General features: G+C 69.3%; 56 protein-coding genes and 2 riboswitches (2 of these 58 only partly in view). Of the genes, 21 read left to right on the forward strand and 35 right to left on the reverse strand.

The window, feature by feature from the left end; translation table 11 throughout:
- The 5 genes from I6N91_RS04620 to I6N91_RS04640 form a co-directional block, all read left to right on the forward strand.
- On the forward strand, window positions 1-331 hold the 3' end of the coding sequence (locus I6N91_RS04620; RefSeq protein WP_198811073.1) for an extracellular solute-binding protein. It extends 983 nt beyond the left edge of the window; only the last 331 of its 1314 coding nucleotides appear in the window; the start codon falls outside the window, past its left edge; it ends in the stop codon at window positions 329-331.
- Complete coding sequence (locus tag I6N91_RS04625) at window positions 328-1332, forward strand: sugar ABC transporter permease (protein WP_307843236.1); 1005 nt, start codon at window positions 328-330, stop codon at window positions 1330-1332. Before I6N91_RS04620 ends, I6N91_RS04625 begins: the two co-directional genes overlap by 4 nt.
- The gene (locus I6N91_RS04630; protein ID WP_198811075.1) at window positions 1332-2174 is read left to right on the forward strand and encodes a carbohydrate ABC transporter permease; all 843 of its coding nucleotides are present in this window, start codon (window positions 1332-1334) and stop codon (window positions 2172-2174) included. Before I6N91_RS04625 ends, I6N91_RS04630 begins: the two co-directional genes overlap by 1 nt.
- Before the next feature lie 29 nt (window positions 2175-2203).
- Window positions 2204-3568, forward strand: coding sequence for a sn-glycerol-3-phosphate ABC transporter ATP-binding protein UgpC (locus tag I6N91_RS04635; protein ID WP_233091466.1), 1365 nt, complete (start codon window positions 2204-2206; stop codon window positions 3566-3568).
- A gap of 119 nt (window positions 3569-3687) precedes the next feature.
- A complete protein-coding gene (locus I6N91_RS04640) occupies window positions 3688-4668 on the forward strand; it encodes a hypothetical protein (RefSeq protein ID WP_198811077.1) in 981 nt (326 codons plus the stop codon).
- Window positions 4669-4707: 39 nt separating this feature from the next.
- On the opposite strand, the gene I6N91_RS04645 is transcribed toward I6N91_RS04640, so the two are convergent.
- From I6N91_RS04645 to I6N91_RS04680, 8 genes are all read right to left on the reverse strand, one after another.
- On the reverse strand, window positions 4708-6681 hold the full coding sequence (locus I6N91_RS04645) for an NHL domain-containing thioredoxin family protein (protein ID WP_198811079.1): 1974 nt from the start codon (window positions 6679-6681) through the stop codon (window positions 4708-4710).
- Entirely contained in the window at window positions 6678-8831 is a 2154-nt protein-coding gene (locus tag I6N91_RS04650; protein ID WP_198811081.1) for a cytochrome c oxidase assembly protein, read from the reverse strand. The genes I6N91_RS04645 and I6N91_RS04650 overlap by 4 nt, the downstream gene beginning before the upstream one ends.
- Before the next feature lie 96 nt (window positions 8832-8927).
- Complete coding sequence (locus tag I6N91_RS04655) at window positions 8928-9206, reverse strand: HU family DNA-binding protein (RefSeq protein WP_120167571.1); 279 nt, start codon at window positions 9204-9206, stop codon at window positions 8928-8930.
- Between the two features lie 292 nt (window positions 9207-9498).
- Window positions 9499-9804, reverse strand: a complete 306-nt coding sequence (gene rpsN, locus I6N91_RS04660) for a 30S ribosomal protein S14 (protein ID WP_120167570.1) — start codon at window positions 9802-9804, stop codon at window positions 9499-9501.
- Window positions 9805-9807: 3 nt separating this feature from the next.
- Window positions 9808-9975, reverse strand: a complete 168-nt coding sequence (gene rpmG / locus I6N91_RS04665) for a 50S ribosomal protein L33 (protein ID WP_019481734.1) — start codon at window positions 9973-9975, stop codon at window positions 9808-9810.
- Window positions 9975-10211, reverse strand: a complete 237-nt coding sequence (gene rpmB / locus I6N91_RS04670) for a 50S ribosomal protein L28 (protein ID WP_026545364.1) — start codon at window positions 10209-10211, stop codon at window positions 9975-9977. Before rpmB ends, rpmG begins: the two co-directional genes overlap by 1 nt.
- A gap of 360 nt (window positions 10212-10571) precedes the next feature.
- Window positions 10572-11060 carry a MarR family winged helix-turn-helix transcriptional regulator gene (locus I6N91_RS04675; RefSeq protein WP_198811083.1) on the reverse strand — a complete coding sequence of 163 codons (489 nt, stop codon included), beginning with the start codon at window positions 11058-11060 and terminating at the stop codon, window positions 10572-10574.
- Window positions 11061-11122: 62 nt separating this feature from the next.
- Window positions 11123-11908: an SGNH/GDSL hydrolase family protein gene (locus I6N91_RS04680; RefSeq protein WP_198811085.1), complete on the reverse strand. Its 786-nt coding sequence runs from the start codon at window positions 11906-11908 to the stop codon at window positions 11123-11125.
- Between the two features lie 98 nt (window positions 11909-12006).
- Here I6N91_RS04680 and I6N91_RS04685 point away from each other — a divergent pair, with 98 nt between their 5' ends.
- Entirely contained in the window at window positions 12007-12966 is a 960-nt protein-coding gene (locus tag I6N91_RS04685; protein WP_120167564.1) for a diacylglycerol kinase family protein, read from the forward strand.
- An 89-nt stretch (window positions 12967-13055) separates the two neighbouring features.
- Here the strand turns inward: I6N91_RS04685 and I6N91_RS04690 are convergent, their stop codons facing one another.
- The 6 genes from I6N91_RS04690 to I6N91_RS04715 all read right to left on the reverse strand — a co-directional run bounded on the left by I6N91_RS04690 (window position 13056) and on the right by I6N91_RS04715 (window position 19494).
- A complete protein-coding gene (locus I6N91_RS04690) occupies window positions 13056-13910 on the reverse strand; it encodes a M23 family metallopeptidase (RefSeq protein ID WP_233091467.1) in 855 nt (284 codons plus the stop codon).
- A gap of 4 nt (window positions 13911-13914) precedes the next feature.
- Window positions 13915-14139, reverse strand: a riboswitch (cyclic di-AMP (ydaO/yuaA leader).
- Window positions 14140-14269: 130 nt separating this feature from the next.
- A complete protein-coding gene (locus I6N91_RS04695) occupies window positions 14270-15310 on the reverse strand; it encodes a siderophore-interacting protein (protein WP_198811087.1) in 1041 nt (346 codons plus the stop codon).
- Complete coding sequence (locus tag I6N91_RS04700) at window positions 15307-16149, reverse strand: ABC transporter ATP-binding protein (protein WP_198811089.1); 843 nt, start codon at window positions 16147-16149, stop codon at window positions 15307-15309. Before I6N91_RS04700 ends, I6N91_RS04695 begins: the two co-directional genes overlap by 4 nt.
- A gap of 1 nt (window position 16150) precedes the next feature.
- The gene (locus I6N91_RS04705; RefSeq protein ID WP_374058915.1) at window positions 16151-17161 is read right to left on the reverse strand and encodes a FecCD family ABC transporter permease; all 1011 of its coding nucleotides are present in this window, start codon (window positions 17159-17161) and stop codon (window positions 16151-16153) included.
- A gap of 59 nt (window positions 17162-17220) precedes the next feature.
- A complete protein-coding gene (locus tag I6N91_RS04710) occupies window positions 17221-18288 on the reverse strand; it encodes an iron ABC transporter permease (RefSeq protein ID WP_198811091.1) in 1068 nt (355 codons plus the stop codon).
- Between the two features lie 111 nt (window positions 18289-18399).
- Window positions 18400-19494 (reverse strand): YihY/virulence factor BrkB family protein, encoded by a 1095-nt coding sequence (locus tag I6N91_RS04715; RefSeq protein WP_198811093.1) that lies wholly within the window; start codon window positions 19492-19494, stop codon window positions 18400-18402.
- 146 nt (window positions 19495-19640) lie between these two features.
- Between I6N91_RS04715 and I6N91_RS04720 the strand changes: the two genes are divergently transcribed.
- The gene (locus I6N91_RS04720) at window positions 19641-20714 is read left to right on the forward strand and encodes an NAD-dependent epimerase/dehydratase family protein (protein ID WP_198811095.1); all 1074 of its coding nucleotides are present in this window, start codon (window positions 19641-19643) and stop codon (window positions 20712-20714) included.
- Here I6N91_RS04720 and I6N91_RS04725 read toward each other — a convergent pair.
- Entirely contained in the window at window positions 20711-22741 is a 2031-nt protein-coding gene (locus I6N91_RS04725; RefSeq protein ID WP_233091509.1) for an ATP-binding protein, read from the reverse strand. The two genes, I6N91_RS04720 and I6N91_RS04725, sit on opposite strands and share 4 nt — an antisense overlap.
- A 133-nt stretch (window positions 22742-22874) precedes the next feature.
- On the reverse strand, window positions 22875-23696 hold the full coding sequence (locus I6N91_RS04730; protein WP_307843237.1) for a CPBP family intramembrane glutamic endopeptidase: 822 nt from the start codon (window positions 23694-23696) through the stop codon (window positions 22875-22877).
- 104 nt (window positions 23697-23800) lie between these two features.
- Between I6N91_RS04730 and I6N91_RS04735 the strand changes: the two genes are divergently transcribed.
- The 5 genes from I6N91_RS04735 to I6N91_RS04755 all read left to right on the forward strand — a co-directional run bounded on the left by I6N91_RS04735 (window position 23801) and on the right by I6N91_RS04755 (window position 27433).
- Window positions 23801-25171 carry an NAD(P)/FAD-dependent oxidoreductase gene (locus I6N91_RS04735; protein ID WP_198811098.1) on the forward strand — a complete coding sequence of 457 codons (1371 nt, stop codon included), beginning with the start codon at window positions 23801-23803 and terminating at the stop codon, window positions 25169-25171.
- 117 nt (window positions 25172-25288) lie between these two features.
- Entirely contained in the window at window positions 25289-25561 is a 273-nt protein-coding gene (locus I6N91_RS04740) for a hypothetical protein (RefSeq protein ID WP_198811100.1), read from the forward strand.
- A gap of 75 nt (window positions 25562-25636) precedes the next feature.
- Window positions 25637-25867, forward strand: coding sequence for a DUF6480 family protein (locus I6N91_RS04745; RefSeq protein ID WP_198811102.1), 231 nt, complete (start codon window positions 25637-25639; stop codon window positions 25865-25867).
- A 133-nt stretch (window positions 25868-26000) separates the two neighbouring features.
- Window positions 26001-27050, forward strand: coding sequence for an iron-siderophore ABC transporter substrate-binding protein (locus tag I6N91_RS04750; RefSeq protein ID WP_198811104.1), 1050 nt, complete (start codon window positions 26001-26003; stop codon window positions 27048-27050).
- 77 nt (window positions 27051-27127) lie between these two features.
- Complete coding sequence (locus tag I6N91_RS04755) at window positions 27128-27433, forward strand: PRC-barrel domain containing protein (protein ID WP_198811106.1); 306 nt, start codon at window positions 27128-27130, stop codon at window positions 27431-27433.
- Window positions 27434-27463: 30 nt separating this feature from the next.
- Here the strand turns inward: I6N91_RS04755 and I6N91_RS04760 are convergent, their stop codons facing one another.
- Complete coding sequence (locus I6N91_RS04760; protein ID WP_198811108.1) at window positions 27464-27895, reverse strand: ChaB family protein; 432 nt, start codon at window positions 27893-27895, stop codon at window positions 27464-27466.
- A 32-nt stretch (window positions 27896-27927) separates the two neighbouring features.
- A complete protein-coding gene (locus tag I6N91_RS04765) occupies window positions 27928-28902 on the reverse strand; it encodes an alpha-L-glutamate ligase (RefSeq protein WP_198811110.1) in 975 nt (324 codons plus the stop codon).
- Window positions 28903-29006: 104 nt separating this feature from the next.
- Between I6N91_RS04765 and I6N91_RS04770 the strand changes: the two genes are divergently transcribed.
- A complete protein-coding gene (locus I6N91_RS04770) occupies window positions 29007-30650 on the forward strand; it encodes an ABC-F family ATP-binding cassette domain-containing protein (protein ID WP_198811112.1) in 1644 nt (547 codons plus the stop codon).
- Window positions 30651-30685: 35 nt separating this feature from the next.
- Here I6N91_RS04770 and I6N91_RS04775 read toward each other — a convergent pair whose 3' ends face one another.
- The 3 genes from I6N91_RS04775 to I6N91_RS04785 all read right to left on the reverse strand — a co-directional run bounded on the left by I6N91_RS04775 (window position 30686) and on the right by I6N91_RS04785 (window position 33080).
- On the reverse strand, window positions 30686-31024 hold the full coding sequence (locus tag I6N91_RS04775) for a transcription initiation protein (RefSeq protein WP_198811114.1): 339 nt from the start codon (window positions 31022-31024) through the stop codon (window positions 30686-30688).
- Between the two features lie 91 nt (window positions 31025-31115).
- Window positions 31116-32312 carry a TerC family protein gene (locus tag I6N91_RS04780; RefSeq protein ID WP_198811115.1) on the reverse strand — a complete coding sequence of 399 codons (1197 nt, stop codon included), beginning with the start codon at window positions 32310-32312 and terminating at the stop codon, window positions 31116-31118.
- Between the two features lie 213 nt (window positions 32313-32525).
- Window positions 32526-33080 carry a hypothetical protein gene (locus I6N91_RS04785; RefSeq protein ID WP_198811117.1) on the reverse strand — a complete coding sequence of 185 codons (555 nt, stop codon included), beginning with the start codon at window positions 33078-33080 and terminating at the stop codon, window positions 32526-32528.
- Window positions 33081-33185: 105 nt separating this feature from the next.
- Between I6N91_RS04785 and I6N91_RS04790 the strand changes: the two genes are divergently transcribed.
- Complete coding sequence (locus I6N91_RS04790) at window positions 33186-33878, forward strand: SDR family oxidoreductase (protein WP_198811119.1); 693 nt, start codon at window positions 33186-33188, stop codon at window positions 33876-33878.
- A gap of 64 nt (window positions 33879-33942) precedes the next feature.
- Here the strand turns inward: I6N91_RS04790 and I6N91_RS04795 are convergent, their stop codons facing one another.
- The 5 genes from I6N91_RS04795 to I6N91_RS04815 all read right to left on the reverse strand — a co-directional run bounded on the left by I6N91_RS04795 (window position 33943) and on the right by I6N91_RS04815 (window position 37849).
- Window positions 33943-34440: an SRPBCC domain-containing protein gene (locus tag I6N91_RS04795; protein ID WP_198811121.1), complete on the reverse strand. Its 498-nt coding sequence runs from the start codon at window positions 34438-34440 to the stop codon at window positions 33943-33945.
- A gap of 4 nt (window positions 34441-34444) precedes the next feature.
- A complete protein-coding gene (locus I6N91_RS04800; protein ID WP_198811123.1) occupies window positions 34445-34783 on the reverse strand; it encodes a helix-turn-helix transcriptional regulator in 339 nt (112 codons plus the stop codon).
- 11 nt (window positions 34784-34794) lie between these two features.
- Window positions 34795-35544 (reverse strand): DUF2071 domain-containing protein, encoded by a 750-nt coding sequence (locus I6N91_RS04805; RefSeq protein ID WP_198811302.1) that lies wholly within the window; start codon window positions 35542-35544, stop codon window positions 34795-34797.
- Window positions 35545-36022: 478 nt separating this feature from the next.
- Entirely contained in the window at window positions 36023-37087 is a 1065-nt protein-coding gene (locus I6N91_RS04810) for a spore photoproduct lyase family protein (RefSeq protein WP_198811304.1), read from the reverse strand.
- A gap of 117 nt (window positions 37088-37204) precedes the next feature.
- Complete coding sequence (locus tag I6N91_RS04815; RefSeq protein ID WP_233091469.1) at window positions 37205-37849, reverse strand: uracil-DNA glycosylase; 645 nt, start codon at window positions 37847-37849, stop codon at window positions 37205-37207.
- A 279-nt stretch (window positions 37850-38128) separates the two neighbouring features.
- Between I6N91_RS04815 and I6N91_RS04820 the strand changes: the two genes are divergently transcribed.
- Window positions 38129-38746 carry an ABATE domain-containing protein gene (locus I6N91_RS04820; RefSeq protein ID WP_198811125.1) on the forward strand — a complete coding sequence of 206 codons (618 nt, stop codon included), beginning with the start codon at window positions 38129-38131 and terminating at the stop codon, window positions 38744-38746.
- 70 nt (window positions 38747-38816) lie between these two features.
- On the opposite strand, the gene I6N91_RS04825 is transcribed toward I6N91_RS04820, so the two are convergent.
- Complete coding sequence (locus I6N91_RS04825) at window positions 38817-40238, reverse strand: NAD(P)/FAD-dependent oxidoreductase (protein ID WP_198811127.1); 1422 nt, start codon at window positions 40236-40238, stop codon at window positions 38817-38819.
- Window positions 40239-40536: 298 nt separating this feature from the next.
- Here I6N91_RS04825 and I6N91_RS04830 point away from each other — a divergent pair, with 298 nt between their 5' ends.
- Window positions 40537-40992 (forward strand): MarR family winged helix-turn-helix transcriptional regulator, encoded by a 456-nt coding sequence (locus tag I6N91_RS04830; protein ID WP_198811129.1) that lies wholly within the window; start codon window positions 40537-40539, stop codon window positions 40990-40992.
- Window positions 40993-41027: 35 nt separating this feature from the next.
- On the opposite strand, the gene I6N91_RS04835 is transcribed toward I6N91_RS04830, so the two are convergent.
- From I6N91_RS04835 to I6N91_RS04860, 6 genes are read right to left on the reverse strand one after another with little or no spacing between them, the layout of a single operon-like run.
- On the reverse strand, window positions 41028-41996 hold the full coding sequence (locus I6N91_RS04835; protein ID WP_198811131.1) for a sugar kinase: 969 nt from the start codon (window positions 41994-41996) through the stop codon (window positions 41028-41030).
- Window positions 41993-42679 (reverse strand): bifunctional 4-hydroxy-2-oxoglutarate aldolase/2-dehydro-3-deoxy-phosphogluconate aldolase, encoded by a 687-nt coding sequence (locus I6N91_RS04840; protein ID WP_198811133.1) that lies wholly within the window; start codon window positions 42677-42679, stop codon window positions 41993-41995. The genes I6N91_RS04835 and I6N91_RS04840 overlap by 4 nt, the downstream gene beginning before the upstream one ends.
- Entirely contained in the window at window positions 42676-43431 is a 756-nt protein-coding gene (locus I6N91_RS04845; protein WP_198811135.1) for an SDR family oxidoreductase, read from the reverse strand. The genes I6N91_RS04840 and I6N91_RS04845 overlap by 4 nt, the downstream gene beginning before the upstream one ends.
- Window positions 43424-44479 carry a zinc-binding dehydrogenase gene (locus I6N91_RS04850; RefSeq protein ID WP_198811137.1) on the reverse strand — a complete coding sequence of 352 codons (1056 nt, stop codon included), beginning with the start codon at window positions 44477-44479 and terminating at the stop codon, window positions 43424-43426. Before I6N91_RS04850 ends, I6N91_RS04845 begins: the two co-directional genes overlap by 8 nt.
- Window positions 44476-45450, reverse strand: coding sequence for a C-terminal binding protein (locus tag I6N91_RS04855; RefSeq protein WP_198811139.1), 975 nt, complete (start codon window positions 45448-45450; stop codon window positions 44476-44478). The genes I6N91_RS04850 and I6N91_RS04855 overlap by 4 nt, the downstream gene beginning before the upstream one ends.
- A 60-nt stretch (window positions 45451-45510) precedes the next feature.
- Complete coding sequence (locus tag I6N91_RS04860; protein WP_233091470.1) at window positions 45511-46599, reverse strand: mandelate racemase/muconate lactonizing enzyme family protein; 1089 nt, start codon at window positions 46597-46599, stop codon at window positions 45511-45513.
- Window positions 46600-46776: 177 nt separating this feature from the next.
- Between I6N91_RS04860 and I6N91_RS04865 the strand changes: the two genes are divergently transcribed.
- From I6N91_RS04865 to I6N91_RS04875, 3 genes are all read left to right on the forward strand, one after another.
- Window positions 46777-47847 (forward strand): LacI family DNA-binding transcriptional regulator, encoded by a 1071-nt coding sequence (locus I6N91_RS04865; RefSeq protein ID WP_198811141.1) that lies wholly within the window; start codon window positions 46777-46779, stop codon window positions 47845-47847.
- Window positions 47848-47928: 81 nt separating this feature from the next.
- Window positions 47929-48501: a dihydrofolate reductase family protein gene (locus I6N91_RS04870; protein WP_198811142.1), complete on the forward strand. Its 573-nt coding sequence runs from the start codon at window positions 47929-47931 to the stop codon at window positions 48499-48501.
- A 138-nt stretch (window positions 48502-48639) separates the two neighbouring features.
- Window positions 48640-48714: riboswitch (cyclic di-GMP riboswitch) on the forward strand.
- 15 nt (window positions 48715-48729) lie between these two features.
- Entirely contained in the window at window positions 48730-50016 is a 1287-nt protein-coding gene (locus I6N91_RS04875; RefSeq protein WP_198811144.1) for a glycosyl hydrolase, read from the forward strand.
- An 82-nt stretch (window positions 50017-50098) separates the two neighbouring features.
- On the opposite strand, the gene I6N91_RS04880 is transcribed toward I6N91_RS04875, so the two are convergent.
- Window positions 50099-50857, reverse strand: coding sequence for a response regulator transcription factor (locus tag I6N91_RS04880; RefSeq protein WP_198811146.1), 759 nt, complete (start codon window positions 50855-50857; stop codon window positions 50099-50101).
- 181 nt (window positions 50858-51038) lie between these two features.
- Here I6N91_RS04880 and I6N91_RS04885 point away from each other — a divergent pair, with 181 nt between their 5' ends.
- The gene (locus I6N91_RS04885) at window positions 51039-52769 is read left to right on the forward strand and encodes a sensor histidine kinase (protein ID WP_198811148.1); all 1731 of its coding nucleotides are present in this window, start codon (window positions 51039-51041) and stop codon (window positions 52767-52769) included.
- A gap of 75 nt (window positions 52770-52844) precedes the next feature.
- A complete protein-coding gene (locus I6N91_RS04890; protein WP_198811150.1) occupies window positions 52845-54992 on the forward strand; it encodes an alpha-galactosidase in 2148 nt (715 codons plus the stop codon).
- A 160-nt stretch (window positions 54993-55152) separates the two neighbouring features.
- Here the strand turns inward: I6N91_RS04890 and I6N91_RS04895 are convergent, their stop codons facing one another.
- Window positions 55153-55490 carry the 3' portion of a LacI family DNA-binding transcriptional regulator gene (locus tag I6N91_RS04895; RefSeq protein WP_198811152.1) on the reverse strand. 679 nt of this gene lie beyond the right edge of the window, so the window shows 338 of its 1017 coding nt (coding positions 680-1017); its start codon lies off the right edge, out of view; it ends in the stop codon at window positions 55153-55155.

The following is a 55490-nucleotide window of genomic DNA, read 5'->3' on the forward strand; positions in this document are numbered from 1 at the left end:
CGCCAGCGACAACCCGGAGCTTGCCTACGAGGCGATCGAATGCATCGTTTCTCCGGAGAATCAGGCCGAGTACTTCGTCACCAACGGCAACCCGCCCGCCAACACGGAGGCCTACGAGGACCCCAAGATCGAAGAGGCCTTCCCCATGGCGGACACCATCAGGCAATCGCTTGAGCAGTCGGCCCCACGTCCGCAGACCCCGTTCTACAACGAGGTCTCGACGGGCATCCAGCAGACCTGGGCGCCCCCAGCACAGGTCGACCCCGAGGGCACGCCCGAGGAGTCGACCGAATTCATCATCTCCGTCCTTCGAGGGGAGCAACTGCTGTGACTTCTGCAATACCGGCAAGACCCGTCAGCCCCGACCTTGAGCCGGATACATCACCGGGCGTCGGGCCAGGCGGACCCTCCGACAAGAAGGCCACTGCTCAGTACAGCGACCGCGTCCGCGCCGAGCGCCGGCTCGGCTGGATGCTCGCCGGACCGGCGTTCATTGTCATGCTGGCGGTGACCCTGTATCCCATCCTCCAGGCCATCTACGAGTCTTTATTCCAGTTCCGCCTCACCGCTCCCGGCGAGCGGGAGTTCATCGGACTGGGCAACTACGCGGTCATCCTGACCGACAATGTGTGGTGGAAGGACCTCGGCGTCACCCTGCTGATCACCGTGATCACCGTCGCGATCGAACTCGTTCTCGGGTTCGCCCTCGCTCTGGTGATGCACAAGGCCCTGAAGGCAGTGCGCGGTCCGCTGCGCACAGCGATCCTGGTGCCCTACGGCATCATCACCGTGGTCTCCGCTTTCGCCTGGTTCTACGCCTTCGACATCAACTCCGGCTACGTGAACAGCTGGTTCGCCTGGCTTCCGGGCATTGACTCCGACCTCAACTGGTTCGCCCAGGGGCCCACGGCACTGTTCGTGATCATGGCCTCGGAGATCTGGAAGACGACCCCGTTCATCTCGCTGCTCCTGCTGGCCGGGCTGGCCCAGGTTCCCGATGAGCTGACCGAGGCGGCCAAGGTCGACGGCGCCACCTGGTGGGAGCAGATGCGCAAGGTCATCATCCCGAACATGAAGGCCGCGATCATGGTCGCGGTGCTGTTCCGGGCGTTGGACGCCTTCCGCATCTTCGACAACGTGTTCATCATGACCAACGGCGCCTACGGCACCGAGGTCCTCTCCCTGCTGGCCTACCGGCAGTCGATCAGCAGGCTGGAGATCGGCCTGGGGTCAGCGGTTTCGGTGCTCCTGTTCCTGTGCGTCCTGATTATCTGCTTCATCGCCATCAAGCTGTTCAAGGTGGACCTCGCCGGGGCCCAGGGAGGTAAGTGATGACAAGTACACGATCGAAGGTCCTGTGGGGGATCGTCAGCATTCTCGTCGCTGTCTACGCCCTGTTCCCGGTGGCCTCCATCCTCGCCACCTCGTTCAAGGCGCCCAGTGACCTGACGAACCGGAAGTTCCTGCCCTCGCCCGGGCAGGCAACCACAGGCAACTACGAGCAGATCCTGGTCGGCGACGCCCAGGGACTGTTCCTGACGGCGCTGCGCAACTCGATCGGCATCTGCCTGATCGCGACGTTCATCGCCGTCGTGCTGGCAACCCTGTGCGCCTACGCGATTGCGCGTCTGGACTTCCCCGGCAAGAAGCTCGTGCTGACCACCGCGCTGGCGGTCTCCATCTTCCCTGTCATCTCGATCGTGACGCCGCTGTTCAACCTGTGGCGCTCCATCGGGCTGTACGACACGTGGCCCGGGCTGATCATCCCCTACCTGTCGCTGACCCTTCCGATCTCCATCTGGACCCTCGCCGCGTTCTTCCGGCAGATCCCCTGGGAGCTCGAGCAGGCAGCGCAGGTCGACGGGGCCACCACGTGGCAGGCATTCCGGAAGGCGATTGTGCCCCTCGCCGCGCCTGGCGTCTTCACCACGGCGATCATCGCGTTCTTCATCGCCTGGAACGACTTCGTCTATGGCATCTCGCTGACCTCCACGGAGGCGGCGCGGCCGGTGCCGGCGGCGCTGGCGTTCTTCACCGGCGCCTCACAGTTCGAGGAGCCGACCGGGGCGATTTCCGCGGCGGCCATCATCGTCACCATCCCCGTCGTCGTGCTGGTACTGGCGTTCCAGCGTCAAATCGTTTCAGGCCTGACTCAGGGCGCCGTCAAGGGCTGACGCCCGGATCAAGAAAAGGATTTCCTCCCATGGCTTCAATTACCCTCAACCACCTCGTCAAGAAGTACGGCGACGGGTTCCCCGCCGTCAACGACATCAGCATCGACATCGCCGACGGCGAATTCATCATCCTGGTCGGCCCCTCCGGCTGCGGGAAGTCGACACTGCTGCGCATGATCGTCGGCCTCGAGGACATCACCGACGGCGACCTGCTGATCGACGGGAACCGGGTCAACGACAAGGCTCCCCGCGACCGCAACCTGGCGATGGTGTTCCAGAACTACGCCCTGTACCCGCACCTGACCGTCTACGAGAACATTGCCTTCCCGCTGCGGCTTGCCAAGGGCAAGCACAGCGAGGAGGAGGTCGACCGGCTGGTGACGGGGGCCGCGTCGACGCTGGAGCTGACGGACCACCTCCAACGGAAACCGGCAAACCTTTCCGGTGGCCAGCGCCAGCGCGTTGCGATGGGGCGGGCGATCGTCCGTCAGGCCGACGCATTCCTCTTCGATGAGCCGCTGTCGAACCTTGACGCGAAGCTCCGCGGGCAGATGCGAGCGGAGATCTCGCAGATGCAGCGCCGGCTCGGAGTAACCTCGGTGTACGTTACGCACGACCAGACCGAGGCGATGACCCTCGGGGACCGCGTGGCGGTGCTGAAGAAGGGCGAGCTGCAGCAGATCGCCTCGCCACGGGAGCTCTACGAGCAGCCCCGCAACTTGTTCGTTGCCGGATTCATCGGCTCCCCGTCGATGAACTTCCTGCCTGCCACCGTCGAGGGCAACGTGCTGCGCACGGCGCTGGGAGACCTCGCCATCCCGGCGGAAAAGGCGGCGAAGGCCGCCGGCAAGAAGGTGGTGCTCGTGGGGGTGCGGCCTGAGTTCTTCGAGGACGCAAAGCTCGTCGAGGACTCCAAGCGCGGCCACGGCTCGACCTTCCATGCCGTTCTCTCCCACACCGAGTGGCTGGGCAACGAGCAGTACGGGTACATCAACTTCGACCCCGCACCCGAGGTCCGGGAACTGCTGAACAACCTGGCCAAGGAGATGGACGCCGACGAACTGCGGCCCCAGATCGTCGTCACCCTCGACGCCGCCAGCCGCATCCGCGGCGGCCGGGAGGCGGAAATCTGGCTGGACACCCGCAAGCTGCACCTCTTTGACCCCGAAACCGGCGACAACCTCACCCGTGATGAGGCGGCCGGCGCGGCCCTGACCGAGGAGGCCAACCAGGAACGGGCCGAGGAGATCGCCAACGCCCAGGGCGACGGGGACAGCACGGCTTCCGGCTTCTCCAGCCGCAACACCGACGGTGGCTCCCCGGCGGGGGCGTCCGCCGGCAGCAGCTCCCGCGGGGGCGCCACTGCGGCAGGCGGCAAGCACGCCGGCGGCTGAATCAGCCCTGCCGCGAAGCATGCCAAGACGCCGCTCCACCACCGGTGGGGCGGCGTCCCGGCGTCCGCAACCGCTTAACCGCCGCGGGGTCCGGCACTGGCAGCGGGTAACGTTGTAGCGTGCAAACCCCCCGCGTCGTCCGAGTGCTGTCAGCCTGGCTGCTGGCGCTCCTGCTGACGGTTGCGGGTTTTTTCGTGGCCGTCGTGGTGCTCAACACCGGGGTGTACGGGCCGCAGCAGCAGGTGAGGGACTACTTCGCGGCGCTCAAGGACGGGGACGGCGGCCTGGCCCTGGGCATCCTCAACGGGTCGGTGCCCAAGGCCGATGCGGCACTGCTCGACGGCCCGGCCCTGGCCCGCGGCGCGGCGGCGGTCGAGGACGTGCGGGTGCAGGACCCGGTGGAGACCGCGAACGGCCGTGTTGATGTGCCGGTGACCTACAGCATCGACGGAACCGACCACACCACCCGGTTCCCCCTTGAGAAGACCGGGACGCAGTGGTTCTTCTTCTCGACCTGGGAGTTCGTTCCGTCGACCCTTCCCACCGTCGATTTTTCCGTTGCCAACCTCACCGAGGCCAAGCTGAACGGTGACCGGGTGGCGCTGCCCGAGGGCCGCGGCCGTTTCGCGTCCCTGTACCCGGTGCGGGTCGAAGGGGGCTTCCAGGGCGAGTTCTTCACCGCGCCGGCGAAGGCCGTCGCGGTGACCGACCGGGCCGCGGCGCCGAAGCTGGCGCTGCCGGCCGCGGCGACGGAGAAGCTCGTGAAGGCGGTGGACACCGAAATCCGGGCCTTCCTGGACGCCTGCGCGGCCCAGACCGTCTTCCAGCCCACCAACTGCCCGTTCAACTTCCAGACCAGCCAGCGGCTGGCCGGGGAGATTTCCTGGTCGATCACGGACTATCCGGCGGTCCGGATCGACCCGCACGACGGCGAGTGGGTCATCGCGCCCCTTGCCGGTTCGGCCACCCTGTCGACCCGGCTGCAGGACCTGTTCAGCGGCGCCATCTCCGAGGTCAGGGAGAAGCGCCCGTTCGAATTTCTGGCCCGGCTGCGGATCGACGGCTCGACGGTCACCGTCACCCCCGTGATCGAGTACTGAGGGCTCCGGCGGGCCGGGAAGGCCCGCCGGAGGCTGTGCTCAGTTGACCCCGCGCAGGTCCAGCACCAGTTCGGCCTCACCGGCGGCGTCGAGCACCACCGGGATGCCCCAGTCCTGCTGGTACAGGTGGCAGGCGGCGTGGTCCGGGATCGTTCCGCCGGGCTCGCCGTCGCACGCGGCCGCCCGGGCACTGATGTGGAGCACCCCTTCGCGGACCTCCTCCGAGAAGCGCAGTTCCCGGGTCAGTCCCGCCGAGGTTCCGGCCCCGGCCACCAGGAGGTTCTCGGGCGAGGCGGAGATCTTCAGCTGGGAGGGATCCCCCCACCGGTCGTCGAGCTTCTGGCCCTTGGGCGCTGCGAAACGGACGGTGAGCGCCAGCGGCCCGCTGGAGACGGCGGTCTTGGGGCGCTGGCTCTGCGAGGCGCCCTCGTTGACGGCCAGGGCCTCCTTGGGGATGGGCAGCCGCACCAGCTGGTGCTTGTTGGACTCGACCACGAGCAGCAGCGGCTCGCCCCCGTCGGGTGCGGCGTCGAGAACGACGTCGGAGGGTTCGGCCAGCCCGCGGGCGAGGGTGGAGACCGTCCCGGTCGCCGGGTCGTACCGGCGCACCGCACCGTTGTAGGTGTCGGCGATGGCCACCGAGCCGTCGGGAAGGGCCGTGACGCCGAGGGGGTGCTGGAGGCGTGCCTGGCCGGCGTCGCCGTCCCGGAACCCGAAGTCGAACAGGCCGGTGCCGATGGGCGTGTCGACCGTAACCGCGGGCCGGCCGCCCGTCAGGCTGACGCTCAGCCGGCGCAGGGAGGAGGTTTCCGAGTCGGCCACCCAGAGGTTGCCGTCGCGGTCCTCGGCCAGCCCGGAGGACTGGGCGAACCAGGCGGTGGACCCGTCGCCGTCGAGCAGGCCTTCGAGGCCGGTGCCGGCGAGGATGTCGACGCTGGAGGTGTCCGGGTCGAAGGTGAAGATCTGGTGGGTGCCGGCCATCGCGATGACCACCCGGCCCAGGACGCTGGAGTAGACGGCGTCCCAGGGGGAGGACAGGGAGATGTTCAGGGCGTCGGTGCCGAGGTGGGCGTCGAGCAGCCGCGGCGTGTCGTCATGGGCCGCTTCGGCCGCCGCGTGCTCCGGGCCCGGCTTGGTGTGGTTTCCGGAGTCGAGGAGCCGCTGCACGCCGTTTCCGGCCAGCGTGCGGACCGTCCCGTCGCTAAGGGAGACACCGCGGAGGCGGTGGTTGACGGTGTCGGCGACGACCACGTCGTAGCCGGCGCGCCCCGCGGCGTCCGCGGGCAAGAGGGCCAGGCCCTGCGGTTCGTTGAACTGGGCGGTGTCGGCGTCACCGTCGGCGGCGCCCCGGGTGCCGGCGCCGATGACGCGGCGCACCGTCGTGAGGTCCGCTTCAAGTTCGACGAGGCGGTGGTGCCCGGTGTCCGCAGCGAGGTAGGTCCCGCTGGCGGGCAGGGGCAGGAGCTTGCCCGGGAACTTCAGGGTGCCCGCGGTGCTTTCGGCGGGCACGTAGGGCCCGTCGCCGCGGTGCAGGGTTCCCTTGGCCGTGTGTTCTTCGACGAGTTCGCTGACGAGCGAGTCAAGCCCCGCCGCGTGCCCCTCGCCGGAGAGGTGGGCGACGATGTAGCCCTCGGGGTCGATTACGACGAGGGTGGGCCAGGCGCGGGCCGTGTAGGCCTGCCAGGTGAGCAGGTCCGGGTCATCGAGGATCGGGTGGTGGATGTCGTAGCGCTCAACGGCCGCGGCAAGTGCCACCGGGTCGGCCTCATGCTCGAATTTCGGGGAGTGCACGCCGACCGTGACGAGGACATCGGAGTAACGCTCCTCGAGGGGCCGCAGCTCGTCGATGACGTGGAGGCAGTTGATGCAGCAGAAGGTCCAGAAGTCGAGCAGGACGATCTTGCCGCGCAGGTCCTCAAGGCGCAGCTGCCTGCCTCCGGTGTTGAGCCAGTTGCGGCCGGCCAGTTCCGAGGCCCGCACGCGGTAGGAAGTACGGATCGGGGTTTCGGTCATTCAGAGGCTCCTGGCGTCGGTCGGGATGCGGGGCTGTGCGGGGTCGGAGCGGGGGTGCCGGCGGCACGGCCGCCATTATCGCGCGCCGCGAGGTCGGCGAACATACTGTTATAAGCGGCGAGGTCGGCGTCGTTATTCCGGTCGGCCGCCCGGTCCTTGCGCCGGGTGTCGCGCGCGTCGGTCCGTGACCACATAATCGCGACGCCGATGGCCAGCAGCAGCGTCGGCACCTCCCCGATGCCCCAGGTCACCGCGCCGCCGATCGCCTGGTCCTGGAGTGCGGAGGGGCCCCAGTCCCGGCCCATGCTGCCGAACCACGACGCCTGGAGCAGCGAGTCCGAACCCGTGAGCGCGACGCCGAAGAAGGCGTGGAAGGCCATCGTGGCGAACAGGAGCAGCAGGCGCAGCGGGAAGGGCGCCCGCCGGGGCAGGGGGTCGGTGCCCACCATCGTCAGGACGAAGATGTACCCGGTGATGAGGAAGTGGGTGATCATCAGCTCGTGGCCGACGTGCTCGCGCAGGGCGAATCCGAACAACGGCGAGTAGTAGAAGATCACGATCGATCCGGCGAAGTTCGCCGCGGCGAACAGCGGGTGGGTGACGAGCTGCGAGAAGCGCGAGTGGATCAGGACGAGGATCCACTCCCGGATGCCCCGGCTGCCGTCCGCGCGCGGGGTCAGGGCCTTCAGGGCCAGGGTGACCGGCGACCCGAGCACCAGGAACAGCGGAACCACCATGGTCAGGGCCATGTGGTCGACCATGTGGGCGCTGAAGAGCACCATGCCGTAGACCGCCGGCGCGCCGGAGGTGAAGTAGGTCAGGAGGAGAAGTCCCGTCAGCCAGCAGGCGAGCCGCAGCGCGGGCCACCGGTCCCCGCGGCGGCGCAGCTTGGCCATCCCGAGGACGTAGGCCGCGGCGAGGCTAAGGGCGACGGCGATCCACAGCCAGTCCGGCCTCCACTCGGTGAACCAGCGGGCCACCGTCGGGGCGGGCGGCAGGTCGTAGCCGGTGAGGATGCGCGCCGGTGAGGCATTGGGCTCAAGTTCCTCGCCGCGGGGCGGGGCGGTCCGGCCCAGGGCCGCAGCCACCCCGGACACCGCCGCCATGATGAGCAGTTCGACGGTGACCAGCTGCCACAGGACCCGGCGTGCGCTCAGCCGCGAGCCCGCCGAACCCGTCCGGTCCTCGAGCTGCGGGATGACCCACTGCCGGTGCATCCAGCCGACGCCCCCGAGCAGGAGCGTCGCGACGGCCTTGAAGGTGACGAGCAGCCCCCACTGCGAGCTCAGCTGGGACAGTTCGGTGATGCGCAGGCTGGCGTTGACGATCCCGGAGAGGAACACCAGGGCGAAGGCGAACCCGGCCAGCGCCGAGAACCGCTTGAGGACCGGCAGGGTGGAGCCGCCGAGGCGCCCGCCGACCACGGCAAGGACGATGATGCCGCCGAACCACAGGCACACCCCGACGAGGTGCAGGGCGATGGAGTTCACGGCCGCGTTGTGGTCGTCGCCGCTGGCCGCGTGTCCGACGAGCGCCGCCGGAAGCAGCCCGAGCAGCGCCAGGACGGTAGCCACCCCGAGCCCGGCGGAGGAACGCACGCCGAAGGTCAGCGTTGCCACCACCGCGGCGACAATGGTGGTGACGGTCCAGGCCCGGCCGGCCGCGAAGTCGGTGATGAAGGAGCCAAGGCCCTGGGTAAAGGTCTCCCCGGAGCTCAGCGGGAGCCCCGCAGCGTCGGAGTAGGTGAACACGAGCACCCCGAGGGCGCCGAGGGTCCACAGCACCGCCGCGGCCGAGGCGAGTGCCAGTGCCCGGGTAAACGCGGGATGCTCGGCCTGGGCGGCGCCGGTGCGGCCGGGCCGGCCCCCGCCGAGGGTCCGGGGCAGGATCACGACGGCGAAGACGAGGGCACCGATGGTTCCGGCGGCTCCAAGGTTGTTCGCCGCCTTGGCGAAGGGCAGCCCCCAGCGGGTCAACGCGCCGGGGTCTCCCAGCTGGCGGGCGGCGGCGGCGCCGGAGAACAGCAGCGCGGCCAGCAGGGCCAGGACGACGAGGACTCCGGCCGCCGCGAGGAAGCCCGGGCCGGTTCCGCTCTCCGTGGGCACCGCGCTCTTCCGGGGGCCCTTCGCAAGTGTTGACACGTGTTCCATTGTCTACCCCCGGTAGAACAAGGGCCAATCGCGTGCCCGTTTAAAGCGGAAAGGACCGCCGCCGGTGTCCGGCAGCGGTCCTGAATCCTGCGGAGGCTACTTGGCGGAGGCCTTCAGCTTCGAACCCGCGGTCAGCTTGACGCCATGGCCGGCAGCAATCTGGATGGTTTCGCCGGTCTGGGGGTTGCGGCCGGTGCGGGCGGCGCGGCTCGTGCGCTCGACGGCGAGCCAGCCCGGGATGCTGATCTTCTCGTCCTTGGCAACGGACTCTGCGAAGACGTCGAACAGGGCGTCAAGCACGCTGTTGACTGCAGCCTGGCTGGTGTCAGCCTTGGCAGCTACCTCGGCAACAAGTTCACTACGGTTTTTAGCCAATTTAGGTCCTCCTGGACATGGTTATTGAAACGAGCTTTCGGGGTATTCGGAAAGCCCCTGTCGGAAAACTTACCAGCTTGGGCGGGAAAAACCCGGAACTGCGCCGCTCCTGCGCCTTTATCTAGGCCAATTTACGGCCATTCCGGCCCCGAAAGGCCCCTGCAGGGACCCGCGGGCCGTCCCGGAGGGTGCCCGGCGCTGCTTGGAGGCCCGCCCGGAATCACGGCCTTAAACGCAAAAGAAGCCAGCGGCCCGAGGGCCACCGGCTTCTTCTGCTGATGCTGCGTCCTGGTTACCAGCTGGACTTGGTCACACCGGGCAGTTCGCCGCGGTGGGCCATGTCGCGGAAACGCACACGCGAAATGCCAAACTTCTGGAGCGTTCCGCGGGGGCGGCCGTCGATCTGGTCGCGGTTGCGGAGGCGCACGGGGGAAGCGTTGCGCGGAAGCTTCTGCAGGCCGAGGCGTGCGGCTTCGCGGGCGTCGTCCGAAGCGTTCTCGTCGACAAGGGTCTTCTTGAGCTCGAGGCGCTTTGCAGCGTAGCGCTCAACGATCAGCTTGCGCTGCTCGTTGCGGGCAATCTTTGACTTCTTTGCCATTCTTTAGCGCTCCTCTCGGAATTCGACGTGCTTGCGGATCTTGGGGTCGTACTTCATCAGGACCATGCGGTCGGGATCGTTACGACGGTTCTTCCGGGTCACGTAGGTGTAGCCGGTGCCGGCGGTGGACTTCAGCTTAATGATGGGACGTACGTCCTTATCCTTTGCCATTAGAGCTTCACTCCCCTCGCCTGGATCTCGGCGACGACGGCGTCAATGCCCCGCACGTCGATGGTCTTGATGCCGCGCGCAGAAACCTGCAGCGTGACATTGCGGCGCAGGGACGGAACCCAGTAGCGCTTCTTCTGAATGTTCGGGTCGAACCGGCGCTTCGTGCGGCGGTGCGAGTGCGAAATGCTGTGTCCAAAGCCGGGCTCGGCTCCGGTCACTTGGCAGTGGGCTGCCATAACTCTCCTCCAGTTAGATGATCGTGACGGAATCACTTGTGAAGCGTCCCGCCACCAGTAATGACACCGTTATTACTGCAGCTTTCCGGAGGTGGACCTGGCAGGGTGAGAACCTGCCGAGGCGCCTCGCCGCGGGGAAGACGGTGAAGATTCGGCGCCGCGGGTCGATGTCCCGGCGGCGGCCTAATATTCCAGGTGGTTACGGGTAGCTGTGTCACTTCCGCCGGGGCGGGAGCGACTCAACCAAACGCCATACCATACTACGTGCCGTCCGGCTCAGCGCCAAACCGGAAGGCGGACCATTTTTCCTGCCGTGCGCGCCCCGGCCGCCCGGGCCTGCCCTCCCTCCCGGAGGAGTCCTCAGGTGCGCCCGTCCTCGCCGAGGATCCAGTGGTCGGACTGGATGGCGGCAAGGATTTTCCGTCCCACCCGCTCAAGGTCGGCGGTGTCGCGCTTGTCCAGGGAATCGAAGACCAGCTCGCGCACCTTGTCGACGTGCTTCACCGCCAGGCGCTGGACGGCGTCCATCCCCTCCCCGGTCAGGACCGCGGTGGTGACCCTTCCGTCGTGGGTCGAGGGGCTGCGCGAGAGCCAGCCGCGCGCCTCGAGCTTCTTGGCCACATGGCTGAGGCGGGACAGCGAGGCGTTGGAGCGGGCGGCGAGCTCGCTCATGGGAAGGCTCCCGTCCTCGGACTCGGAGAGCATCGCCAGCACGTGGTAGTCAAACAGGGTGATGCGTACCTCGCGGAACAGGTGGGCGTCGAGGGTTCCGGGCAGCAGCGTCGAAACAGCGTACAGCGCGAGCCACGCCCGCCGCTCGTCGGGGGTGAGCCATCGGGGCGGTGCCATGGGCCTATCCTGACACATGCCAGGGAGCGGACCTGTTCCCGCAGCCGGGGGCGGAACCCGGCTCACCGGACACTGGCTCCGGACCAGTCGGGCCGGCTCAGCGCAGGGTACTTCGCGGTGAGGTCGTCGCCCGAGGAGACACCCCGCAGCCGCCGCCCCACCCACGGGGAGAGGTAGTCGCGTGCCCACTGGGCGTCCGCCCGGAGCTGGTTGAGCCGGGTCAGCGCGGGCCGGGCGTCGAGCTCGGGGAGGTCGATGCTGTGGGAGGCCTTGAGGGTTTCGAGGACCTTCCGGGCCATGAGCAGATGGCCCGCCGTGGCCATGTGCATCCGGTCGGTGTCCCAGTAGGACCAGTTCCGGAATTCGCGCATCCGCCAGTAGTCGACAATGTCGGCGCCGCGGTGGTCGGCGATTTCTCGGAGCAGTTCGTTGTAGACGGCGGTGCGGCCCCGGGTTTTGGCGAAGACGGCGGAGGCGGAGGAGTCGAACCCGGTGAAGACGACGACCGCCGCACCGGTGGCGGCGAGCCGGGCGATTCCGGCGTCGTAGCGCTCCATCAGCGCATCGATGTCAACGCGCGGGCGCAGGATGTCGTTGGCGCCGGCGTAGATCGTCACGAGGGTCGGCTGCAGCACTACGGCGGCGTCGATCTGCTCCTCCAGGATCTGTCGCATCCGCTTGCCCCGGATGGCGAGGTTGGCGTAGCCCCAGGAGCTGTCGGCCAGGATGAGCTGCTGTGCGACCCGATCGGCCCAGCCGCGCACCTCGTTGGGGCTGCCCGGGTCCGGGTCGCCGACGCCTTCGGTGAAGGAATCGCCGAGTGCCACATACCGCTGGGAAAAATCCATCAGCAAAGGCTACCGCGTCTGCCAACGGCGGCACAGCCCGGGTAGGCTCGTGCCAACCCGTGACGGGCGGGTCCCGACAGCCGACTTCGAAGGAATCCATGACGACCACCGACCGTGCCGGCAAGCGGGCCGCGCTGATCCTCAATCCGATCAAGAACACCGGAGCGGACGCCCGGGAGATTGTGGAGCGGGTTTCGTCCGAGGAGGGCTGGGAGGCGCCCCTGGTGCTTGAGACCACGGTCGAGGATCCGGGCCACGGGCAGGCGCAGGAGGCGCTGCGCGCGGGCGTCGATGTCGTCATCGCGGCCGGGGGCGACGGCACGGTGCGGTGCGTGGCCGAGGAACTGTCGGGCACCGGGACCGCGATGGCCCTGGTGCCGCTGGGCACGGGAAACCTGTTGGCGAGGAACCTCGATATTGCCGTGGACAACCCTGAGGAGGCCGTCGATACGGCGTTCCACGGGACCGAACGGAGGATCGACGTCGTGCACGTCACGGTGGACCGTGCGCAGAAGGCCCACGTCTTCCTCGTGATGGCCGGCCTCGGCTACGACGCCGCGATCATGTCGGACACCCGGGACGACCTCAAGGACAAGGTGGGCTGGCTGGCCTACGTCGATGCCGGAATCCGGAACCTTCCGGGAAAGCCGGCCCGGACCACCATCACGATCGACGGCGGGCGCCCCTTCGACCGCCGGCTGCGCAGTGTGATGGGCGGCAACTGCGGCAAGATCATGGGCGGACTCGAGATCTTCCCCGGGGCCAAGATCGATGACGGGCTGCTTGACCTGATGACCGTCGCGCCGCGGGGGCGGTTCGGCTGGCTGAATGTGGCGGGCAAGCTCTTCGCCAAGGGCAAGGGCAAGGACCCTTCGCTTGAGTACTACCAGTGCAGCCGGGCCGAGGTGCAGCTCCACGAGCCGCTCGAAGTGCAGCTCGACGGCGACCCGCTGGGCAAGGCGACGCACATGTCCTTCGAGATGAAGCCCGAATCGCTCCGGCTGCGCATGCCCTACGGCCGCAAGGACCCGGCGATCCTCAGCAATCCCCTGCCGTAGGCGGCCGGCAGGAGCGGGGGCGGGCTCCGGCGGGACACCGTCCCGCCGGCACCGACCGGGTCGTCTTCCGCTGGAGCGCCCCTTCCGGCCTAGAGCCAGGGCAGGGGGTCGACCTTCTCGTCGTTGACGAGGACTTCGAAGTGCAGGTGGCACCCGGTGGAGTTTCCGGTGGTGCCGACGGCCCCGATCAGTGCGCCGCGGGCGATGGTCTGGCCCGTGCTGACGCCGATCGAGCTGAGGTGGTTGTAGGTCGACTTGAGCCCGTCACCGTGGTCGACCACGATCCGCTGTCCGCCGCCGTAGGCGTGCCAGCCGGCGTCGACGACAACTCCCTTGTCCGAGGCCTTGACGGGGGTTCCGCACGCTCCGGCATAGTCGATGCCCGTGTGGAGTTCGGGCGCGTAGCCGCCGAGCGGGTTCACACGGTAGCCGAAGGTCGAGGCGACGCTCAGGTTCTCGAGGGGCGCCGCGAGGGTGGGCTTGTCACCGGTCCGGGCGATCCCGGTGGAGAGGGTCTTCGCCTTGGTGCCGGACTTGGCCATGGCCACGCCGGCCACTTTCTGGCGGCTGAAGTCGATGTCGGCGGCGGCGTCGGCGGTGATCTGCGGCAGCGACGCGGCCGGGGCGGCCTGGACCGTTGAGGTCTTGGTGTCCATTGAGGCCGGAGCGGGGACGGCGCCCATGACCAGGCCCGCGCCGACGGCGGCCAGGCCTACGACGAGGGCTCCGGCGCGCATCCGCGGAAGGAGGCCCGCCTGCTTCGTGTCGGTGGCAGCCGTGCGGCGCAGCTCGCGCCGGCGGACCGGCTCCGGCTCGGGCCGGAGCGAGCGGCGGGTCGGAAAGGCGGGGACGGCGTCCGGTGCGGCGGGAACCGGCGTTGCTGAAGTGGCGCTGGGGACAGCTGCGGACGCGCGGCGGCGTCCGGGCAGGGCCGGGTTGGTCAAGTTCAATGCCTCTCTGCGACGCCTGCGAAGTTAGCTGTCGGGTTCGAGCAAGAGTCGACTCGGCCCCACTGCACAGGGCCGGCTCCCGGCATGCCCGGAAGCGGGCAGGCAGGCATCCGGTCCGCTGTGTGCGGACAGTTCAATGCAGTGAAGGCTTCACCCCGAAGACAGCGGTGCGCTGCCGGGAATGGGTCCTCCGCCCCTGTCATGAGGTGGGTCAGAGCGGTCCGCTGACAGGGCTGGGCGTACGGACCAGGGGAATACACGGTGTTGAGACTTCACGCAAGCTTACTCTTTTTGCCGGAAGTTACAATTCCGTTATGTTCCACCGGGCGTGTCGGCGGCGGCGCGCCGCGCCGCTACGCGGATTCGGACCGGCCGCGGCGCCAGTACCCCATGAAGGCAACCTGCTTCCGGTCGATGCCCACGTCGCGGACCAGGTACCGGCGCAGTTCCCGCACCATCGAGGCCTCCCCCGCGATCCAGGCATAGAACGGCTGGGATCCCGGAGGGCGTTCGGCCGTTGAGGCGGCGGCCGAGAGCGCCTGCGGGGTTTCCCAGAGGATCGTGCGGTCGACGTCCACCTCCTCGGGTTCGGGCCCGGGAGCACCCCGGTCCGGGGCGGACCCGGCCAGGACGGCCCAGCCGGGCGGGGGAAGGGCTCGGCGCACGGCCTGGGCAAGGAGCCCGCCGTGCTCGGCGCGGCCGCGCACGAGCCAGGTGACCTCCACCGAGGAGGGGGTTTCAAGGGGCTGGATGTCCGCCGCGTCGGCGACTTCGAGGAAGGCCTGCCCGCCCAGTTCCGGCGGCAGGGATTCGAGGATGGCACTGATGGCCGGGACCGCGGTCTCGTCCCCTGCCAGGAGGACCGAGCCCGCCAGTCCGGGTCTCCACTCGATGCCGCCGTACGCTCCGGCGGTCGCACACCGGGCGGCCGCCGCGTTCGGACCGATCAGGCACAGCGTCGCCCCGGGTGCCGCCCCGGCCGCCCATCGAGCGGCCGGCCCGGCGCTGCCGTCCGCGTCGAAGTGCAGGACGAAGTCAACGTCGATTTCCGGTGAGGGCCCCTGGCAGCGGGACTCTCGAACGGTGTAGGTGCGCATGACGCCGCGCTCGGCCGGGTCAAGGCCAAGCCAGCGTTGGTACCAGCCGTCGCCGGCCCCGCGCAGAAGTTCGCCGGGGAGGTCGACGGTGCCGCCGCCGGGCGGAGGGATGATCACCTTGATCCGCAGGTCGCAGGTTGGCCCGTTCACGCCGAAGTCCCGCAGGCTGTCCCCGCCGAAGGTGACGCGCTGGAAGTTCGCGCCGATCCGCTCGACCTTCTTCACCTCGACGTCGAAGGCGAGCACCGGGGGAATCGCGGGCGCGGTGCGGGCCGGGCGCCGGGTGGTTTCGGTCATGACGCCGCCCCGGCACCGGCGGGCACGGGTGCGGTGTGGTGGCGGCCCATTGGGACCACAAGGGGGGTTCCCGCAACGGGGTCGGCGATGACGGTGCAGAACAGGCCGAAGACCTCGCGCACCAGTCCGGGTGTGACGACCGCGGCCGGCGGGCCCTGCGCCGCGAGGCGCCCGTCCTTGAGCACGATCAGATGGTCGGCATAGCGGGCGGCGAGGTTGAGGTCGTGGAGCACCATGGCCACAGTGGTTCCGGAGCTCCGGTTGAGGTCGGTGATCAGGTCGAGCACCTCGATCTGGTGGGCGACGTCGAGGAAGGTGGTCGGCTCGTCAAGGAGCAGGATGTCGGTCTGCTGGGCCAGCGCCAGGGCGATCCAGACGCGCTGCCGCTGGCCGCCGGACAGCTCATCGACGGAACGGTCGGCAAAGGAGAGCGTGTCCGTCACCCGCAGGGCCTCGGCCACGGCGGCGTCGTCCCCGGGGGTCCAGCGGCGGAACCAGCCCTGGTGGGGGTAGCGGCCGCGGCCGACGAGTTCCGCGACGGTGATGCCCCCGGGGGGAACGGGTGCCTGGGGCAGCAGCCCGACGGTCCGGGCCACGGCACGGGAGGGGAGGGAGCGGATGTCTTGCCCGTCCAGCAGCACCGATCCGCCGGAGGGTTTGAGCAGCCGGGCCAGGCCCCGCAGCAGCGTCGATTTCCCGCTGCCGTTGGCGCCGACGATGGCACTGACCCTCCCCGGCGGCAGCGCCACGGTGAGCCCGTCCACCACCTTCCGCTCGTCATAGCCGAGCGTGATGGAGCGCGCCTCAAGGGTGGAGGGTACTCGCGGGGTGTCAGCCATGTCAGCCTCCCTGGCCGGATCGGTTTACGGATATCAGCAGCCAGAGCAGGACCGGCGCCCCGAGGGCCCCGGTGAGGACTCCCACCGGAAGGGAGGTGCCCGGGATCAGGTTGGCTGCGGCGAAGTCGGCCGCCAGGACGAGGACGGCGCCCACCAGGCCGGCAAGGGCGAGGGAGGGCGGCCCACCCACCAGGCGCCGGGCGATGGGCCCGCAGAGGAAGGCAACGGCGGCCACCGGGCCGGCTGCGGCGGTGGACACGGCGGCGAGGCAGGCGCCGGTCAGGATCAGGGCGGCCCGGGAGGCCTCCACCCGCACACCGAGTCCGGCGGCGGCGTCGTCGCCGAGCTCAAGGAGTTGCAGGATGCGGGAGAGCACCAGGGCGGCAGGGACGAGGAGCACCAGGGCGCCCACGAGCAGGACAGCCCGGTCCCAGTTGCTCGAGTTCAGGGATCCGGTGAGCCAGACCAGCGCCTCGGCCGCCGTCCGGAGATCGGCGCGGGTCAGCAGGAAGTTCACCAGGGCATGGAGGACAGCGGCGAAGGCGATGCCCACGAGGATCAGCCGGTAGCCGCCGAGGCCGCCGCGCCGGGCGGTCAGATAGATGGCGGCGGCCACCGCCAGGCCACCGGCGACCGCGGCGAAGGACACCGCCGCCCCGGATGCTCCGAAGAGAACGATGGCCGTCACCGCACTCGCACTGGCCCCGTAGCTGATGCCGATGACGTCGGGGCTGGCCAGGGGGTTGCGGAGCAGAGTCTGGAAGATCGTTCCGGCCATGCCGAAGCCGATCCCCACGAGGACGGCCATCAGGGCGCGCGGCAGCTTGTTCTCGAGCACGATGAAGCTGGCTCCGGGGATCTGCACCCCGCCGAGGATGCGGAAGAAGTCGGGCACGGTGACCGTATAGGAGCCAAGGAGCACCGAGACGGCGAACAGGAGGACGACGGCCAGCGCCAGCGCACCGGCCCGCACGCCGCGGACCCGCCGCCGTGCGGCGCGCCCCGCGGCCAGGGCCCGGGCGGCGGATCCGGACTCCGCTGCCCCGTCCCGCAGGTACTGGGTGGAGGCGCTCACAGGCCCGCCGCCTTCCGGCTGCGGATCAGCACCAGGAAGACCGGCGCCCCGACGAACGCGGTCAGAATGCCGACCTGGATCTCCCCCGGCGGGAGCAGGATCCGGCCCAGGATGTCGGCGCCCAGGAGAAGGACCGGCCCGAGGACCGCGGAGAAGACCAGCACCCACCGGTAGTCGGAGCCCACCAGCAGCCGGACGAGGTGCGGGACGACCAGGCCCACGAAGGCGATCGGGCCGGCCACGGCGGTGGCCGCCCCGCACAGGACCACCACGCCGAGCGCCACGCCCGCCCGGGAGAGGGCCACCCGCTGGCCCAGGCCCCGGGCGACGTCGTCACCGAGGGCGAGCGCATTGAGGATCCGGCCCGTGCACAGGATCAGGACCAGCCCGGCGGCAAGGAACGGTGCGGCGGTGCCGAGCACCTCGAAGCCACGGCCGGAGAGGGTGCCCACCTGCCAGAAGCGGAACCGGTCGAGGGTTTCCTGCTGCGAGACGAGAATGGCGTTGGTCAGGCTGCCCAGCCCGCCGGCCAGGACGGCCCCGGCGAGGGCGAGCTTGATGGGGGTCGCCCCTTCGCGGCCGAGCGCGGCGACCGCGTAGACGGCTGCCGCCGCGGCGGCGGCCCCGGCGAAGGCGAACCAGAGGTACCCGGCGGGCCCGCTGACGCCGAAAAGGTGGATCCCGGCGACGACCGCGAGGGCGGCACCGGCGTTGATGCCCAGGATGCCCGGGTCGGCGAGGGGGTTGCGTGCCACGCCCTGCATGGCGGCGCCGGCGGCGGCGAGAGCGGCCCCGACGAGCAGCCCGGCGACGGTGCGCGGGACCCGGGATGCCACCACGGCGTGGTCGCCGTTGGCCGGGTCGAAGGCCGTGAGCGCCTGCAGGAAGGTGTCAAGCCCGACCGGGCGGGCGCCCAGGGTGAGGGAGGCGACGCCGATCAGGGCGAGCGCGGCGACGGCGGCAAGGAGCCTTCGTTTCCGTCCGCCCGGCGCGCTGCCCTCCGCGGCGGAGGTGGTGTCCGGGACGGAAACGGTCCCTGGCAGCGCGGTCGCTCGCACTGCCATTCGGGTCCTCCTCAGCCGCGGAATCGGTCTGAGGTAAGGCTAACCTACGCCGGAGGGGATTAGGAAACGGTGCCGTGCCCTAATCCCCTCCAGGCGTCCGGTGGTCCGGGGTTACCGGTGGGCGGATTCGCGGCCGTACTTGTCGCGGAGTTCCCGCCCGTCATTGACCAGCTTCAGCGTCTTCTCTTCCTTCTTCTCGGTGGCCTTGGTGTCGCGCGGCGGCAGCTGGATGGTGTCCTCCGCCTCGATGCCGGCCTGGAGCTGGCGTCCCCGCTCCACCTCGGCGTCGAACTCGGCACCGAACAGCAGCGACAGGTTGGCGATCCAGAGCCACAGCAGCAGCACGATCACGCCGGCGATGGCGCCGTAGGTCTTGTTGTAGTTGCCGAAGTTTGCGACGTAGAACGAGAAGCCCAGGGTGGTCAGGGCCAGGACGAGCAGGGCGATGAAGGCCCCCATGCTCATCCAGCGGAACTTGGGCTGCTTCACATTGGGGGCACCGTAGTAGAGCACGGCGATCATCATCACGGCGAAGGCCACCATGACGGGCCACTTGGCGATGTTCCAGACGGTCACGGCCGTGGAGCCGAGGCCGATGGTGTCACCGACGGCCTCCGCGACGGGGCCCGAGAGCACCAGCATCAGGGCCAGCAGCACGATGAGGATCAGCACCGTGACGGTGATGGCGAGCATGGTCGGCCGCAGCTTCCAAAAGGGCCTGCCCTCCTGCACTTCGTACACGCGGTTCATGGCGCGGGCGAAGGCCCCGACGTAGCCGGAGGCCGACCAGATGGCGCCGAGGATACCGATGACGAGCGTCAACCCGGCGGCGCTGGAGGAGGCAAGCTGGGTGATGACCGGCTCAATGGTGTCCACCGCATCTCCTGGCGCGAAGCGCTCGACGAGGCCCAGGACCTGTGTCGTCGTCGCCTCAGCCTGGCCGAAGACGCCCAGCAGGGAGACCAGCGCGAGAATGGCCGGGAAGATCGAGAGCACGGCGTAATAGGTGAGGGCGGCGGCCAGGTCGGTGCACTGGTCCTTGCCGAACTCGCTGACGGTGCGCTTGAAAATGTAGCCCCAGGCCGGCTTGGCGAGCTCCGTGGGGTCGTCGGGCTTGCGCGAATCGTCAGGATCAGGGGCATTCTGCGCCTTCAGGCGGGTCGCCTCCTCCTGAGTGTCCGCCTGCGATGCGTTCTTGCTGTTCACTGGTACCTCCACCTACGTGTCGATCTGCAGACGTACGGATTGCCGCTGCACTGTTCCCCGCCCCACTGCACCATAAGCTTACTTACTAGTCCAGTTGGATGAACAGCCACTACGGTGTAACAAAGCGACGAGAAGGAGCGGTCCCCATGCGTATTGCCGTCATTGGAGCCACCGGAAATGTCGGGACCGCCGTGCTTCGACGGCTCCACCGGGCGGCCGCGGACCGCGCGGCGGCGGGGGATGCCGGGCCCCTCTCGATCGTCGGAATCGCCCGGCGGCGCCCCGACGAATCGGCCCCGCCCTACAGCGGGGTGGAGTGGCAGACCCTCGATGTGGGCACCGAAGAGGGCCGCCGCGGGCTCCCCGGCGCGCTGGCCGGAGTCGACGCCGTCATCCACCTCGCGTGGGCCATCCAGCCAAACCGGAACGAAGCCGCAATGCACCGGACCAATGTACTCGGCACCGAGAACGCGCTAAGGGCCGCCGGGGAGGCCGGCGTGAGGCAGTTTGTCTGCGCCTCCTCGGTCGGGGCCTACTCCCCCTCCGACAAGTCCGTCCGCAGGGACGAGTCCTGGCCCACCGGAGGAATCACCACCTCCCACTACAGCCGGCACAAGGCGGAGCAGGAGAGGCTGCTTGACCGCTTCGAACTCGACTATCCGGAGATCCCCGTGGCCCGGCTGCGGCCGGGCCTGATCTTCCAGACAGGGGCCGGCAGCGAGGTCGGCCGGTACTTCCTCGGTCCGCTCATTCCGAAGGTGTTCCTCGGCCGGGTGGCCCCGCCCCTGGTGCCCATTCCGGACCGGATGGTGTTCCAGGCCGTCCATGCCGACGACGTCGCCGACGCCTACTGGCGCGTCGTCGACCGGCGGGCCTCGGGCGCGTTCAACATCGCGGCCGAGCCCGAGCTCACTCCAGCCCGCGTCGGGGGACTCCTCGGCGCCCGCCGCGTCCTGAACGTGCCGGTGGCCCTGCTGCGGGCCGCCGTGGGGGCGAGCTGGTCCCTCGGCGTGCAGCGGACGGACCCGGGCTGGGTCGACATGGCGACGCAGTCGCCGGTGATGAACACCGACCGGGCCGCTGCGGTGCTCGGTTGGAGGCCCGAGCACTCCTCGATTGAAGCGATGGCGGCCATCCTTGCCGGGTTGCGGGGCGGCGGGGGCCACTCCGGCTCGCCCGCACTCTATCCGCGGAACGGCCGGTCTCCGGAGGACCGCTAGGAGGCACCCCCGGCCGGGACCCGCGAGCCGGCGGCCTCGGCCCCGATGCCGGCGGGCAGCTGCTCCGGGGAGGCAGGGAGGGTGGCAATGAAAACGGCGCCGCCGGTGGGCGGGCATTCGACCCGGATTTCCCCGCCGTGGCTTTCGACGATCCTGCGGCAGATCGCGAGCCCGAGCCCGGTGCCAGGGGCGCGGGACGCGCCGTTGGCGGACCGGTGGAACTCGGTGAAGATGCGCTCGCGATCCGCGGCAGGCACCCCGATTCCATTGTCCGCGACGCTGAGCCGCGTCCAGCCGGTGTCCGGGTCTTTCTCGGAGGTCACCGCCACGACGGCGGTTCCGTCGGCGGGCCCGTACTTCACGGCGTTGCCGATCAGGTTTTCCATCAGTTGGGTGAACAGCCGCTGGTCGGCGTAGACGTCGCTGCGCAGGTCGAGGCGGAAGTCGACGGGCGGTGCGTCCGATTCCGCGGGCAGGGCCGCGCGCAGGTCGACGATTGCCGAGACGACGGCGTTCACGTCGACGGGTGTGGGGGTGAGCTTGTCCGCCTTCGCGAGGCTGTAGTCGAGCAGCGCGCGGATCTGGTTGCTCATGCGCAGGCTGGCCCGGCTCAGGCGCCGGACGATGCTTGCGCGTTCCTCCTCGGTGAGATCCTCGTCCTGGAGGATTTCGAGCCATCCGTCGAAGACAGTCAGCGGAGTGAGCAGGTCGTGGGCCACCACCGAGGCGAAACGGGCAAGGTCCTGCTGGTGCCGCCGCTCCACCGTGACATTGTGGAAGACGATGACCGCGCCCTGACCGGCCGGCAGCGGCACGGCGTCGACGGAGAGGTGGAGCACCTCTCCGTCGGGCAGGTGAAGGTCCATACTCTCCCGCTCCACGGTCTCCCCCGCGAGGGCACGGTTCAGCGGGAGCTCCTCCTCTGCCAGAGGCACACCGGCCGTCGTCCGGAAGTCATAGCGCGCGGTCCAGGGCACGTCCGAGCGCAGCCGGGTCTCCCCCACCCAGCGGGCCCCGGCCGTGTTGTGCACCAGCACCGCGCCGGCGGCGTCGACGGCGATGACGCCGTCGTACATCTTCTCGATCACGACGTCGCGGAGCTGGGTCGCGGCCTGGGCTTCCCGGTGGGCCTCGGACAGGCTGGCGATGAGGCGCAGCCGCTCCTCGCCGTTGAGGGCCAGGACCGCCGAGACCGAGAACGCGACGAAGGTGAACGCCTGGGCCACGTAGGCCGCGGCATCAGCCGGAAGGCTGGCGAAGGGACCGTTGCCGGAGATCGTCAGCCAGACCAGCAGGGTTCCGCTGGCCAGGCCGTGCGCCATCGCCCAGCCGGTGGTCAGGCGCAGCCCGGCCCAGATATTCGCCGGAAGGGTGACGAAGGCGATCGGCAACGGATTCGACGGCATGAAACTGACGATGTAGAGCAGCGCGGTGGCCCCGGCCAGGGCCACGTATTCGATCCACCGCACGGCCGAGGGCCGGGCCGGCGACGGGCCGGGCACGGTCCGGGTGGCTACGAGCGCGACGCTTCCGATGGCGACGAGTGAGACGGCGTTGCGGACCACCCAGGGTGAAAAGCCCTGGAGAACGGTGAGGCCCGAACCCGCCGCATAGGCGCCCGCCGCGATGACGGCGCCGCCGATCACCGAGGCGATCACCGCCGCCGCGGCCAGGCCCAGATACTCCCCCACGCTCTGCTGGGTCCGCGTGGGAACGAACCGGGTGAAGAGGAACACGGCGGCGAGCGCCTGCACCGGGTTGCCGAAGCCGGTGATGAGGGCGGTTTCCGGATCCAGCCCGGTGAACCCGTTGAGCAGGGAGGTGAGGACGAAGATGCCCGTCAGTGCCGCCGCCACGCCGACGCGGCGGGGCCAGGCCCACAGCACCCAGAGGAAACCGGCCCCGGCCGCCGGCCAGGCCAGGGCGTAGCCGCTGGTTTCGAGCTGCGTGCCCCTGCCGATGTAGACGGCCGTGACCAGGGCTGCGGCGAAGAGCACATGGAGGACCGCCGGAGGCAGCGCCGCCATCCGTTGCACGGGCCCTGTGAACTGCCCTTCCCGCACCCTGTCCTCCAGAATCCTGTCGCCGGCGGGCCGCCCGGGCCGGCGGCCCGGCGCGCCGCTGCGAACCAGTGGCATCCAGCCTAACGGCTCACGGCAGTCAGTACAGGAAGATCGGGAACAACCAGCGGTTGTGGGCGTGGAGCAGCACCAGGAACAGCACGAAATCGAAGAGAAGGTGGACGCTGACGATGTAGGAGAGGGACTTGGTGCGCGCGAAGATCCAGCCCTGGATCACGGCGAAGGGGTAGATCAGGAAGGGGCCCCAGGCGTGGAATCCGAGGTCCCACAGGAAGGAGGTGAACACCACCGCCTGCAGCAGGTTGGCCTGCCATTCCGGCAGGTGCCGGCGCAGCAGCGTGAACACCGTGCAGATGAAGAACAGTTCGTCCCAGATTCCCAGGACGTTGGTGCCCAGGAACAGTTTGAAGATGTCCGCGCCGTCGCTGGCCGCCGGCCAGTTCCGGTACACCCCGGTCGGGATCATGTACACGGGCAGGATCAGGTACCCGATCACGACGACGGCGGCAAGGTACCACCGTTCGGTCCGGGACCACTTCGAGCCGGTCAGGACGGGGAAACGGATGGCGTGGTCCCGGAAGACCCACCGGGAGACGGCGTAGGGCAGCCCGACGGCAAGGACCATCGCCGTCCCCATGACGGTCATGTGGCCGATGCTGATGTCCGTGGTGATCGGGACGGTGCTGATGATGGTGATACCCAGGGCCGCGAGCCCGACGTCCTTGAGCAGGGGGCGGCTGATCAGGGCGGCAGCAACGACCGCGGCGGCCAGCAGGAGATAGCCCGCTACCCGGTACTCGAGGGCAAAGAGGAGGAACCCCGACAGGACGGCTGCGGTGGCCGGAACCAGGTTCAGCGCGGAGTGCCGGACGATCGGTTCTGCCGTCGTAGGGGTGCTCACACAACGAGCGTACTCCCGGCGGCCGCGGGAGTCATGGCCTTGAGGTGCGGGGGAATTCACGACAGGATGGCGGAACATCTGCCGTCCACCCCAGGGAGCGCCTCATGGACTACACCTACGACGTGCTCGTCATCGGGGCGGGGCCGGCGGGAATGGCCGCCGCCGTGCGCGCCGCCGAGCTGGGGGCGCGCACGGCGGTGGTTGAGCGCTCGGCCCTGGGCGGAACCTGCGTTAATTCCGGCTGCGTTCCCACCCGCGTCCTGGCCAAGACCGCACGGCTGTTCCGTGAGGTCCGCACTGCCCACGACTACGGCATCGTCGTCGCGCAGCCGCAGGTTGACTGGCCCACCACCGTCGACCGGGTCCGCTCCACCGTCGAGCGGGTCCTCGCCGCCAAGGGGTACCCCGCGCTCATCGACCGGCTCGGCATCGACCTGATTGCGGGGGACGCCTCCTTCACCGGCGAACACACGGTGGCCGTCGGAGACCGATTGGTCAGCGCCCGGTCGATCATCCTGTGCATCGGGGGCAGTGCGCGGCGCCTTCCGATCCCGGGGGCCGAGGCTGCGGTCCTGCCCCATGAGGTGCTTTCAATGCCGGAGCTTCCGGCGTCGGTCGCGGTGATCGGCGGGGGCCATACCGGTGCCCAGCTCACCACAATTTTCAATGCCCTTGGCTCGCAGGTGCTGCTCCTCGATGTCGCCCCGCGGATCCTGATGACCGAGGACGCCGACGTCTCGGCGGCCGTCACGGAGGGTTTCAGCTCACGGGGCGTCCGGGTGGAAACCGGCATCACCGGGATCGATGCGATTCGACCCTCGGACGGTGCGCTGCGGCTGTCCTGGCGCACCGGCGGGCAGCCCGACGAAATCACCGTGAAGTCCGTGGTGATGGCTGCGGGGTGGCCGGCGAACCTCGACGGGCTGAACCTCGAGGCCGCCTGCGTCGAGTCGACCCGCACCGCCGTGCCGGTCGACGACTACCTCCGCTCGAACGTGCCGCACATCTTTGTTGCCGGTGATGCCAACGGTTCAAGCATGCTCGTGCAGGCGGCCGTGTTCGAGGGCGAGACCGCCGCAGAGAACGCGGTGCTGGGGGCCAACCGCACCACTCCCCACCACCTGCTTCCCGAGGGCGGATTTACCGACCCCGACTATGCGGGCGTCGGCCTCACCGAGGCCCAGGCCCGGGCCCGCGACTCCCAGTGCCACGCCGTCGTGCTGCCCTATGCGGCGGTGGAACGCCCCATCATCGACGACCGCGAACAGGGCTTCCTCAAGCTGGTGACCGACCGGCACCGGGAGCTTATCCTCGGCGCCCACTCCGTCGGGGAGAACGCCGTGGAGGTCATCCAGGCGGTGGCCGCGGCGATGGCTGCCGGCACCGACCTCGCAACCCTCGCGCGGGTGAAGTTCGCCTACCCCACCTACAGCGCCGTGATTGGCCAGGCCGCCCGCGCAGCGCTGCGGTCCTGACACCTGGACTTTTCGCAACCGGACGGTTTCCTGACGCCCGGACGGACCCGCTGATAAAATGGAAACGCTTTCCATCTGAGGGAAAGCCCGTTCTCCGCCTCCGGATCAGGGAGAGACATGAACACGACCGGCAGAAAATTCACAGCCACCGAGGAATCGACAAGCAAGCACCCCCAGGACTGGGGCCGCGCCATGGCCGTCGCCATCTGCCGCCTGGGCGATATGGCACGGGAGGCCGGGGACGACTTCGAGCACGAAGCCCTCCTGGGCGAGGACCTCCACCTTTTCGTCAAGGAAACGCACGACGGCGTCAATATCACCATGTCGTGGACACCGAAGCGGGAGGCGCAGAAGGATCGCGTGGAGGAACCGGCGCAGCCCGCCGGCTGAAATCCTAAGCAGACTTATCTTTATCGGGGTAGGCTAAGGATGCCCACCATCCGCTGGTCAAACCGGAGGAAAAAGATGTCCGCAGCGAATCCCGACCCGAAGGACGACAACATCACCGGGCTGGAGCCCGGGGGCGGAGTACCCCCGGGGGAGACTCCCCCCGGCGAGGCGAGCACCGCCGCGCAACAGGGCCACGGCGAGGCCGGGCCCTCCAAGGGTTTCTCGCGCGCCTGGCTTGCCGTCACCGGAGTCATCGTCCTGCTGTTCCTGCTGTTTTTCGTCGGTTATATCGCCAATTTCTTCTGACCGCACCCCGCGGCGCGGCCCCGACGGAGCCCCAGCCCCGGGGGGCTTTTCTTAAGCGGCCTAAGCTTAGGCTACCCTTACTTCTGTCCTGATCGAAAGACCCCGAAGGGTCACCCAGAAGTCAAGGAGCCCCATGGCCCCCCTCCGCACGCGCGCCCTCCTGGCGGCCGCTGCCGTCCTGTCCGTTTCGGCCTGCTCCACCGGCCCCGCCTCGGGAGAGTCGGCCGGATCCGGCGGGAATGAGGCAGGGGCGGCGGATGCCTTCCCTGTCACCATCGAGCATGCCCTGGGCGAGACCGTCCTTGAGGAAAAGCCCGAGCGGGTGGCGACGGTCTCCTGGGTGAACGCCGATGTCTCCCTCGCCCTTGGAGTCGTTCCGGTGGGGATGCCCACCGACACCTACGGCGGGAACGATAAGGGTTCGACCCCGTGGAAGGACGCGAAGCTGGAGGAGCTCGGAGCTTCGATCGGCAGCGAGGACGCCCCCGTCCAGTACTCGGAGACCGACGGCCTGCCCTTCGATGACATCGCGGCCACCGACCCGGACGTCATCCTCGCCGCCTACTCCGGGCTGTCGCAGGAGGACTACGACACGCTGAGCGACATCGCCCCGGTCGTTGCCTACCCCGAGACTGCCTATGGCACGGCGTGGCAGGACTCGACCCGCCTCGTGGGAGAGGCACTGGGCCTCTCTGAGCAGGCCGAGGACCTTGTCGCCGACACCGAGAAGGCCATCGAGGATGCCGCAGCCGACTACCCCCAGCTTGAGGGGAAAAGCTTCATCTACGGCACCCTCGACCCCGCCGGAGCGGAGCCGGTCAGCCTCTACACCGCAAACGACAACCGCCCCAGGTTCCTGTCCTCGCTGGGCATGAAGGAGGCCGAGGTCATCAGCAGTGCCGCGGAGGGGTCCGATGAATTCTTCATCCCCTGGTCCGCCGAGCGGGCCAACGAACTGGAATCGGATGTCTTCGTCACCTGGGTGCCTGACGAAACCACGAAGGACGCCATTGCCACCGACCCGCTGCTCGGCCAGATTCCCGCCGTCAAGTCGGGTGCGCTCGTGGCCGACAGCGACAACACCCTCACCCTGTCCATCTCGGCGGCCAGCCCACTGAGCCTGCCCTGGGCCCTGGAGGAGTTCCTCCCGCTGCTGGGCGATGCGGTGGACAACGCCGGATAGCCGCCGGAGGGCGCCGGGACGGGCCATTGCCCATCCCGGCGATCTGGGCTGAAATGGTAAAAACGAACGGAGCAGCCATGGCCCAGCTTGATATCAACGAACTGCAGGACGCGACGGCGTGGGACAGCGAGGGCACCAAACTCGGTGCCGTCAATGAGGTCCACCTTGGGAAGTCCTCGGGAGCGCCGGGCTGGGTCACCGTCTCGCTGGGCCTGCTGAACACCCGGGAGCACTTCGTTCCGCTGGCCGGCTCGCGGTTCGAGGGGGGCGACCTCCACCTCGGGTGGACCCGGGACAGAATCAGCGACGCCCCCGAGGTGGCCGGCGACAAGGAGCTTTCCGCCGAAGAGGAACGCCTGCTGGGCGACTATTACGGGCTGTAGCGGGCGGCGCGGCGGCCAGTCAGTGCGCCGTCAGCGCGCCTCGGACTTCCGGGCCCTGCGGGTGGAGGCGTCGTTGGCCTTCTGCAGCGCGTCGACGAGTTCGTCCTTCGTCATTGTGGACCGGCCCGGCACGTCGAGCCGCTTCGCCAGGTCGTAGAGGTGGGCCTTGGACGCGTTCGCATCGACCCCGCCGGCCGTATCGCGGGAGGAGTCGGCACCGCCTTCGGCCCGGGCATCGGAGGGGCCGTTCTTCTCCTTCGGCTCCCAGTGATCGCCCACTTTCTCGTGGGTGTGCTTCAGCGCCGCGAACGCGGTGCGGTGCGCCCGCTCACCGTCGCCGTACTGCTCCTCGGCTGACTCCAGCGTCCGGGCGAAGGTGGCCTGGGCGGCGCCGCCCGAGCGCTGCAGCGTGCTGGGCAGCTCGTCCTTCGTGACCCTGCGTTTTCCCTTGTCTCCTGCCATCGGTGTCCCTCCTCCGGGTGCGTGCCTTAATCCTAGGCCGGTGCCGGCTGCCTGTCCGGGTCGGCGAGCCGGGCGAGGTAGCGGACGAGTTCCCGCGGAGCCGACAGCGGCGCCCCGGCCTCCACCACGGCGTTGTAGTTGGTGTTCGTGTTGACGTCGTAGGTCACCACCCTCCCGTCGACAGTCTCGATGAACTCGATGCCGCACACCTCAAGGTGGTTCCGCCGGGCGAAGTCGGAGTACGCGGTGATGATCGGGGAGTCGAACCCCTCCCTTAGGGAGAACAGCTGCTGGCCGGGTTCCGGCGCAATGGTGGCCCCCGGCGGCAGAACCGGCCGGCCCGTCGCCGGGTCGATGGCGCAGGCATCGGCGGGGCAGAGCTGGAACCCGCCGCGCGCGGTGTCGGCCTTGATCGCATAGATGAAGCGCCCGCCGACGAGTTCGACGCGGGTGATGAAGGGCTCGGCGGCCTGCAGGTATTCCTGCACCAGGGTGATTCCGTCTTGGGGCTCCTCGAAGCCCGGGGACGCGACGTAGTCGGCCAGTTCCGTGTGGGAGTCGAACTTCCGCACCCCCAGGCCCTTGCCGCCCTGGTTGTGTTTGAGGATGAACGGCGCCTCGAAGGCCTCCGCCGCTTCGAGGATGCGCTGCCGTCCGATGGCCGCCACCGTGCGGGGCGTGTCGATCCCGGCGGCCCGAAGCGCCGTGAGCTGGTCCACCTTGCTCATCTCCAGCTCCAGCACCCGCCGCCCGTTGACCGTCCGGCGGCCGGAGGCCTCGAGCCAGGACAGCACCGCGCGGGCGTAATCCTTCGACAGGCCGTGACCGCGGGTGTGGGCCGAGGCGCTGATCCGGGACCAGAAGATCCCCTCGGGCGGCACGCCGTCCAAGTCGAGCACTCCATCGGTGAGCACCCACTCCACCACCTCGACGCCCTCCTGCTCGAACGCCCGGGCGAAGGGCGGAAACCAGTCCGGATTCTCATGGAGCGCGTAGATGGTCTTCATAGGTCCTCCCGCGGCGTGGGTGATCGGGTTCCGCCCATCCTAGCCGGGCGCGGCATCCCGCCGGACCGGCGGGCCCAGGGCGCCGGGCCTCCTAGACTGGAACCATGACTGCAACACTCGTGGCCAAGTCCCTCGCCGGCGGCCACGGCCACCGGGTCCTGTTCACCGACCTCGACCTCACGGTGTCCCCGGGGGAGGTCGTCGGGGTGGTCGGGGCGAACGGCGCGGGCAAGTCGACGCTGCTGCGGCTGTTGGCCGGCGCCGACGCTCCCGCCGCCGGTTCGGTGCGCACGGCCCCCGCGGACGCGTTCGTCGGCTGGCTGCCCCAGGAGCACGAGCGGATCACCGGGGAGACCGTCGCGGCCTATCTGGCCCGCCGGACCGGGGCGACCGCCGCGACGGCGGCCATGGAGCAGGCGGCGGAGGCGCTGGGATCGGGAACCCGCCAGGCGGAGGACACCTATGCGTCCGCGCTCGATCACTGGCTGGCCTCCGGCGCCGCGGACCTCGAGGAGCGTATCCCGCCGGTGCTGGCCGACCTTGCGGTGGGTGTGGCCCCGGATGCCCTGATGACCTCCCTGTCGGGCGGCCAGCTTGCCCGCGTCGCCCTGGCGGCGCTGCTGCTCAGCCGCTTCGACCTGGTGCTGCTCGATGAGCCGACCAACGACCTTGACCTCGACGGCCTCGCCCGCCTCGAGTCGTTCATCCAGAACCTCCGCGGCGGCGTGGTGCTCGTCTCCCATGACCGGGAGTTCCTGGCCCGCTGCGTCACCACGGTGGTCGAGCTCGATCTGGCCCAGAACCAGGTGGCCGTGTACGACGGCGGGTACGACGCCTTCCTCGAGGAGCGGGCGGTGGCCCGGCGCCACGCCCGGGAGGCCTACGAGGAGTTCGCCGACAGGAAGTCGGACCTCCTGGCCCGGGCCCGGACCCAGCGGGAGTGGAGCTCCCAGGGGGTGCGCAACGCCATGAAGAAGAATCCCGACAATGACAAGATCCGCCGCCGGGCCAGCATGGAGTCCTCCGAGAAGCAGGCCCAGAAGGTCCGGCAGATGGAGTCGCGCATCGCCCGCCTCGATGAGGTGGAGGAACCCCGCAAGGAGTGGCAGCTCCAGTTCAGCATCGGCGCCGCCCCGCGGTCCAGTTCGGTCGCGGCGACCCTGAACCAGGCGACCGTCCGGCGAGGCGCCTTCACGCTCGGTCCAGTGTCCCTGCAGGTCAACGGCGGTGAGCGCATCGGCATCACCGGGCCCAACGGCGCCGGGAAATCCACCCTGCTGCGCCTCCTGCTCGGCCACGAGGCCCCCGCGGAGGGCACGGCGGCCCTGGGCGCCAGCGTGGCCGTGGGCGAGATCGACCAGGCCCGCCGCCTGCTCGACGAGGAGGCGCCCCTGGGGGACGCGTTCGAACGCCTGATGCCGCAGCTGAGCCAGGCCGAGGTTCGTACCCTCCTGGCGAAGTTCGGGCTGAAGGCTGACCAGACCGGGGCCCGGGTGGGCTCGCTCTCGCCCGGCGAACGGACCCGGGCGGGGCTGGCGCTGCTTCAGGCCCGCGGGGTCAACCTCCTGGTCCTCGACGAACCGACGAACCACCTTGACCTTCCGGCCATCGAACAGCTCGAATCGGCCCTCGAGGGCTACTCCGGGGCCCTTCTCCTTGTCTCACACGACCGCAGGCTGCTGGAGAACGTCCGCCTCGACACCCGGTGGGAGGTCGACGGCGGCCAGGTCCGGGTCCGCCCCGCCTGAGCCGGGCCCGGGATACCTCCGATCGCGGCGTCCGGCTAGCTCTCCGGGTCATACCCGAACTCGCGGAGCTCCTGCGGGCAACGGCAGACCACCGCGATCCTTCGAGCCCACTCGAGCGCGTCCCCGCGCGTCGGCAGTTCGAGCACGAGGAACCCGCCCGTGAGCTGAGAGCCCGGATAGAGTTCGGTGCCCACCGAGCCGTCGGCGGAGACCAGCACGGCATCGACCTGCTCGTTGATTCCCCCGCCGAAGACGTAGACTCCGGCATCCTTCGCCTCCTGGATCAGGGCGTGGGACTCGGCGGAGACGATCGGGAATTCCTCGGCGCTGACCACCATGGCGTCGCTCGGGAAGGAGATGAGGTATTTGGTCATGTCCCGATGGTGCCCGGCCGGCGGGCCGCCCGCAACGGTTGGAGGCGCATCGAGGACCGGCGCGCCGTCCCTCTCCGCCTGGCGGGTACCGCTAGCGGCCGGGCTCGCGGGCGAGGGCCTTGTCGTGCTCGGCATGCGCCCTGCCGATGAGCTCAAGGAACTCGGTCTCGTTGCGGATCAGGCGCTTGTACTTCTCCGGAAGCCGCTTCAGGTCCGCCTCCTCGGCGCACAGCTTCGCGTAGATCCGTTCGCGCTCGACGATGTCGGTCTCGTAGTTGAGGTCGAGGTAGTCGGTGGCATGGCGCCGGGCACCGGAGACGGCGTTCTTCGCCTTGCCCTTGGGGCTGTAGACCGAGGCCAGGACCGTCATCAGGAGGACTCCGAGGATGACGCTGAGGGACACCCCGGTGCTGACCTCCACCACGGGCACCTCCTCACCGTCGTTGATGAACGGGAGGTTGTTCTCGTGCAGCGCGTGCAGGATCAGCTTGACGCCGATGAACCCGAGGATCACGGCCAGGCCGTAGGAAAGGTAGATCAGGCGGTCAAGCAGCCCGTCGATGAGGAAGAACAGCTGGCGCAGGCCCATCAGGGAGAACGCGGTGGCGGTGAAGACGATGAACACGTTCTGCGTGAGCCCGAAGATCGCCGGGATGGAGTCAAGCGCGAACAGGATGTCCGTTCCGCCGATGGCGATCATGACCAGCAGCATCGGGGTCAGGACCCGCTTGCCGTTCTCGATGGTGAACAGCTTGTCGCCGTCGTAGTGGTTCGACGCCGGGAGGAACCGGCGGGCCAGGCGCACCATCGCCGGCTCGGTGTCGTCGTCGTGCCCGCCGGGCTTCAGCAGGTTCCCGGCGGTGAGGAGCAGGATCAGTCCGAAGATGTAGAACACCCAGGCGAACGAGTTGATCAGCGCCGCCCCGAGAAAGATGAAGCCGGTGCGGGCGATGAGGGAGAAGACGATGCCGAACAGCAGCACCTTCTGCTGGTCGGCCCGCGGCACGCGGAAACTCGACATGATGATCAGGAACACGAACAGGTTGTCCACGGACAGCGCTTTTTCGGTGATGTAGCCGGCGAAGTACTCGGTGCCGGCGGTGGGACCGCCGAACACCAGGATGCCCAACCCGAAAAGGACGGCGATTCCCACATAGATTGAGGACCAGATCGCCGATTCCCGCAGGGTCGGCGTGTGTGCCTTGCGGACATGGAAGAAGAAGTCGAAGGCCAGCAGGCCCACAATCCCGATGACCGTGACGACCCAGACGAAAAACGGAACATCCATCCGTACGTACTTCCTTCCCAGAGGCGGAGCGCCGGCCCACGGCCGGCAGGCTTCAACGATACTGGGACGGACTTACCCGGCGCCGCCGGGTCGGGAAACATGACGGAGCCCGCAGGGTGCGGGCACCGCTGCGGGCTCCGTTGGATGCCCGGTCCGGATGGGCCACCCGGGTGGGGCCGGAGGCGGATCACCACCCCCGGCCGCAACCCGGCGCTACCACCGGTGGGCCACGTCGACCACGAGCCGTGAGCCGGTCCCCGGCGTGTCGAGGGTGAACACGCGGTAGGGAAGCCGGGCGCGCACGCCCAGCCCGAAGGTGGTCTGCCCTTCGAAGCTGCCCACGTAGGCGATCTGCCGGAAGGTGCTGTACCCGGCCGTGCTCACCACATCACTGCGGTTCATTGGCCGGTAGGTTGCATTCCCACGCGCGTCATAGGCGGGAGCCTTGACGCGGATCGAGAGGTCCGCCGCACCGCGGAGCGGTACGTGCGCACCCGACCCGGGCGCATGGACGCTCCGGGCATAGCGGACGTCGTAGCCGACCCGCTCCCCGCGCAGGTCGATCACCATCCGGTCAAAACACGCATGCCGGCCGGCACGCACGTTGGTGATCGGCGCCGTCGGTTGAGCAGCGGCCGTCTTGGGCAGTGAACCCCAAGTGATGCCGCAGTAGGCAGCCGACGCCGGCCCGGGAGCCGCGATCCCCAGCCCCGCCGCGAGTGCAAGAACTGCAAGCGCGGAGGACGATTTCTTCTTGAGATTTTTCATTACACACCATCTAAGGTTGCGGAATAGGTGCAATGATGGTATCGCCGGCTCGGAAGGAAGGATCCAGCGCCCGGGAGGTTGGCGCCGGATTGTTATTGTGGCTCCATGACCGATCTCCCCGTCGCCCTCGTCACGGGTTCCTCCCGCGGCATTGGTCGTGCCATCGCCGCCGAACTCGCCCCCACCCACCACCTCCTGCTGGGTGGGCGCGATTCCCGCGCCCTGACGGAACTGGCCGCCGGCCTTCCCTCCGCAGGCATCTTCGCCCCGGACCTTCAGCATCCGGCGGAGGTGGAGCGGGCCTGCGCGGGCATCGGGCGGCTCGACCTGCTCGTGCACTCGGCAGGCGTCCTGCGGGTGGGCGCCATCGCGGACCTGTCCGACGACGCGTGGCAGGAAAGCTTCGCGGTCAACCTCTTCGCCGTGGTCGGCCTGACCCGGCGGCTCCTTCCGGCCCTGCGCGCGTCGCGCGGCCAGGTCATTGCCATCAATTCAGGCTCCGGCTACACCTCGGGGGCCGGATCGGCTGCCTACAGCGGCACCAAGTTCGCCCTGCGCGCCTTCACCGACGCCCTCCGCGAGGAGGAGCGCCGGCACGGGGTGCGGGTCAGTTCGATCCACCCGGGCCGGGTGGCCACCGACATGCAGGAGGAACTGCACCGGGCCGAAGGCAAGGAGTACTCTCCCGAGGCCTGGATCCAGCCGGCCCAGGTGGCCAAGGCCGTGCGGCTCGCCGCCGATGCCTCCCGGGAGGCGACCATCGAGACGCTGAGCATCCGTCCGTCCGGGATGGCCTGAGGCTTCCGCACCTGCGGCCCGCGTCGGTCTCCCGGCTGGCCGGGGCCGGCCGGGAGATCCCTGCTCAGGCGCGCGCGGGCTCGGCCAGCAGGGCGTCGATCTGGCCCATCCCCTCCCGGACCCCCTCCTCCATGCCCATCTCCAGCATCTGCTGGAGCTGTTCGGCACTCTCGAAAACAGTCACCGTGGTCATCCGGGTGCGGCCCTCGACGGTCTCGAGGGTCATGACGCTGTGGGTGGCCCCCATCTTGTCGTCCGGCACACCGTTTTCGTCGGCGAATCCGTCGTCGTACTCGAGGCGGCGGGGTGCGTCGATGGCCGTGATCTTCCACCAGCCGTGGAACTTCTCGCCCTCGGGACTGGTCATGTAGTAGCTGGCGGACCCCCCGGGCACAAACTCATGCCGCTGGAAGGTCGCGGGATAGGTGGGCGGACCCCACCAGCGTTCGAGCTGGCGCGGGTCCTCCCAGACCTGCCATACCCGTTCGACGCTGGCATCGAACTCGGCGACGAAGGTGAGGCTGAGGGCCTCCGGGTCCTGGTGCGAAGAGATGAATGTCATGGGACTACTCCTTTTCCTCAGCGAGAATGTCAGCGATCCGATCCACACGCTGCCGCCAGATCAGCTCGTACTCTTCGAGCAGCCGCCGAGCCTTTTGCACACCCTCAAGATCAGGCCGCACGATCTGCTCCCTTCCGCGCTTCTCCTTCGTGACGAGGGAGGCACGCTCCATTACCGCGACATGCTTTTGTACTGCGGCGAAACTCATGGCGTAGTGGGCGGCCAGTCCGGACACCGAGTACTCCCCCGTGATGACCCGGGCGAGGATATCGCGGCGGGTGGCATCGGCGAACGCCTGGAAGAGGCGGTCCAGCCTGGCATCGTCAGTCTGATCTACAACCATTTGGTTGTAACTTACGCCGGCATCCATCCGGCGTCAAGGGTTTTTCCGGTACGGGAAACCCGGCGCCCCTCCGGGCCCGGCGCCGCAACTGCCGGCCTCCCGAACTGGGTCTGGACCCCCGGCGAAAAGAGCACGGACTCGGGCGGTCCCGACACCCCGAAGCCCGCCGCCGCCACCAGGGAATCCTGGAGGTGGACCACTTCGGCAGGGAAGAGGCGCCAGGGTTTATGCGTATTGGGGACATACAGCGTGCGGCCGCCGAGCCCGGTGTGCAGCCCGTACCGGGCGGTCAGCTCCAGGGACAGGGGATCGGCCGCGGCGGCCGTCCGGTCGGGCCGCACGGAAAATGAGGAGGATGCACGGCCCCTGAACCGCCGGACGTCGTAGCCGAACCGCTCCCCGCCCACGTCACCGGCGTTCTCCCCCGTCGGGCGGCAGCGTGACCACACGTAGTTGATCCTGAAAGCCCTGGCGGCCAGCACCACGGCCAGGCGGGACGCGTCGAGGGTGACGAAGACGACGCCGCGCACGCCGTCGGGCCCCCGCGAATACAGACGGACATTGATTTCGGTGAACGACCCCAGGTAGGGAACAGGCCTCCCCTGCCCCAGCCCGGCGCCGACCATGCGGAAGCCGATCAGGCCGACCCAGGTGGAGCCGTCGATCTCATCGGGCTCCACCCCCGGTGGCATGTAGCGCGCGGCGGCGGCCACCGGGATCCTCCAATGCAGGAAGACCGCGTCGGCCCAGAACTGGTCCATAATGAGCGGGCGCGGAAGCGCCGGCGGGTCCGGCCAGGCCCTGGCGGGCGGCGAGGCTGCCCGGGAATGCTCGGAGGTCACCGCGCCGCCCTCCTGCCCGCTGACTTCCTGTCCGCCGCCTGCTCCCGGGAAGTTCCCGCGGAGCCGGCGCGTGCCCGTCTCAGGTGGACGGAGGGGGCGTGCGGCGGTTCGCCCGCGCCCGGTTAGTCAGGCTCTGCATCGCCTGGTGACGCCGCGCCGAAAGGTCACGCAGCAGTTTGTTGGACTCGGGGTTCCGCAGTGCCGTGGGCGAGGGTCGCTGATACCTGCGCCGCCCAGGGGTTTCGGAGCCGTCGGACTCGGGCCGGATCATCATGGAAACGTCCTCTCCCTGAAAATGCCCACCGCGCCGCGCCAGTCGGCCGTTGCGGGGTGAATCGATTGTAGGGCCAGGGGAATACGCGGACAAGGAAAATTCCAACCGTCGTATGCGACCGGACTAGAAGGCGTAGCGGATGCGGCAGTACGGAAGGTGGCGCCCCATCAATGCCCGGAAGTCGTCGAGGTAGCCGCGCTTTTCGGCGGCGGTGTACCGGACATTGATGAATCCGTTCGACGAGCGTTTCTGCTCCTGGAGCTCGGGCCGCCACAGGATCTCCTCGGCGCGGGGGTGCCAGCCGAGGTTGACCTCGTGGAGCTGCTGGTTGTGGGTAAGGAAGATGACCTCCGCCGCGAGCTGCTCCTTGGCCTGCGGGGTCAGGACGGCGTCGATCTGGGCGAACAGGGAGCGCCACTCCTCCTGCCAACCGGGTGTGACGATCACCGGGGAGAAGTTGAGGTGGACCTCGTACCCGGCCTCCACGAAGTCATTGACCGCGGCAAGGCGCTCAGCGATGGGCGAGGTGCGGACGTCGACGACCCGCGCCAGCCGCTCGGGCATAAGGGAGAACCGGACCCGGGTCCGGCCGCGCGGGTCCCAGCCGAGCAGGTCCCGGTTGACGTATTTCGTGGCGAAGGACAGCTTGGCCGTCGGCAGGCTCCCGAAGAGATCGACGAGGTCCCGGACGTTGTCGCTGACCATCGCGTCGACCGAACAGTCGCTGTTCTCGCCGATGTCGTAGACCCAGGCAGTGTCATCGCACTGGTTGGGTTCGAGCTTCATGCCCTGGCGCGCCACGTGCCGTTCGAGATAGCCGCTGATCTGCTCGATGTTCGCGAAGACCGTGATGGGGTTGCTGTAGCCCTTGTGCCGGGGGACGTAGCAGTAGGCGCAGGCCATTGCGCAGCCGTTCGCCGTGGAGGGCGCGATGAAGTCCGCGGAGCGCCCGTTGGGCTTTGCCGCCAGCGACTTCTTGACGCCCACAACGAGTGCCTCGGTCTTGATCCGCACCCAGCGCCGGACGTTCGCCTCGTCGCCGCTGAGCTCGGGGATGCGCCAGTGGCTCGCTACTTCGACCACCTCGGCCTCCGGCCAGCGTGCCAGCACCTGCTGGCCCCGGGGAAGCGCGGCCGCCTCCGGCTCAATGTAGATACGGCTGACCTGGAGGAGTTTGCTCGCCTCAATCATGAATGCCTGGCTCCGGTTCGTGGGGGAATTCCACGCTATCGCGGCGCACCGACACTTCGGCGGTCGACCGGGTTACGGCGGTCCGGGCAACGAACGGTCCCGGCCCTGAGCGGCCTAGATGGTCTGGCGCACCCGGATGCCGGCGCGGCCCATGGCGTCGGTGTAGGCCGCATGGATTTCCTTGAGCCAGATTTCCTGGTTCGCCGGCGTCCCCTTGAAGGCCCGCTCGCTGGTGGAGCGCACCTCATAGATCTTGAAGCCGCGCTTGTAGATGGCCCGGTTCTCGAGTTTCATGAGCCGGCGGGCCGCCTTATGGGCGTCGGCTCCGTGGGCGATCAGGGCCGAGGCGCGCGGAACCTGCTGGAGGAAGCTCAGGAGCGGTTTCACACCGTCGGCGATCTGGTCCATCGACAGCGCCCGCTCCTTGCCCTCCTCGAGGAACCACGGGTAGGCGTTCCACGGCATGACCTGCTCGGGGCGCAGGCCGGCGGACTCGTAGATCTCGGCGATCCGCACGGAGGCCGGATCGTCATTCTCGAACGAGACAAACCCCGAGGGCAGTGATGAACCGGGACTTGAGAAGAGACTCACGATCTTGCAGCCGTCGACGTCGTGCACCGGGTCGATGTACGGAACGGTTGACCCGGGCTTGAGGGCCCCGAGCGCATCGCACAGCCGGTTCACGTCTTCAATGTTGGGATCGTAGCGCCGCTCCCATTGCTGGGCCTGATAGGTGGGGTCCGCCATACGTTGTGCCAATTCAACCTCCTAGCGGACATCGCCTGGAGTGGCACAAACTTGTCCGCAGATCTCCAGTTTACGCCGCGGGGCGCTTCGTCCCGGCGCAGGGGCCATAATCCCCGCCCCTCCGCGCCCCGGGGGCAGGACCGGGCCCGCCCTTCTCCGGAAAGTGCGGCGGCGTGTCGCAGCGGACACGCCGCCGTCCCGGAACTCATCTGGAGAGAGTCGGCCCGGGTGTCATGCGATAGGGTGGAGTGCGCTGTTCTCACGTTTATTGATTACTGTTATCATGAGAAGATGCCCATGACATACGAGGGTGGAGCTCCGGTCATTAGGGACTCCCCGGCCCTGGACCTCGCGAACACCTACTTCGCGGTACGCGGGAAGCCCCGGGAGGGACTGTCGACGCCGGCCGATGTTGCGGCCTGGGTCCTCGAAGTGGCCCCGCAGCTCGACGGAATCGAGCTGCCCGCCGAGGAGCTCGCCGAGGTCAGGGAGGGCGACCTCGCACTGTTCCTCGAACTGCGGAGCGCGGTACGGACCCTCGCCTCGGACCTCACCAAGGGGCTCCCCCCGGCCGAGGGCCCCGTCGCGGTCCTGAACCGCGCCGCCGCAGTGGCCCCGGCATCCCCGGTCCTGACCCTCACGCCGCAGGGTGCGTTGTCGAAGTCCACCCGGGCCAGGAGCACCGCCCCCCGTGCGGCGCTGTCGGCCCTGGCCCGTGACGCCGCCGACCTGTTTTCGGGAGAGCGGCTGGACCAGCTGCGCGACTGCCAGGCGCCTGGATGTTTCCTGTTCTTCCTCAAGGACCATCCGCGCAGGGAATGGTGCACGCCGGCCTGCGGGATGCGCGTCCGCGCCTCGCGCGCCTATTACAAGCGCACCCACACGGAGGAGGTGTCCCCGGGCTCATAACCGCCCGGGAACACCTCACCCGGCATCAGGAGCCGTCGAGCTCCCGCACAGGGTCCGCCGCCGTACCGGCCTACAGCCCGTACTGTTCGAGGAGCCGCAGCCAGACCTCACTGACCGTCGGGAACGACGGGACTGCATGCCAGAGCCGCTCCAACGGCACCTCGCCGGCAATCGCGATCGTCGCCGCGTGGAGCATTTCAGCGACGTCCGGCCCGGCCAGGGTCGCGCCGATGATGACCCTGCGGTCCTCGTCGACAATCATCTGCGCCCATCCGGTGTAGCCCTCGGAGTGGAGGGCGGAACCGGCCACAGCGATCGGCAGCGAGACCTCCGACGCGTTGACGCCGTCATCCTGCGCCTGCTCAAGCGTGCGTCCCACCATGGCGATCTCCGGATCGGTGAAGACCACCTGCGGCACCGCATACGAGTTCGCCGTCGCGGCATATTTGCTCCACGGCTCGACGTCGTCACCGAGGGTACCGGCGGCCCGGGCGGCGATGGCATCACCGGCGGCACGTGCCTCGTACTTGCCCTGATGCGTCAGCATCACCTTGTCGGCGGCATCACCGAGGACATAGAGCCAGTCACCCGCGCTGCGGACCCGCCCCGTGTCATCCGAGGGAAGGCCCTCGGAGCTCAGCCCGAGATCCTCGAGTCCGAGCCCGTCCAGCGCCGGCCGGCGGCCTGTGGCGAGGAGCAGCCTGTCGGACTCGATGGTGTCGCCGCTGTCGAGGGTGACGGACACTGCGTTTTCACCGTTCTTGGCAACGGTCCGGATGCCGGTGTTGGTCAGGACCCGGATCCCTTCCTGTTCCAGTGCGTTCTTCACAATGTCGGCCGCCGGCGTCGGGAATCCCCGCAGGATTCCGCTGCGGGCAATAATCGTCACCTTCGCCCCAAGCCGGGAGAAGGCCTGAGCCAGCTCGGTGCCGGCCACGCCTGCGCCGATCACCGTGATCGACTCCGGAACATCCTCGGCGGAGACAAGCTCGCGGGTGCCCCAGAACGGAGTCTCATCGAGCCCCTCGATGGCGGGGATCACCGGCACGGACCCGGTGGCGATCACGACAGCCTGGCGGGCCTGGATCGTGGTGACCGTCCCGTCCTTGGCGGTGACCTCAACCTCGCGCTCCCCGGAGATGCGCCCAAGGCCGCGTACCAGGGTGATCCCCTGCTGCGCCACCCACTTCGCCTGTCCCGAGTCGTCCCAGTTGGCCGCCATCGCATCCCGGCGGGCGAACACCTGGCCGGCGTCGAGGCTGCCGGTGACCGCTTCGCGCGCCCCCGGCAGGGACAGTGCGGCGGAAAGGGCGGCGCCGGAACGGATGAGCGCCTTGGACGGCATGCAGGCCCAGTACGAGCACTCGCCGCCGACCAGTTCGGATTCGACCAGCACCGCCGTCAGTCCGCCCCGAACCGCCCTGTCGGCTACGTTCTCTCCGACCGGGCCGCCGCCGATGACGACGACGTCGGTTGTCTTTACTTCAGTCACACTTTTTACCTTCCACCACGTGGCGCCGGAAGAAGCCGGCCCACCGGGCCCGGGAGCCGGGTCCTGATCTTTGTGCTGCCGCCCGGGAGGTCGACTCCCTGCCGCATTGGTACAAGCGCGGATCCTCAGCGCCCCTGGAACGGCAAACCGCACAGAGCCTGCCCGTCAGGATGGGAAGCTCTCCCTGAACAATCCCGGGTAAGGATTAATTCGACGGGGCCTTCCGCATTCAGATCCTCTAACTGTTAGTACGCTAAGCTTTATTCCGCAGAACCTTCTTTCACCCCAGGACGGAGCCATGACTGCCCCCGACGACGATCTGCTGCTTGAGCGCCAGCTCTGCTTTGCGCTGTCCATCGCCTCCCGGACGGTGGTCAACGCCTACCGTCCGGTCCTTGAGAGACTGAAGCTCACCCACCCCCAGTACCTGGTGATGCTCATCCTTTGGGAACAGGACGACCGGTCGCTCCGGGAGATCAGCGGGATCCTCATGATGGAACCGGCCACCATCTCGCCGATGCTCAAACGGCTCGAGTCCCTCGGCTACATCACCCGGAACCGGGTGCCCGGGAACGAACGGACGCTGGCGGTGCGCCTGACGGAGACGGGCACCGCCCTGAGGGCGGAGGCCGTCGGGGTGCCCGGGACCATGCTGGAGCGGCTCGGGCTGACCCGGGAGCAGGTGGAAACGCTCAACAATTCAATGCGCGGAATCATTGCGGCAGCCACCCGGGCCGGCTCCCCCGCCGGCTAGGAGCCGACACCGGGCGGGGCCCTTCCCTGCGGGCGTCAGCGCGACACCGGCTCTGTCGCCTCAAGCAGCCCGAGTTCGCTGCGCCGCGGCATGCCCTCCCAGTCTCCGGGCACCAGGCACGCGAAGGCTCCGGTGCGCACCGCCGTCAGCAGGCACTCCTGGGGCGCGAGCCCCCTCAGCCGTTCGGCGAGATACCCGGCGACGAAGGCATCACCGGCGCCCACGGTGTCCACCGGCTGGACGGGAACGGCGGCCTGCTCGAAGTACACCCCGTCCACCAGGGCCACGCACCCCTGGGCGCCGCGCTTGACCACGACCTGCGAGGGCCCAAGCTCCGCGAGCGCGCCGGCGAGTTCCCTCAGATCCTCGGCCGGGCCCACCAGCAGGGCGGCTTCGTCGTCGCCGGCGAACAGGATGTCGGCCCGGCCCGCAAAACCCCGGAGCACGGGCGAGGCGGCCTCGGGGCTCCACAGCGCCCCGCGGTAGTTGACGTCGAAGGAGACCGGGACGCCCGCTGCACGCGCGGTCTGCACGGCGAGGTCGACGGCGTCGGCGGCCGACTCCGACAGCGCGGGGGTGATGCCCGTGACGTGCAGGAGCCCGGCGGCGGCGATCTCCTCCACCGGCACATCGGCGGGGCCGAGGCGGGAGCCGGCGCTGCCTGCCCGGTAGTACCAGACCTTCTGGTTGTGCTGCGTGCGCCGTTCCTTGATCATCAGCCCGGTGGGCGCGGCCGGGTCGCGGATCGCGCGCACCTCGAGGCCTTCGGCGCGCAGCTCGCGGACCACGAGGTCGCCTAGGCTGTCCGCACCCACCCGGCCGAACCACGACACCGGGGTGCCGAGCCGGGCCAGGGCGATGGCGACATTGGATTCGGCGCCGCCGATGCCCAGGCCGAGTTCGGAGGCGTGGGCCAGCGGTCCCGGCGTCTGTGCCCTCATCAGAGCCATGGTTTCGCCGAAGGTGACGACCCCGGCGGGGCTCCCGCCGGACACCGGAGTCATTCCTCTGCTCCCCGCGGTGCGGGCGCCGGACGTGACCGGGCCACCAGTTCGACGACCTCGCGGGCCCGCTGGACCAGGCCCGCCGGGCTTCCACCGGCGAAGGCGTCCCGCAGGAGCGGCCCGCCGAGGCTGACGGCGAGCGCACCGGCCTCGATCCAGCCGGGCACGTCGGCGATGCCGATGCCGCCGCTGGGAATGACGGCAATGTCGGGGAAGGGCCCGCGCAGCTGGCCGATATACCCGGGACCTACGGTGGAGGCGGGGAACAGCTTGACCGCCGTCGCGCCCGCGTTCCAGCCCGCCAGCAGTTCAGTAGGGGTCAGGCCGCCGGGGTAGACCGGGATGCCCCGCTCGACGCACAGGCCCACGGTCGGAAGGTCCATCACCGGGGTGACGATGTAGGCGGCTCCAGCGTCGATGGCCCGGCGCGCCTGCTGGACCCTGGTGACCGTGCCCACGCCGATCTCGGCTTCGGTCCCGAACCGTTCGAGCAGTCGCGGCAGCTCCTCAAGTGCGCCGGGGGTGCTGAGGGTCAGCTCGATCGAGGTCACCCCGCCGGCGAGGAGGGCGTCGATCACCGGGGCGTACTGGTCCGCGTGGCCCGCGCGGAGCACCGCGATCACGGGGTTCCGGAGCAGGGCCTGGCCTGCGGCCGGACGCTGGAGGGGGGCGGGAGAAGTCATCGGCCCAGCCACCCGCCGTCGATCGGAAGGATGGTGCCGTGGATGTAGTCGGCGGCACGCGAGGAAAGGAACACGACTCCTCCTGTCAGGTCGTCCGGTTTGCCCCAGCGTCCCGCGGGGATGCGCTCGAGGATCTGCGCCGAGCGGTTCCCGTCGGCCAGGAGCGCCTCATTCATGTCGGTGGCGAAGTAGCCGGGCGCGATGGCGTTGACATTGACGCCCTGGCCCGCCCATTCGTTGCTCAGCGCCTTGGTCAGCTGTCCGACGGCGCCCTTCGACGCCGCGTACGCCGGCACCCGGAACCCGCCCTGGAAGGTGAGCATCGAGGCGAGGTTCACGATCTTCCCCTCGCCGCGCGCCAGCATGGGGGCACCGAAGCCCTGGCACAGCTGGAAGACGGCGCGGGTGTTGACCTGCATGACGGTGTCGAAGTCCGCCAGCGGGAACTCAACGGCGTCGTGCCGGATCTGCGTTCCGGCGTTGTTGACGAGGATGTGCACCTCGGAGGCGGCCAGGGCGGCGGTGATCGCCCCGGCGATCGACTCCTCGCTGGTGAGGTCGACCGGGACGGTGTCGATCCGGCGGCCCAGCCGCGCAGCGGTCTCCTCGAGTTCGGTGGAGACCGCGCTGCGCTGCAGGGCGATCACGTCCGCTCCCGCCTCGAGCAGGGCCCGGGCGGTCGCCTGGCCGATGCCGCGGGATGCCCCGGTGATGGCGGCGGTGCGCCCGGTGAGGTCGAAGGGATTAGACATCGGCCGCCCCGCTCTCTTCCGCCGCGGACCCGACGAGGACCTTCAGGACCCCGCCGGCCGACATGGCCTTGGTGAAGGCTGCCGGCACCTCGCCGAGGCCGAAGACCTCGATGGGCAGCCGACCCAGCTGCAGCACGTCGGCCTCGATCAGCCCGACGGCCCGTTCCATGTCCTGGCGGGTGTAGACCCGCACACCGAGGAGTTTCTGCTCGGAGAAGGTGATTCGCTGGAGGTCGAGCTTCGCCGGCTCCTTGTACACCCCGACGAGCACGATGGTGCCCTGCACGCGGGCCGCCCCCGACAGGGCCGCGGCGACGGAAGGGTGTGCGGCGGAGTCGAAGACGATATCGGCGCCGGCGCCTGCGGTCCTCGAGCGGACGGTGCCGGCGGGGTCCTCACCCGGTGCGAGGACCTGGAAACCGAACCGCCCGGCCGCCTCCCGGCGGTCCTCGCTCGGCTCGATGAGGAACACCTCCCCGGCGCCGGCCTCCCGGGCGACAAGGGCCGTCAGCAGCCCGATCGGACCGGCGCCGAAGACGGCGACGCGCTCGCCCCCCGACAGCCCGGACCGGGCGACGGCGTGCACCGCGACGGCCAAAGGCTCGGCGAGGGCGGCCTGCCGCGCGGGAACCTTCGGATCGACGGGCAGGAGCGCCCGCGCCGGAAGGGCGACGTATTCGGCCAGCGAGCCCGGCGCGTCGATGCCGTAGAGGTTGAGGTTGGAGCACACGTGGGAGTTTCCGCTGGTGCAGGGGCCGCAGGTGCCGCACGTGATCAGCGGCTCCACGACGACCCGGGTTCCCTCGGCCGGGCCGTCCGGTGCGGCGACGGCGACCGTCCCGGTGATTTCGTGGCCCAGGATCAGCGGCGGCGCGGCCCGCGGGTGGGTGCCGTGGTAGATGGAGAAATCGGTGCCGCACAGCCCCGTGTACTCGACCCGGATCAGCGCCCAGCCGTCGGGCACCTCGGGCAGGGGAACCTGCTGCACCGCGACGGTCTCCGGCGCAGTGAGCACGGCGGCCTTCATTGTCGAATCGGAGGGGGTCATGAGAGCACTTTCGGGTTGAGGATATTGCGCGGAACGGTTCCGGAGCAGACATCGAGCACGTTCTCGAGGGTCCGGCTCTTCAGTTCACCGTAGGACTCCTCGCTGTACCAGGCGGCGTGGGGCGTCAGCACCGCGTTCCCGAGGCCCAGGAGGGGGTGGCCCTCCGGCAGCGGTTCCTGCTCGAAGACATCGAGACCGGCCCCGGCGAGCTGCCCCGACTCCAGGGCGGCAACCACCGCCGCGGTGTCCACGACCCCGCCGCGGCAGGTGTTCACCAGCACCGCGCCGGGTTTCATGGCCGCGAGGGTTCCGGCGTCGATGAGGTGGTGCGTGTCGGCGTTCAGCGGCACGTGGAGGGAGAGGACGTCGGCGCGGGCGAGGAGTTCCTCGAATCCGACGACTTCAACGCCGTCGGGAGTGACCGAACCGGGGGTAAGGCGGGGTTCGTAGCCGATCACCGTATACCCGATGCCGCGGGCCTTGCGGGCCGTGGCCGAGCCGATGAGCCCGAGCCCGACGATGCCGAAGACCCGGGTGGCGGTCCGGTGCAGCGGCCGCACCGGGGCCAGGCTGTGTTCACCGGCGCGCATCCGCCGGTCGAGCTGGGTCACTCCGCGGGCCAGGGTCAGGGCCAGCGCGATCGCGTGGTCGCTGACGTCTTCGGTCCCGTAGTCGGGCACGTTGCACACCGCGACGCCGCGGGCGGTGGCGGCGTCGACGTCGACCGTGTCGACGCCCACCCCGTACCGCCCGATGGCTCGAAGCCCCGGGAGGGCGTCGAGCACCCGGGCCGTGATGGGCGCGTACTGCACCAGGATCCCGTCGGCTCCCGCGGCGGCGGCGATGACGTCGTCCTCGGTGCGGCAGGTGGCCAGGGTGAGGCCGGCGCCGCGGCTGCGCGCCAGTTCCACCTCAATGGCGATGGAGTCGTGGTCGCAGTCGGTGATGACGATTTTCAGCTGATCGGACATCTCATCCCTCCAGGAACTGTGCTGCCGGCGTTTCTCCGCCGGGCCGGACCTCCGCGACCGTCATGCACGCACCCCTTCGAGGGCCGCGAAGTCCAGCTCGACGCCGTGGCCGGGACGTTCGGGGGCCAGGGCGAAGCCGTCCTCGATGCGCAGCGGCGCCGCGAGGTAGGCGTCGAGCCCGAACCCGTGGGCCTCCATGTAGGTCCGGTTGGGCGCCGCGGCCAACGCGTGGACGGTGAGGTCGTGCACCCCGTGCGAGGTGACGGGGAGGTTGTGTGCCTCGGCCAGGGCGCTGACCTTCCGGAAGGTGGTGTAGCCGCCGCAGTTGCTGACGTCCGGTTCGGGGAAGGTGATCGCACCGGCGGTGATGGCCTGCTGGAACTCGTAGAGGGTGTGGAGGTTCTCGCCCCCGGCGATCGGCTGGCGGCCCTCGCGGACGATGCGGGCGTACCCGGCGAAATCGTCGGGAATTGTGGGTTCCTCGATCCAGACCAGGTTGAAGTCGGCGAGCGCATGGGCGGCGCGGATGGACTCATCGACGCTCCACTTCATGTTCGCATCGACCATCAGGGGGAAGTCCTCTCCGAGGTGCTCGCGCATCCGGGCCACCCGGGCGACGTCCTCGCGCAGCTGCGGGCGTCCGACCTTCATCTTGATCGCGCGGAAGCCGTGCTCCTGGTAGCTGTCGGCCTGGGCGAGCAGGTCCTCGATCGGCAGCTGAAGGTCTATCCCGCCGGCATAGACGGGCACCTTGGGGTCGAAGCCGCCGAAGAGGCGCCACAGGGGCTGCTGGGCTTTCTTGCCCTTGAGGTCCCACAGGGCGATGTCGATTGCGGAGATCGCCGAGGTCACGTGTCCCCCGCGGCCCGCGTAGTGGAGGGCCCACCACATCTGCTGCCACAGCGATTCGATGCGGTCGGCGTCCTGGCCGTGCAGCAGGGGCGCGAGGTAACGATCGATCATCACGGCCACGGCCGCACCGCCGTGGTTGACGGTGTAGGTGTAGCCCAGGCCGACGGCCCCGTCGCTGTCGGTCACCCGCACGGTGATGAGTTCAAAATCCAGCATCACTCCGTGCATGCTGTCGGTCAGCGTCTGCTGCAGGGGGATCCGGTAAAGGTCCGTCTGCATTGTTTCGACTTTGGCCATGGTCACTCCTTTGGACGTGGGTACCGAGGAGCCGGCTCTACCCCGGAGGGCCGTCCGACGCCTAGAAAACCGGTTTTCCCCGGCGGCGTCCACCCTACGGCGATTCCCGGGTGAGGTCAACATCACATGTGCCGCTGTGGCAGAATCAGACTGCCGCATGCTTCGAAGGGAGGTTCAGTGCGCGACGCCGACGCTCCGCTCCACCCGAAACAGCGGTCCCGCCTCATTGACGTGGCCAACCATGCCGGTGTCACAAAATCGGTCGTTTCCCGGGTCCTGAACAACGACCGCACCCTCTCCATCCGGGAGGAGACCCGCACGCGCATCCTCGACGCGGTGCGGGACCTCGGCTACCAGCCGCACACCGGCGCCCGTGCCCTGGCCGGCGCCAGTACCCGCGCCCTTGCCCTGCTCATCCCGGACCTCACCAACCCGGTCTACTCCCGCATCACCCGCGGCGCCGTCCAGCAGGCGCGGGTCCGCGGCTTCGCCATGCTGCTGGCGGAGGACTCGGCCGATTTCGGCGTAGACCGGCAGTTCGCCGACCTGGTGGCGAGCCACCGCGTGGACGGGCTCCTGATCGCTTCGGCGCGCCCCGACCACCCGCTGCTGGGCATGCTGCCCGACTCCCGGATTCCGCACGTGTTCGTGAACCGCGTCGTCGCGGGCTCCGGGCGGAACATTTCGCTGCAGATCGAGGCGGCCAGCCAGGCCGCCCTGGATCACCTGCTCGCGCTGGGGCACCGGCGGATCGGCCACGTCTCGGGCCCGGAGCAGCTCGCGCCGACCGTCAGCAGACGGGCCGGGCTGCTCGGCGCCGCGGTGGCGGCAGGCATCCCGGAACCCTCGATTGAGTCTGGCGAGTTCAACGAGCAGGGCGGCTATGCCGCGGCCACCCGGCTGCTGGCGGACCACCCCGACCTGACCGCGATCTATGCGAGCACCCTGAACCAGGCGATCGGCGTCCTCTCGGCCGTCCATGCCGCCGGGCTGCGCATTCCCGAGGACATCTCCGTCATCTCCTATGACGACCTCCCCCTCGCCGGGTTCCTCCACCCTCCCCTGACGGCCATCGCCATGCCGCTGATGGAGCTGGGGCAGGCCGCCGTCGACGCGCTCTGCGCCCAGCTCGAAGGGGCACCCCCCGAGGATGTGCTGGTGCCGGGCGCCCCCGAGGTGGTGGTGCGCGGGTCCACCGGGCCGCCGCGTTCGGGACCGCCCGCCGGCGCCGCAAAAGTGCCGTCTTAAAGCGGATCCCTCCTTCGGCTGCGGCTGTTCGGCGGCCCCCAGGCGCTAGTCTTAGCGCACCGGACCGAAGGGACCCGAACCATGACGAAAACGATCTACAGAGCCGCCTCCTCCCTCAACGGATTCCTCGCCGACGGGGAGGGTTCGATGGACTGGCTCTTCGCCGTGGATCAGCCCGAGCCCTACCACCAGGGGCACTTCCTGGACGGCATCACGGTGCTGGTCCAGGGGTCGAAGACCTATGAGTGGATGCTCGAGGCCGAGGGCGTCCTCGAGCGCCCCGGACGGTGGCGGGAGTTCTACGGGAACCGCCCCGCATTCGTCTTCACCAACCGGGACCTTCCCCGGCCGGACGGCGCCGATGTGCGGTTCGTCTGCGGCGAACCCGGCGCCGTCTACCCGCAGCTCCTCGAGGCCGCGGGGGACAAGGACATCTGGCTGATGGGCGGCGGCGACCTCGCCGGCCAGTTCTTCGACGCCAACCTGCTCGACGAGGTGCAGGTCGCGATCGCCCCGGTCACCCTCGACGCCGGGGCGCCGCTGCTGCCACGCTTCATCCAGTCGGACCGGCTCAGCCTGCGCAGCGCGGAGCAGCTCGCCCAGTTCGCCCACCTGACCTACGAAGTCACCCGCTGGCAGCCCAATCCCGCCTAGGCACCCACCCAGGGCCGGAGGCCGCGCTTTTCCTGCGCCTTTCCTGCGGATAATCCTCTGGTGCCGCACCCTGGGCAGATCGAGAATGGAGGGGAGGGCGGCAGCGAACCTGCCCTCCAGCGGCGGCTGCGGCCCCGCTTTCGACAAGGGCAAAACCGGTGCGAGCCGGTGACGCAAAGCCACGGGGCCTTCACGGTCAGCCGGGCTTCCGAACAGCAAAGGTCTCCCATGCACGACGCCTCCCCGGGCACCGTCCTGCCCACCCCCCGCCGGTTCGCGGCGCGCCTGCTGCGCACCGCGCTCACCCTGTGCCTTGCCGCCGTCGTTGCGGCGCTCGGCCCCGGGTCCCTCCAGCCGGTGCACGCCGCCACGGCGTCCATCTCCCTCAGCGCCTCCAGCGGACCCGCCGGGACCTTGGTCACCGTCTCCGGAACGGGGTTCCCCAGGAAATCGAAGGGCACCCTCACCGCCGGTACGGCCTCCGTGCCCATCACCGCCAACGCGTCCGGATCCTTCACCGCAGGCATTGTCATCCCCGACGCCGGCAGCCCGGTGCTCATCGAGGCGCGGGCAGGCTCGGGCCACGCCTCGGCGCCCTTCACCCTGACCTACGCCCCGCCCGCCGGCCCCGCCCCCGTGCCAGGGATCCGCACGGCGCCGCTGCGCTTCGGCGCAGGCACCCCCGGCGGTCCGATGGCCGCCGGTGAGCTCGACGAGGTGGCCGTGCTCGCCGGTGAGGCGCCGTCGGTCGTCCTGTCATACAAGGACTTCGCCCAGGCCCCGCCGCTCGCCGAGCTCGACGCAGTCCGGTCCCGCGGCGCCGTGACCCTGCTGACCTGGGAACCCTGGCTCTGGGGCGGCGGCACCGCCCAGCCCGCCTACTCCCTGGACCGCATCGCCGCCGGGGACTTCGACCCCTACCTGCGCCAGTGGGGCTCCGCCCTGGCCCAGTGGGGCCACCCGGTGATGCTGCGCTTCGGCCACGAGATGAACGGCAACTGGTACCCGTGGGCGGAAGGGGTCAACGGCAATGAGGCCGGCGACTACGCGGCGGCGTGGCGCCATGTGCACGACGTCGTGGCCTCCACGGGCGCCTCCAATATCTCCTGGGTATGGAATCCGAACGTCCCGTACTGGGGGTCGACACCCCTGGACCAGCTCTACCCGGGAGCCCAGTACGTCGACGCCGTCGCGCTCGACGGCTACAACTGGGGCGCCTCCGCCCCGTGGAGTACCTGGGTGGAGCCCGAGGCCCTGTTCGGAGAAGGACTTGCGGAGCTGCGCCGGCTCGCCCCGGTGAAGCAGATCCTGATCGCCGAGACCGCGTCGGCGGAGGCGGGCGGCTCGAAGTCCACCTGGAACTCGTCCCTGGTGCGCTACCTCGCGGCCCAGCCCGACGTCACGGCCCTGGTCTGGTTCCACTTCGCCAAGGAAACCGACTGGCGGATCAACAGCAGCGCCGGCTCCGCGGCGGCGCTGGCACAGGCGCTCGCGGCCCGGCCGCCCGCCGGCTGAGCCGTCCCGGAGCGGACCCATCGTCCGCTCCGGGCGGTCGACCGACGGCCCCGGTTCCGAAAATCCCGGAATCCGGGGACTTCTAGTTCTGGACCCGCTCCGGGGCCAGCCGGTAGCCCACGCCCCGGACGGTCACCAGCCAGGCGGGCTGGCGGGGGTCCTCCCGGAGTTTCTTTCGAAGATTCCCGATATGCACTTCGACAGCCCGTTCGTCCACATCGCTAACGTAGGCCGCATCCCGGTACTGCTCGCCGCGTACCACCCGGACTAAATCGGCTTTAGTGCGGACCGAGCCGCCGCTGCGCATAAGGTCGTGAAGTAAATCGAACTCGCTCCGCGTTAAACTGATTTCGGCATCGAACAGTTTGGCCGTGCGGGTTTCCTGGTGGAGCACGAGGCCGTTGTGGCGCAGCACCGGCTGCTGCGGAGCCGTCCCCGCCTCGGGGGATGCGCCGGCCGGCCCTCCGGCCTCCCGCGGACGCCGGAGCATGGCAGCGACCCGGGCCCTCAGCTCGCGGGGCCGGAATGGCTTGGTGAGGAAATCGTCGGCGCCGGACTGGAGGGCCATGAGGGTGTCCAGTTCATCGGCGCGGGCGGTCAGCATAATGACGTAGCAGTCACTGAACGCCCGGATGCGGCGGAGCACCTCAAAACCGTCGATATCGGGCAGGCCGACGTCGAGGGTCACCACCGTGGGGCTGTTGCCGCGCACCGCGAGGACCCCCTCACGCCCCGTCGCCCCTGAGTGAACCTCGAACCCCGACTGCTGAAGGACAGCGCTCAAGAGATTGCGCACATCTTCGTCGTCTTCAATAACGACGGCAGTCCCCTGCTCACCCATATTTTTCCCTTACGCCGGAGGTCGGGAGGTGTGAAACGTATTCACTCTCGCGCACCTTGAGACCCGTGATTGTTTTACAGGCTACAAGGGAAGTTCGTGTTAAGTAAGTTACGCAAGATTGCCGCAGTTTCTTTACCGAATTTCTGCACCTTATTGCCCGTACGGGGGCAATAATAGAGAAATGTCCTCTCTTCATACGGAACCCGCGCCTCCAGCCTTTCTGTATGAGCCTCCGCCCGTCGAGTCGACCCCGACCACAAAGACAAACCTCTACTTCCGGCGGCTCGGTCCGCGGGTCCGGATCGGCCTGTGCCAGCTGCCCCTGACGGTCATCATCGTCGGCATCGTGCTGGCCGCGCCCAGCGTCTGGCCCGGGCTGCTCAGCCTTCCCTGGTTCCAGCTCGGACTCGCCGTCCACGCGGCACTGTTCCTGGCCTGCTGGCTGATCCCCTGGGAGCGCCTTCCCCAGGCCGCTCCCCTGATCATCCCTATCGGTGACATTCTGGCGATCGCCGTGACCCGCAACAGCGGGCTGGAAATCCTTCCCGGCCTCGGTGCGCTCGCCGTTTTCCCGGTCATCTGGCTGGCCGCCTCGGGCATCCTCGGCTGGCTGGCGGTGCTCATGAGCTTCGTCGGGCCCCTGCTGATCGTGGGGTTTCCGCTGCTGGCCAAGCTCCCGGACGTCACCGCGGCCGAGCTGAGCGGCACGGTCTTCCTCCCCGTGACACTGCTCTCGGTCGCGCTCGCGGTCCGCTTCGCGACAGCCAATGTGGCCCTGCAGCAGCGCCAGCTGATGAAGAAGGATGCCATCCTGCGCGAGCTGCTCAACTCGAGCAAGGAGCGCGAGCGGCTCCTGCACACGGTGCTGGACACCATCGACGTCGGCGTCGTGGCGGTCAATGCGGAGGGGGAGACGATCCTCACCAACCACCAGCAGAACCTCCTCCACCGCCTCGCCCTGCCCTCCGGAAGCTCCGGCGCCGACGAGTCGGCGCTCGCACTGTTCGGCCAGGACCAGCGGACGGTCCTGCCGGAGGCCAAGCGCCCGGTGCGCCGGGCGGTCGACGGCGAGTCCTTCGCGGACTACCTGATCTGGATCGGGCAGGGCAGCGACCAGCGGGCCCTCTCCACGGCGGCGCGGGCCATGAAGAGCGACTCCGGCGACTTCAGCGGCGCCGTCATCGCCTCGAGCGATGTCACCGGCCTGGTCGAGGCGATCGCCGCGAAGGACGACCTGATCGCCAACGTCTCCCACGAGCTGCGGACGCCGCTGACCTCGATCCTCGGCAACCTCGAACTGGCGCAGGACTCCGGCGAAGAGGTGCCGCCGCGCACCGCTTACTACCTGGACATCGCCCACAGCAATGCCGAGCGCCTGCTCGAGATCGTCTCGGACCTGCTGCTGTCGGCCTCCGCCGCGCTGAGCGTCCACCCCCGCCGCACCGACATCGCGGGCCTTGTGGATTCCAGCGTCGGCTCGCTGAGCGCCCAGGCCCGCGCCGGGGGAATCACCATCCGGGTGGATGTGCCCTCCCCGCTGTGGGCGCACACCGACCCGCAGCGGATCTCCCAGGCGATCGACAACCTCCTGTCAAACGCGATCAAGTACTCCCCGGAGGGCGGCACGGTCACCATCACGGCCCGGCCCGACGGCGACGAGGTGGTCCTGTCGGTCGAGGACACCGGCTCCGGAATGACCCCGGCGGACGCCGCGAGGGTCTTCGACAAGTTCTTCCGCTCCCGCTCGGCCCGGGAATCAGGGGTTCCCGGCACGGGCCTCGGGCTCTCCATCACCAAGGCCATCGTCGAGGGCCACGGCGGAACGATCTCCTGCAGCAGTGAAATCAGCCGGGGCACCCGCTTCACCGTCACCCTTCCGGATCACCCGGCACCGGCCGACCTTCCGGCCTAGCGGGACTCCCGCCGGAGCCCTCCGGCGCTCCCGGGTGATTGACGCCGGTTCCCGGTTTTGCAGTAGAAATGAGGGATGCAGTCCTCCCCCGTTCTTCACCTTTCGCGTTCGGGCACAAGCGTTGTGCTCGACACCACCACCAACGGCCTCCCGGCGGTTCTCTACTGGGGCGAGGCCCTGGGGGACATCGCCGACGACCAGCTAGCAGCCCTCGCAGCGGCCCTCCGGCCGCAGCGGGTTTCGGGCGGGATCGACATCCCGGCCCGCCTGACCCTCGTTCCGCAGGAGTCCTTCGGCTGGCAGGGAACCGCCGGCTTCACCGGGCACCGCGGCGGGTCCTTCATCTCCGCGGCGTTCACCACCACCGACCTGCGGTCAACGGCCTCCGATGTACGGCTCACCGCCGTCGACGCCGTCGCGGGCCTGACCCTCGAAGCCGAACTGACGGTCACCGAAGCGGGCCTGTTCCGCCAGCGCCTCGGCGTCATCAACACTGCCGACGTCGCCTACGAGGTCCGCTCCCTGCTGGCCACCTTCCCCCTTCCGGCCGGCGCACAGGAGGTCCTGGACACCACGGGCCGGCACCTGCGCGAGCGCAGCCCCCAGCGCCACGCCCTCACGGCGGGCAGCTACCGCAGGGAGAGCAGGAAGGGCCGCCCCGGCGCCGACGCGACCCTGCTGCTGGGCGCGGGCGAACCGGCCTTCGGGTTCCAGCGCGGCCTGGTCCACGCCGTCCACACCGCCTGGAGCGGGAACCACCAGCTGCTCGTCGAGAAGACGCCGACCGGCGAGGCTTTCCTCGGAGCCGGGGAGCTGCTGCTCCCCGGTGAGATCGTGCTCGCACCGGGGCAGCGGTACGACGCGCCCGAGGCCCTCGGGTCCTGGGGCCGTGGACTCAACGAGCTCGCGGCCCGCTTCCACCAGGAACTGAGGCTCCGCGCCAGCCACCCGCGGCGCCCGCGCCCGATCACGCTGAACACCTGGGAGGCGGTCTACTTCGATCACAACCTCGAACGCCTGACCCACCTCGCCGACAAGGCCGCCGCCGTCGGCATCGAGCGTTTCGTGCTGGACGACGGCTGGTTCTCCGGCCGCCGGGACGACACCGCCGGCCTCGGTGACTGGTTCGTGGACCCCGCGGTCTGGCCCGAGGGGCTGACCCCGCTGATCGACCACGTCCGGTCGCGCGGGATGGAGTTCGGGCTGTGGTTCGAACCCGAGATGGTCAACCCCGACTCGGACCTGGCGCGCAGCCACCCTGACTGGATCATCCAGGCCGAGGGCCGCCTGCCCGTGCCCGGACGCCAGCAGCAGGTGCTCAACCTGGCCAACCCCGAGGCCTTTGACTACATCCTGAAGTCGATCGACGCGGTGCTCACCGAAAACGACATTTCCTACGTCAAGTGGGACCACAACCGCGAGGTGCTCGACGGCGCCGACGCCCGCACCGGACACGCGGTCATCCACGAGAACGTCCTGGCGCTGTACCGCCTGCTCGATGAGCTGAAGCAGCGCCACCCCGGCCTCGAGATCGAAAGCTGCGCCTCCGGCGGAGCCCGCGTGGACCTCGGCATCCTCGCTCGGACCGACCGCATCTGGACGAGTGACTGCATCGACCCCATCGAACGCCTGCCGAACCAGAAGTACACGGGGCTCCTGGTGCCGCCGGAGCTGATGGGCATGCACGTCGGCGGGCCCGTCTCGCACTCCACCGGACGCGCGCACGGCCTGTCCTTCCGCGCCGCCACGGCCGTCTTCGGCCACTTCGGTGTGGAGTGGGACATTTCCGACCTCAGCGCCGAGGACACCGCCGCACTGGCGGAGTGGATTGAGGTTCACAAGGCGTGGCGGGACGTGCTCCACACCGGACACACCGTCTACGCGGACCTTCCGGACCCGGCGATGGACGTGCGCGGCGTCGTCGCCCGCGACGGCTCGTCGGCCCTGTTCGGCTACTCGCTGACCGCCTCCAGCGCCAGCTACCCTCCGGGGCGGATCGTCTTTCCCGGGCTCGACCCGGAAGGCTCCTACAGCATCTCGCTCGCTGCGCCCCACCGCGAGCTTCCGGGGAACGGGCAGTCAGCCCTGGCCTGGGTGGAGGCGGCGGCCGAGGGATCCCCTCTGTCGCTCAGCGGGCGCCTGCTGGGCTCGGTGGGCCTTGAAGCGCCGGTGCTGTTCCCGGAGCAGTCGGTCCTGATCGAGCTGAGGCGGACCGAGGGCTAGGGGCTGCAGGAACTGCTCCCGTTCGCCGGGTCCTGATGCGTCGGGTGTAGCCCGGCGGGCGGGCGCGGTCGGTGGTCAGGCGCGGTCGGTGGTCAGGCGCGGTCGGTGGTCAGGCGCGGCCGGTGGTCAGGCGCGGCCGGTGGTCAGGCGCGGCCGGTGGTCAGGCCGAACCGCGCCACATGACGACGGTCTCGAGCACGCGCGGCGAGCTGGGCAGGCCCATCAGCTGGGCGAGCACCAGTTCGGCCGCGGTGGTGCCGAGGAGCCCTGCCGGCTGGCGCACGGTGGAAAGCTGGGGCCGGCACCGCAGTGCCCAGCTGCTGTCGTCGAAGCCGACGATGCCGACGTCCTCGGGCACCCGCCGTCCGGCCTCCTGCAGCGCGGTCATGGCGCCGGCGGCCACCGCATCGGAGGCGGCGAACACGCCGTCGATCGACGGGTCGCGGCGGAGCAGCTTCTGCATGCCCTCGAAGCCGGCGGCGTAGGTGTAGAGGGGGT

Source organism: Arthrobacter sp. MSA 4-2 (genome assembly GCF_016405885.1).
Taxonomy (GTDB): Bacteria; Actinomycetota; Actinomycetes; order Actinomycetales; family Micrococcaceae; genus Arthrobacter_D.

Coding starts and splice junctions, on each gene's coding strand:
- I6N91_RS04630 (WP_198811075.1), top strand. CDS start 1,332: ATGACAAGTACACGATCGAAGGTCCTGTGGGGGATCGTCAGCATTCTC.
- I6N91_RS04635 (WP_233091466.1), top strand. CDS start 2,204: ATGGCTTCAATTACCCTCAACCACCTCGTCAAGAAGTACGGCGACGGG.
- I6N91_RS04645 (WP_198811079.1), bottom strand. CDS start 6,681: ATGACCGAAACCCCGATCCGTACTTCCTACCGCGTGCGGGCCTCGGAA.
- I6N91_RS04650 (WP_198811081.1), bottom strand. CDS start 8,831: ATGGAACACGTGTCAACACTTGCGAAGGGCCCCCGGAAGAGCGCGGTG.
- rpsN (WP_120167570.1), bottom strand. CDS start 9,804: ATGGCAAAGAAGTCAAAGATTGCCCGCAACGAGCAGCGCAAGCTGATC.
- rpmG (WP_019481734.1), bottom strand. CDS start 9,975: ATGGCAAAGGATAAGGACGTACGTCCCATCATTAAGCTGAAGTCCACC.
- rpmB (WP_026545364.1), bottom strand. CDS start 10,211: ATGGCAGCCCACTGCCAAGTGACCGGAGCCGAGCCCGGCTTTGGACAC.
- I6N91_RS04675 (WP_198811083.1), bottom strand. CDS start 11,060: ATGGCACCGCCCCGATGGCTCACCCCCGACGAGCGGCGGGCGTGGCTC.
- I6N91_RS04680 (WP_198811085.1), bottom strand. CDS start 11,908: ATGGATTTTTCCCAGCGGTATGTGGCACTCGGCGATTCCTTCACCGAA.
- I6N91_RS04685 (WP_120167564.1), top strand. CDS start 12,007: ATGACGACCACCGACCGTGCCGGCAAGCGGGCCGCGCTGATCCTCAAT.
- I6N91_RS04695 (WP_198811087.1), bottom strand. CDS start 15,310: ATGACCGAAACCACCCGGCGCCCGGCCCGCACCGCGCCCGCGATTCCC.
- I6N91_RS04700 (WP_198811089.1), bottom strand. CDS start 16,149: ATGGCTGACACCCCGCGAGTACCCTCCACCCTTGAGGCGCGCTCCATC.
- I6N91_RS04710 (WP_198811091.1), bottom strand. CDS start 18,288: ATGGCAGTGCGAGCGACCGCGCTGCCAGGGACCGTTTCCGTCCCGGAC.
- I6N91_RS04720 (WP_198811095.1), top strand. CDS start 19,641: ATGCGTATTGCCGTCATTGGAGCCACCGGAAATGTCGGGACCGCCGTG.
- I6N91_RS04725 (WP_233091509.1), bottom strand. CDS start 22,741: ATGGCGGCGCTGCCTCCGGCGGTCCTCCATGTGCTCTTCGCCGCAGCC.
- I6N91_RS04735 (WP_198811098.1), top strand. CDS start 23,801: ATGGACTACACCTACGACGTGCTCGTCATCGGGGCGGGGCCGGCGGGA.
- I6N91_RS04740 (WP_198811100.1), top strand. CDS start 25,289: ATGAACACGACCGGCAGAAAATTCACAGCCACCGAGGAATCGACAAGC.
- I6N91_RS04745 (WP_198811102.1), top strand. CDS start 25,637: ATGTCCGCAGCGAATCCCGACCCGAAGGACGACAACATCACCGGGCTG.
- I6N91_RS04750 (WP_198811104.1), top strand. CDS start 26,001: ATGGCCCCCCTCCGCACGCGCGCCCTCCTGGCGGCCGCTGCCGTCCTG.
- I6N91_RS04755 (WP_198811106.1), top strand. CDS start 27,128: ATGGCCCAGCTTGATATCAACGAACTGCAGGACGCGACGGCGTGGGAC.
- I6N91_RS04760 (WP_198811108.1), bottom strand. CDS start 27,895: ATGGCAGGAGACAAGGGAAAACGCAGGGTCACGAAGGACGAGCTGCCC.
- I6N91_RS04765 (WP_198811110.1), bottom strand. CDS start 28,902: ATGAAGACCATCTACGCGCTCCATGAGAATCCGGACTGGTTTCCGCCC.
- I6N91_RS04770 (WP_198811112.1), top strand. CDS start 29,007: ATGACTGCAACACTCGTGGCCAAGTCCCTCGCCGGCGGCCACGGCCAC.
- I6N91_RS04775 (WP_198811114.1), bottom strand. CDS start 31,024: ATGACCAAATACCTCATCTCCTTCCCGAGCGACGCCATGGTGGTCAGC.
- I6N91_RS04780 (WP_198811115.1), bottom strand. CDS start 32,312: ATGGATGTTCCGTTTTTCGTCTGGGTCGTCACGGTCATCGGGATTGTG.
- I6N91_RS04785 (WP_198811117.1), bottom strand. CDS start 33,080: ATGAAAAATCTCAAGAAGAAATCGTCCTCCGCGCTTGCAGTTCTTGCA.
- I6N91_RS04790 (WP_198811119.1), top strand. CDS start 33,186: ATGACCGATCTCCCCGTCGCCCTCGTCACGGGTTCCTCCCGCGGCATT.
- I6N91_RS04795 (WP_198811121.1), bottom strand. CDS start 34,440: ATGACATTCATCTCTTCGCACCAGGACCCGGAGGCCCTCAGCCTCACC.
- I6N91_RS04800 (WP_198811123.1), bottom strand. CDS start 34,783: ATGGTTGTAGATCAGACTGACGATGCCAGGCTGGACCGCCTCTTCCAG.
- I6N91_RS04805 (WP_198811302.1), bottom strand. CDS start 35,544: ATGGACCAGTTCTGGGCCGACGCGGTCTTCCTGCATTGGAGGATCCCG.
- I6N91_RS04820 (WP_198811125.1), top strand. CDS start 38,129: ATGCCCATGACATACGAGGGTGGAGCTCCGGTCATTAGGGACTCCCCG.
- I6N91_RS04830 (WP_198811129.1), top strand. CDS start 40,537: ATGACTGCCCCCGACGACGATCTGCTGCTTGAGCGCCAGCTCTGCTTT.
- I6N91_RS04835 (WP_198811131.1), bottom strand. CDS start 41,996: ATGACTCCGGTGTCCGGCGGGAGCCCCGCCGGGGTCGTCACCTTCGGC.
- I6N91_RS04840 (WP_198811133.1), bottom strand. CDS start 42,679: ATGACTTCTCCCGCCCCCCTCCAGCGTCCGGCCGCAGGCCAGGCCCTG.
- I6N91_RS04845 (WP_198811135.1), bottom strand. CDS start 43,431: ATGTCTAATCCCTTCGACCTCACCGGGCGCACCGCCGCCATCACCGGG.
- I6N91_RS04850 (WP_198811137.1), bottom strand. CDS start 44,479: ATGACCCCCTCCGATTCGACAATGAAGGCCGCCGTGCTCACTGCGCCG.
- I6N91_RS04855 (WP_198811139.1), bottom strand. CDS start 45,450: ATGTCCGATCAGCTGAAAATCGTCATCACCGACTGCGACCACGACTCC.
- I6N91_RS04860 (WP_233091470.1), bottom strand. CDS start 46,599: ATGGCCAAAGTCGAAACAATGCAGACGGACCTTTACCGGATCCCCCTG.
- I6N91_RS04870 (WP_198811142.1), top strand. CDS start 47,929: ATGACGAAAACGATCTACAGAGCCGCCTCCTCCCTCAACGGATTCCTC.
- I6N91_RS04875 (WP_198811144.1), top strand. CDS start 48,730: ATGCACGACGCCTCCCCGGGCACCGTCCTGCCCACCCCCCGCCGGTTC.
- I6N91_RS04880 (WP_198811146.1), bottom strand. CDS start 50,857: ATGGGTGAGCAGGGGACTGCCGTCGTTATTGAAGACGACGAAGATGTG.
- I6N91_RS04885 (WP_198811148.1), top strand. CDS start 51,039: ATGTCCTCTCTTCATACGGAACCCGCGCCTCCAGCCTTTCTGTATGAG.
- I6N91_RS04890 (WP_198811150.1), top strand. CDS start 52,845: ATGCAGTCCTCCCCCGTTCTTCACCTTTCGCGTTCGGGCACAAGCGTT.